Origin of the sequence: Robertmurraya sp. FSL R5-0851, from assembly GCF_038002965.1 — a bacterium.
GTDB lineage: Bacteria > Bacillota > Bacilli > Bacillales > Cytobacillaceae > Robertmurraya_A > Robertmurraya_A beringensis.
This window is the reverse complement of sequence record NZ_JBBOOE010000001.1, coordinates 1,035,001-1,092,671: the sequence shown is the minus strand read 5'-3', so window position 1 is coordinate 1,092,671 and position 57,671 is coordinate 1,035,001. Positions and strand designations below refer to the sequence as shown.

General features: G+C 36.0%; 55 protein-coding genes, 2 tRNA genes and 2 pseudogenes (1 of these 59 running past the window's edge). 12 read left to right on the top strand and 47 right to left on the bottom strand.

The window, feature by feature from the left end; genetic code table 11:
• From MKX65_RS05600 to MKX65_RS05590, 3 genes are all read right to left on the bottom strand, one after another.
• A protein-coding gene (locus tag MKX65_RS05600; RefSeq protein ID WP_160549721.1) for a SpoVR family protein crosses the window boundary here: on the bottom strand, window positions 1-935 show its 5' portion. 475 nt of this gene lie to the left of the window's left edge; the window shows 935 of its 1,410 coding nt (coding positions 1-935); it begins with the start codon at window positions 933-935; the stop codon falls past the left edge of the window.
• A 112-nt stretch (window positions 936-1,047) separates the two neighbouring features.
• Window positions 1,048-1,362: a DUF3889 domain-containing protein gene (locus MKX65_RS05595; protein WP_160549722.1), complete on the bottom strand. Its 315-nt coding sequence runs from the start codon at window positions 1,360-1,362 to the stop codon at window positions 1,048-1,050.
• 26 nt (window positions 1,363-1,388) lie between these two features.
• A complete protein-coding gene (locus MKX65_RS05590) occupies window positions 1,389-2,375 on the bottom strand; it encodes a M14 family zinc carboxypeptidase (RefSeq protein WP_160549723.1) in 987 nt (328 codons plus the stop codon).
• Window positions 2,376-2,546: 171 nt separating this feature from the next.
• Here MKX65_RS05590 and MKX65_RS05585 point away from each other — a divergent pair, with 171 nt between their 5' ends.
• Window positions 2,547-2,804: a YhdB family protein gene (locus tag MKX65_RS05585; protein ID WP_160549724.1), complete on the top strand. Its 258-nt coding sequence runs from the start codon at window positions 2,547-2,549 to the stop codon at window positions 2,802-2,804.
• Window positions 2,805-2,857: 53 nt separating this feature from the next.
• On the opposite strand, the gene MKX65_RS05580 is transcribed toward MKX65_RS05585, so the two are convergent.
• Window positions 2,858-4,591 (bottom strand): phospho-sugar mutase, encoded by a 1,734-nt coding sequence (locus tag MKX65_RS05580; RefSeq protein ID WP_160549725.1) that lies wholly within the window; start codon window positions 4,589-4,591, stop codon window positions 2,858-2,860.
• 263 nt (window positions 4,592-4,854) lie between these two features.
• Here MKX65_RS05580 and MKX65_RS05575 point away from each other — a divergent pair, with 263 nt between their 5' ends.
• The 4 genes from MKX65_RS05575 (at window position 4,855) to MKX65_RS05560 (ending at window position 7,795) form a co-directional block, all read left to right on the top strand.
• Window positions 4,855-5,970, top strand: coding sequence for an IS4 family transposase (locus MKX65_RS05575; RefSeq protein ID WP_160549407.1), 1,116 nt, complete (start codon window positions 4,855-4,857; stop codon window positions 5,968-5,970).
• A 243-nt stretch (window positions 5,971-6,213) separates the two neighbouring features.
• Window positions 6,214-6,825 carry a TetR/AcrR family transcriptional regulator gene (locus tag MKX65_RS05570; RefSeq protein ID WP_340902744.1) on the top strand — a complete coding sequence of 204 codons (612 nt, stop codon included), beginning with the start codon at window positions 6,214-6,216 and terminating at the stop codon, window positions 6,823-6,825.
• Between the two features lie 64 nt (window positions 6,826-6,889).
• The gene (locus MKX65_RS05565; RefSeq protein ID WP_160549727.1) at window positions 6,890-7,321 is read left to right on the top strand and encodes a disulfide oxidoreductase; all 432 of its coding nucleotides are present in this window, start codon (window positions 6,890-6,892) and stop codon (window positions 7,319-7,321) included.
• A gap of 3 nt (window positions 7,322-7,324) precedes the next feature.
• Window positions 7,325-7,795, top strand: a complete 471-nt coding sequence (locus MKX65_RS05560; RefSeq protein WP_340902741.1) for a thioredoxin family protein — start codon at window positions 7,325-7,327, stop codon at window positions 7,793-7,795.
• A gap of 35 nt (window positions 7,796-7,830) precedes the next feature.
• On the opposite strand, the gene MKX65_RS05555 is transcribed toward MKX65_RS05560, so the two are convergent.
• Window positions 7,831-8,223 carry a DUF5365 family protein gene (locus MKX65_RS05555; protein WP_340902739.1) on the bottom strand — a complete coding sequence of 131 codons (393 nt, stop codon included), beginning with the start codon at window positions 8,221-8,223 and terminating at the stop codon, window positions 7,831-7,833.
• Between the two features lie 129 nt (window positions 8,224-8,352).
• Here MKX65_RS05555 and MKX65_RS05550 point away from each other — a divergent pair, with 129 nt between their 5' ends.
• Window positions 8,353-9,267, top strand: a complete 915-nt coding sequence (locus MKX65_RS05550; protein ID WP_340902738.1) for an RluA family pseudouridine synthase — start codon at window positions 8,353-8,355, stop codon at window positions 9,265-9,267.
• Window positions 9,268-9,466: 199 nt separating this feature from the next.
• On the opposite strand, the gene MKX65_RS05545 is transcribed toward MKX65_RS05550, so the two are convergent.
• The 12 genes from MKX65_RS05545 to MKX65_RS05490 form a co-directional block, all read right to left on the bottom strand.
• Window positions 9,467-10,195, bottom strand: coding sequence for an ATP-binding protein (locus MKX65_RS05545; RefSeq protein WP_340902737.1), 729 nt, complete (start codon window positions 10,193-10,195; stop codon window positions 9,467-9,469).
• A gap of 145 nt (window positions 10,196-10,340) precedes the next feature.
• Window positions 10,341-11,456, bottom strand: a complete 1,116-nt coding sequence (locus MKX65_RS05540; protein ID WP_160549961.1) for an IS4 family transposase — start codon at window positions 11,454-11,456, stop codon at window positions 10,341-10,343.
• 134 nt (window positions 11,457-11,590) lie between these two features.
• Window positions 11,591-13,777 carry a histidine kinase dimerization/phospho-acceptor domain-containing protein gene (locus MKX65_RS05535; RefSeq protein ID WP_340902735.1) on the bottom strand — a complete coding sequence of 729 codons (2,187 nt, stop codon included), beginning with the start codon at window positions 13,775-13,777 and terminating at the stop codon, window positions 11,591-11,593.
• On the bottom strand, window positions 13,767-14,129 hold the full coding sequence (locus tag MKX65_RS05530) for a response regulator transcription factor (protein ID WP_340902733.1): 363 nt from the start codon (window positions 14,127-14,129) through the stop codon (window positions 13,767-13,769). Before MKX65_RS05530 ends, MKX65_RS05535 begins: the two co-directional genes overlap by 11 nt.
• Window positions 14,126-17,371: a hypothetical protein gene (locus tag MKX65_RS05525; protein ID WP_340902732.1), complete on the bottom strand. Its 3,246-nt coding sequence runs from the start codon at window positions 17,369-17,371 to the stop codon at window positions 14,126-14,128. Before MKX65_RS05525 ends, MKX65_RS05530 begins: the two co-directional genes overlap by 4 nt.
• Complete coding sequence (locus tag MKX65_RS05520) at window positions 17,368-18,780, bottom strand: glycosyltransferase family 2 protein (protein ID WP_340902731.1); 1,413 nt, start codon at window positions 18,778-18,780, stop codon at window positions 17,368-17,370. Before MKX65_RS05520 ends, MKX65_RS05525 begins: the two co-directional genes overlap by 4 nt.
• Before the next feature lies 1 nt (window position 18,781).
• Window positions 18,782-19,828, bottom strand: coding sequence for a HEAT repeat domain-containing protein (locus MKX65_RS05515; protein ID WP_340902729.1), 1,047 nt, complete (start codon window positions 19,826-19,828; stop codon window positions 18,782-18,784).
• On the bottom strand, window positions 19,825-21,450 hold the full coding sequence (locus tag MKX65_RS05510) for a diguanylate cyclase (RefSeq protein WP_340902727.1): 1,626 nt from the start codon (window positions 21,448-21,450) through the stop codon (window positions 19,825-19,827). Before MKX65_RS05510 ends, MKX65_RS05515 begins: the two co-directional genes overlap by 4 nt.
• Window positions 21,451-21,534: 84 nt before the next feature.
• Window positions 21,535-22,347 (bottom strand): pyrroline-5-carboxylate reductase, encoded by an 813-nt coding sequence (gene proC, locus MKX65_RS05505; protein WP_340902726.1) that lies wholly within the window; start codon window positions 22,345-22,347, stop codon window positions 21,535-21,537.
• Window positions 22,348-22,489: 142 nt separating this feature from the next.
• Window positions 22,490-22,810, bottom strand: a complete 321-nt coding sequence (locus MKX65_RS05500; protein ID WP_160548940.1) for a hypothetical protein — start codon at window positions 22,808-22,810, stop codon at window positions 22,490-22,492.
• A gap of 121 nt (window positions 22,811-22,931) precedes the next feature.
• Window positions 22,932-23,258 (bottom strand): STAS domain-containing protein, encoded by a 327-nt coding sequence (locus MKX65_RS05495; RefSeq protein ID WP_160548941.1) that lies wholly within the window; start codon window positions 23,256-23,258, stop codon window positions 22,932-22,934.
• A gap of 251 nt (window positions 23,259-23,509) precedes the next feature.
• The gene (locus MKX65_RS05490; protein ID WP_340902724.1) at window positions 23,510-23,998 is read right to left on the bottom strand and encodes a response regulator transcription factor; all 489 of its coding nucleotides are present in this window, start codon (window positions 23,996-23,998) and stop codon (window positions 23,510-23,512) included.
• A gap of 139 nt (window positions 23,999-24,137) precedes the next feature.
• On the opposite strand from MKX65_RS05490, the gene MKX65_RS05485 reads away from it, so the two are divergent.
• Window positions 24,138-25,253, top strand: a complete 1,116-nt coding sequence (locus tag MKX65_RS05485; protein WP_340902647.1) for an IS4 family transposase — start codon at window positions 24,138-24,140, stop codon at window positions 25,251-25,253.
• 142 nt (window positions 25,254-25,395) lie between these two features.
• On the opposite strand, the gene MKX65_RS05480 is transcribed toward MKX65_RS05485, so the two are convergent.
• Genes MKX65_RS05480 through MKX65_RS05470 form a run of 3 tightly spaced genes read right to left on the bottom strand, consistent with a single transcriptional unit; the run spans window position 25,396 to window position 27,239 of the window.
• Window positions 25,396-25,563 carry a hypothetical protein gene (locus tag MKX65_RS05480; protein ID WP_340902722.1) on the bottom strand — a complete coding sequence of 56 codons (168 nt, stop codon included), beginning with the start codon at window positions 25,561-25,563 and terminating at the stop codon, window positions 25,396-25,398.
• Window positions 25,564-25,586: 23 nt separating this feature from the next.
• Window positions 25,587-26,567 carry a PocR ligand-binding domain-containing protein gene (locus tag MKX65_RS05475; RefSeq protein WP_160548943.1) on the bottom strand — a complete coding sequence of 327 codons (981 nt, stop codon included), beginning with the start codon at window positions 26,565-26,567 and terminating at the stop codon, window positions 25,587-25,589.
• 54 nt (window positions 26,568-26,621) lie between these two features.
• Window positions 26,622-27,239, bottom strand: a complete 618-nt coding sequence (locus tag MKX65_RS05470) for an NUDIX hydrolase (protein ID WP_340902721.1) — start codon at window positions 27,237-27,239, stop codon at window positions 26,622-26,624.
• Window positions 27,240-27,411: 172 nt separating this feature from the next.
• Here MKX65_RS05470 and MKX65_RS05465 point away from each other — a divergent pair, with 172 nt between their 5' ends.
• Together MKX65_RS05465 and MKX65_RS05460 are read left to right on the top strand one after the other, a co-directional pair.
• Window positions 27,412-28,221, top strand: a complete 810-nt coding sequence (locus MKX65_RS05465; protein ID WP_160548945.1) for a uroporphyrinogen-III synthase — start codon at window positions 27,412-27,414, stop codon at window positions 28,219-28,221.
• A gap of 76 nt (window positions 28,222-28,297) precedes the next feature.
• Window positions 28,298-29,044, top strand: coding sequence for a CbiX/SirB N-terminal domain-containing protein (locus MKX65_RS05460; protein ID WP_160548946.1), 747 nt, complete (start codon window positions 28,298-28,300; stop codon window positions 29,042-29,044).
• A 27-nt stretch (window positions 29,045-29,071) separates the two neighbouring features.
• Here MKX65_RS05460 and MKX65_RS05455 read toward each other — a convergent pair whose 3' ends face one another.
• The 3 genes from MKX65_RS05455 to MKX65_RS05445 form a co-directional block, all read right to left on the bottom strand.
• Complete coding sequence (locus MKX65_RS05455; protein WP_340902719.1) at window positions 29,072-30,157, bottom strand: metallophosphoesterase; 1,086 nt, start codon at window positions 30,155-30,157, stop codon at window positions 29,072-29,074.
• 18 nt (window positions 30,158-30,175) lie between these two features.
• Entirely contained in the window at window positions 30,176-30,841 is a 666-nt protein-coding gene (locus MKX65_RS05450; RefSeq protein WP_160548948.1) for an NAD(P)H-binding protein, read from the bottom strand.
• Between the two features lie 105 nt (window positions 30,842-30,946).
• Entirely contained in the window at window positions 30,947-33,517 is a 2,571-nt protein-coding gene (locus tag MKX65_RS05445) for a diguanylate cyclase (protein WP_160548949.1), read from the bottom strand.
• Window positions 33,518-33,699: 182 nt separating this feature from the next.
• Here MKX65_RS05445 and MKX65_RS05440 point away from each other — a divergent pair, with 182 nt between their 5' ends.
• On the top strand, window positions 33,700-34,488 hold the full coding sequence (locus MKX65_RS05440) for a Cof-type HAD-IIB family hydrolase (protein WP_160548950.1): 789 nt from the start codon (window positions 33,700-33,702) through the stop codon (window positions 34,486-34,488).
• A gap of 42 nt (window positions 34,489-34,530) precedes the next feature.
• On the opposite strand, the pseudogene MKX65_RS27060 reads toward MKX65_RS05440, so the two are convergent.
• The 8 genes and pseudogenes from MKX65_RS27060 to queG form a co-directional block, all read right to left on the bottom strand.
• Window positions 34,531-34,644, bottom strand: a pseudogene (locus tag MKX65_RS27060) (hypothetical protein); the annotation flags it as partial.
• A 134-nt stretch (window positions 34,645-34,778) separates the two neighbouring features.
• Window positions 34,779-35,948, bottom strand: coding sequence for a sporulation protein YhbH (gene yhbH / locus MKX65_RS05435; protein ID WP_160548951.1), 1,170 nt, complete (start codon window positions 35,946-35,948; stop codon window positions 34,779-34,781).
• Between the two features lie 659 nt (window positions 35,949-36,607).
• Window positions 36,608-36,838 (bottom strand): hypothetical protein, encoded by a 231-nt coding sequence (locus MKX65_RS05430; protein WP_160548952.1) that lies wholly within the window; start codon window positions 36,836-36,838, stop codon window positions 36,608-36,610.
• An 85-nt stretch (window positions 36,839-36,923) separates the two neighbouring features.
• Entirely contained in the window at window positions 36,924-38,819 is a 1,896-nt protein-coding gene (locus tag MKX65_RS05425; protein ID WP_340902717.1) for a PrkA family serine protein kinase, read from the bottom strand.
• A gap of 346 nt (window positions 38,820-39,165) precedes the next feature.
• Window positions 39,166-39,909, bottom strand: a complete 744-nt coding sequence (gene nfsA, locus MKX65_RS05420) for an oxygen-insensitive NADPH nitroreductase (protein WP_340902716.1) — start codon at window positions 39,907-39,909, stop codon at window positions 39,166-39,168.
• 49 nt (window positions 39,910-39,958) lie between these two features.
• Window positions 39,959-40,435 (bottom strand): tRNA (uridine(34)/cytosine(34)/5-carboxymethylaminomethyluridine(34)-2'-O)-methyltransferase TrmL, encoded by a 477-nt coding sequence (gene trmL, locus MKX65_RS05415; RefSeq protein WP_160548954.1) that lies wholly within the window; start codon window positions 40,433-40,435, stop codon window positions 39,959-39,961.
• A 65-nt stretch (window positions 40,436-40,500) separates the two neighbouring features.
• Complete coding sequence (locus MKX65_RS05410; RefSeq protein WP_340902714.1) at window positions 40,501-41,370, bottom strand: amidase domain-containing protein; 870 nt, start codon at window positions 41,368-41,370, stop codon at window positions 40,501-40,503.
• 66 nt (window positions 41,371-41,436) lie between these two features.
• Window positions 41,437-42,567, bottom strand: a complete 1,131-nt coding sequence (gene queG / locus MKX65_RS05405) for a tRNA epoxyqueuosine(34) reductase QueG (protein WP_340902713.1) — start codon at window positions 42,565-42,567, stop codon at window positions 41,437-41,439.
• Window positions 42,568-42,654: 87 nt separating this feature from the next.
• On the opposite strand from queG, the gene MKX65_RS05400 reads away from it, so the two are divergent.
• Window positions 42,655-43,323, top strand: a complete 669-nt coding sequence (locus MKX65_RS05400; protein ID WP_340902712.1) for a B3/B4 domain-containing protein — start codon at window positions 42,655-42,657, stop codon at window positions 43,321-43,323.
• Between the two features lie 84 nt (window positions 43,324-43,407).
• On the opposite strand, the gene MKX65_RS05395 is transcribed toward MKX65_RS05400, so the two are convergent.
• The gene (locus MKX65_RS05395) at window positions 43,408-44,598 is read right to left on the bottom strand and encodes an MFS transporter (RefSeq protein ID WP_160548958.1); all 1,191 of its coding nucleotides are present in this window, start codon (window positions 44,596-44,598) and stop codon (window positions 43,408-43,410) included.
• Between the two features lie 166 nt (window positions 44,599-44,764).
• Here MKX65_RS05395 and MKX65_RS05390 point away from each other — a divergent pair, with 166 nt between their 5' ends.
• Window positions 44,765-45,130 carry a winged helix-turn-helix transcriptional regulator gene (locus MKX65_RS05390; protein ID WP_160548959.1) on the top strand — a complete coding sequence of 122 codons (366 nt, stop codon included), beginning with the start codon at window positions 44,765-44,767 and terminating at the stop codon, window positions 45,128-45,130.
• A gap of 84 nt (window positions 45,131-45,214) precedes the next feature.
• On the opposite strand, the gene MKX65_RS05385 is transcribed toward MKX65_RS05390, so the two are convergent.
• From MKX65_RS05385 to MKX65_RS05310, 15 genes and pseudogenes are all read right to left on the bottom strand, one after another.
• A tRNA-Gly gene (locus MKX65_RS05385) sits at window positions 45,215-45,288 on the bottom strand.
• 419 nt (window positions 45,289-45,707) lie between these two features.
• Window positions 45,708-46,275: pseudogene (locus tag MKX65_RS27055) on the bottom strand (peptidase dimerization domain-containing protein); the annotation flags it as partial.
• Between the two features lie 108 nt (window positions 46,276-46,383).
• A complete protein-coding gene (locus tag MKX65_RS05370) occupies window positions 46,384-46,752 on the bottom strand; it encodes a hypothetical protein (protein ID WP_340902711.1) in 369 nt (122 codons plus the stop codon).
• Between the two features lie 53 nt (window positions 46,753-46,805).
• Entirely contained in the window at window positions 46,806-47,237 is a 432-nt protein-coding gene (locus tag MKX65_RS05365; protein ID WP_251629276.1) for a hypothetical protein, read from the bottom strand.
• 5 nt (window positions 47,238-47,242) lie between these two features.
• Entirely contained in the window at window positions 47,243-47,773 is a 531-nt protein-coding gene (locus MKX65_RS05360; protein WP_340902708.1) for a hypothetical protein, read from the bottom strand.
• 164 nt (window positions 47,774-47,937) lie between these two features.
• Window positions 47,938-49,617 (bottom strand): SWIM zinc finger family protein, encoded by a 1,680-nt coding sequence (locus MKX65_RS05355; RefSeq protein ID WP_340902707.1) that lies wholly within the window; start codon window positions 49,615-49,617, stop codon window positions 47,938-47,940.
• 476 nt (window positions 49,618-50,093) lie between these two features.
• The gene (locus MKX65_RS05350; protein ID WP_340902706.1) at window positions 50,094-50,459 is read right to left on the bottom strand and encodes a hypothetical protein; all 366 of its coding nucleotides are present in this window, start codon (window positions 50,457-50,459) and stop codon (window positions 50,094-50,096) included.
• Window positions 50,425-50,736, bottom strand: coding sequence for a UPF0175 family protein (locus MKX65_RS05345; RefSeq protein ID WP_340906163.1), 312 nt, complete (start codon window positions 50,734-50,736; stop codon window positions 50,425-50,427). The genes MKX65_RS05350 and MKX65_RS05345 overlap by 35 nt, the downstream gene beginning before the upstream one ends.
• Window positions 50,737-51,762: 1,026 nt before the next feature.
• Window positions 51,763-52,938, bottom strand: coding sequence for a hypothetical protein (locus MKX65_RS05340; protein WP_340902705.1), 1,176 nt, complete (start codon window positions 52,936-52,938; stop codon window positions 51,763-51,765).
• A gap of 539 nt (window positions 52,939-53,477) precedes the next feature.
• Window positions 53,478-54,083: a zinc ribbon domain-containing protein gene (locus MKX65_RS05335; protein ID WP_340902704.1), complete on the bottom strand. Its 606-nt coding sequence runs from the start codon at window positions 54,081-54,083 to the stop codon at window positions 53,478-53,480.
• A gap of 51 nt (window positions 54,084-54,134) precedes the next feature.
• Window positions 54,135-54,545 carry a hypothetical protein gene (locus MKX65_RS05330; RefSeq protein WP_340902703.1) on the bottom strand — a complete coding sequence of 137 codons (411 nt, stop codon included), beginning with the start codon at window positions 54,543-54,545 and terminating at the stop codon, window positions 54,135-54,137.
• Between the two features lie 181 nt (window positions 54,546-54,726).
• Entirely contained in the window at window positions 54,727-55,311 is a 585-nt protein-coding gene (locus MKX65_RS05325; RefSeq protein ID WP_340902702.1) for a recombinase family protein, read from the bottom strand.
• A gap of 233 nt (window positions 55,312-55,544) precedes the next feature.
• Entirely contained in the window at window positions 55,545-56,396 is an 852-nt protein-coding gene (locus tag MKX65_RS05320; RefSeq protein ID WP_098799371.1) for an alpha/beta fold hydrolase, read from the bottom strand.
• 68 nt (window positions 56,397-56,464) lie between these two features.
• Window positions 56,465-57,439: a tyrosine-type recombinase/integrase gene (locus tag MKX65_RS05315; protein ID WP_098799372.1), complete on the bottom strand. Its 975-nt coding sequence runs from the start codon at window positions 57,437-57,439 to the stop codon at window positions 56,465-56,467.
• A gap of 147 nt (window positions 57,440-57,586) precedes the next feature.
• Window positions 57,587-57,668 (bottom strand) — tRNA-Leu (locus MKX65_RS05310).
• Between the last annotated feature and the right edge of the window lie 3 nt (window positions 57,669-57,671).

Here is a 57,671-nt window from a genome sequence, read left to right as displayed (position 1 = left end):
ATATCTTCAAAAATCTTTAACCCAAGGTAATAGGGGTTTATTCCTGTTCGAGAAGGTTGAACTACACCAGCATTTAGTTTGGCAAACTCCAATGCTTCGGCGCTCGTTAAATCCATTTCACGGAGAATTCTTTGATGCCAAAACGACGCCCAGCCTTCGTTCATAATCTTTGTTTCTAACTGTGGCCAGAAATATAGCATTTCCTCGCGCATCATTGTTAAAATATCACGTTGCCAGTCTGATAATTCGCGACTGTAACTCTCAATAAATAATAATAGATCTTTTTCAGGCTGTGGAGGGAATTTCTTTTTTCTTTTTACAGGTTCTGGCTTCTTTTTATCCTTTTCATCTAAATCCCACAAATCATCATAAGGACTTATTGCAGCAACTTCTTCGTATTCTACATCCTCCGTACTCCAAGCAAGTTTTGGTCTCATCAATGAGGGGTCAATATGCTCTTCAATGGCTAGAACTGCATCTAGAAACGTTTCAACCTCATGTTTACCATATATTATCTCATACTTTCGGATTCTCTCAGCGGTTGCGGCCATGCTTTCTACCATGTCTCTTTTTGTATTTTGAAATCGAACATTATTTTTAAAAAAGTCACAGTGCGCTAAAACATGGGCAACAATTAACTTGTTTTGAATTAGAGAATTGGAATCCAGTAAAAATGCATAACAAGGGTCAGAATTAATAACAAGTTCATAAATTTTAGACAATCCAAGATCATAATGAAGCTTCATTTTATGAAACTGTTTCCCGAAGCTCCAATGGGAAAATCTTGTTGGCATGCCATATGCTCCAAAGGTATAAATAATTTCAGATGGACAAATTTCATAACGCATTGGATAAAAATCGAGTCCAAAGCCAACCGCTATCTCCGTTATCTCTTCAATGGCATACTGTAATTCCTTCTGTTCTTGTTCACGCATTAGCTTTCTCCCCCTTTTTGCTCTTATCACAATGTATGAAACGAGAGAGAGAATGATGTACCAAGAAATAGAAAAAAGCAGAACTCTATTGTTTTTAGAGCTCTGCTTTTCCTTATTTCTCTTCTAATGCAATCGTCAATTCTTTTCCTACACTATTGTCATGTGTAATCTTGACTGTAACAATCTTTTTCTGGCCATTGACCATTACTTCATACTGAAAGGAATCCACTACCTTATTTTCAGCTAATCTCTCTCTTCCCACATACTTATATTCCACCACCTGCTGTCCAGGATAGTCTTCAGTTACAATTGCTGTTGCGATTTTCCCAAACTTTTTATAGTCTAGTCCTGGCTGCTCAGCATGTGTAGAAGAAAGTGAACCAAAAACGCATAATATAGTCATTATTGTAATTAGTATCTTTTTCAAATCTTTTCCCTCCTTGTTTGTCGTTTTTATTTTTCCATTTGCCCTTCACTTTTATGTAATTCAATGACCTTATTCACCAATTTCATGCCAACATATCGATTCCTTTTCCATACCTCTGGGAAACTAGTCAAAGGCGGGGCACGATCGACCATTGGTGGACATATTTCTATTGTTAACGCTGGCCGATGGTACATGGTGATAAACCAATCAGTAAATCCTCCACCAGTTGCCTTTTTTGGAGGCTTTCCTAATTTATATCCGGTTAATTGAGCAATTTCTTCGGCAATTGAATAATCCCTCTGTTTATACTTCCCATTTTTATACTTCCAGTATATCTCCTGACCAGTTGAATGATAGGCTACGCCAATGGAAGGTTGGATTTGATCAATAAAGGTAGTTAAAGCTTGAGTTTCCAATGCCTCTAATGGTCTTTTTCCTTTATAAAACTGGTAAGAAGGTATACGTGGTCCCTTTAACTCTTTCCAACCTGCTGGATATTGTCGATTTAAATCAATTCCTATCCCATTTGCCTTCCAACGCGAAAAATTAGCATTTCCTTCATTCATTAAGTAAAGCTGATCAACAAAGAATAGTGGAATATCCTGCTGCTGAATGGTAACCCCGTCCGGATTAAGCATCGGAACAAACCAGATGGACACATCATTTAGCATGGTAGAATCAAATGGACCTACTTTAGCACCGGAGGTTAAAGCTCTAACATAATTTTCAAGCATAACCATTAAAAGAGAGGTGGTTAGCCACTCTCTACCATGATGAGCACCAATGAGTACGACGTTTTTCTTTCCTTTTCCTATTTTAATGGCTGGAATATCTTTCCCATAATAAGATTGCCCAATTACTTTCACTTCCAGTTCTCCCTCATAAGTTTCCTGCAATTTTTGAATATCCAATTGCATTTGTTCATATGTGTAGATTCGATCTGAATGAACAATAGTTGCAAATGCAGAGGGGCAATACAATAAAAAGCAAATAAGAAATATCGATATTTTCATTTCATCCATTCCTAAAATAAAATTTCCATCTTTAATGTGTCTTAAATGACCTAAACCTATTCAGGAAAAAGATGAAAACCTTGATATATCAATAGTGACAAGATTTTCTGCGATTGATTTAGACAGTAAATCATACACTATACTCAACTCCTTAAGAGGAGGAGAGAGAAAATGAATCATGTTGATTATGATCGAGCCTTGTACTATACGCATCGCTCTGAATGGGATAACTTATTAATATTGATGGTACGAACGAAGGACCATTTTTTAGCCAAAAAAATTGAGCATTTCCTTCACGCGTACAATTTTGAAAAAGATTACCAAGTAATTGAGAAACATTTATATTCTTTACTTCGTTACATCGACCATGCAAACGATCTTGTTGAAGCAAATGACGGCTTGCTTGATACAGTGATAACCATGGGGTAACAACCGGAATTCCACCAAAAAAACACGGTCTAAAAGACCGTGTTTTTTATGATTTATTTAGATAGTGTGTTCATTTTATTTTCTACTGTTTGCATAAATGCATCTTCAATCGACTTTAGTTTTTCTTTGCTTCCAGTTAAGCTTGAGCCCTTTACACCAAAATAGAACTTAATTTTCGGCTCCGTCCCTGATGGGCGTAAGCAAACCCATGATCCATCTTCAAAGAAGTACTTTAACACGTTTGAAGCAGGAAGATCGATTGATTCTTCTGATCCTCCCTCATATCTTGTACTTGTTAAGTAATCCTCTGTTTTAGTTACTTTCAGACCAATGAGTTCTTCAAGTGGTTCTGCACGGAAAGATTCAAGTGTTTTATTAATTGTTTCGGCACCTGATTTCCCTTTTAACGTTAATGAACGTAAGCCTTCTTGGTAATAACCAAACTTATCAAAAATCATTAATAATGCCTCATATAGAGACTTGCCTTGCTTTTTATAATACGCACACACTTCAGTTGCTAAAAGAGAAGCCTGGATTGCATCCTTGTCCCTTGCAAAATCTCCAATTAAATACCCGTAGCTCTCTTCATATCCAAACAAGAAGCTATGTTCATTTGTAGAATCGAACTCGTTAATTTTTTCTGCAATAAACTTAAATCCTGTTAAGACATCAATCGTTGGTACACCATAAGAAGCAGCAATAGTTGCACCCAATTCAGATGTAACAATGGTCTTTAAAACCAATGCATTTTCTTGTAATGTTCCCTTTGCCGTTTTATTTTCTAGTAAGTAATGGAGTAGTAAGGCACCTGTTTGATTTCCTGTAAGGATTTCATACTCCCCTGTTTCATTTTTAACAGCAATTCCAAGACGGTCTGCATCAGGGTCCGTTGCGATCAATAAATCAGCGTTTACCTTTTTTCCAGCTTCTATTGCCAATTCAAATGCAGCATGTTCTTCTGGATTTGGACTTTTCACAGTAGAGAACTGTGGATCAGGCAATTCCTGTTCCTTTACAATCGTCACATTTTCGTAACCAAGCGCCTTAAGACCAGAACGTACCGGTTTATTAGCTGTCCCATGTAAAGGTGTAAAAACTACTTGTAAGTCCGTTTCTTTAGCTAATGTAGGATTCTCAGATATCGTTACAAGCTTCTCTAAATACGCTTGATCAACATCTGCCCCAATCATCTTAATTAACCCTTGCTCTTTTAATTCCTGTTCGTCACGAACCTCTATAGTTAACTCATTTGAAATAGCATCAACTTTTTCAATTACCTTATCTGCCCCTTCTAAAGGAAGCTGTCCACCGTCTGGTCCATACACCTTATAACCATTATATTCTGGCGGATTATGACTTGCTGTAATCACAATTCCAGAGAAAGCATTTAGGTGTCTAACTGCAAAAGATAATTCTGGAGTTGGACGAAGCTCATCAAACACATATGCTTGAATTCCCTTCGTAGCTAAAGTCTTTGCTGCCTCCATTGCAAATTCACTTGATTTATGGCGAGAATCATATGCAATGACCACACCTCTATCCTTTGCTTCTTGACCAAATTCTTCTATATATGTTGCAAGGCCAGCTGATGCCTTTCTAACCGTGAAGATGTTCATACGATTCGTACCAACACCAATTTCTCCACGCATACCACCTGTACCAAACTCTAAATTTTTATAAAAAGCATCCTCTAATTCTACATCGGATAGCTTTTGTAGTTGCCCCTTTAACTCTTCTGGGAGCTTATCAAATTGATTCCAAGTATGTACTTTTTCTTTCCAGCTCATTACGTCTCCTCCTGAAAGTGTTTTCTAACTTTATTATTCAAGCCAGAGTGTGCGTTTCCCTCTTTTTTGTCGTTAGTTTTTGTGACAACTTAAGAAACCATTTTCATTATATATGTTTTTTCACTAGTGTTGTATTAATTTAATTTCACTATTTAAAAAACTCAAAATGTTCAATTTTATTATTTTATGCAAAGAAAAAGTCCTTTATAATGGATAGGTCAGGTGGTAATCCCGTCCAAATCCAATAATAAAGGACCAATCTTATGGATAAGATTACACGAAAAACATCATTTGGACAATGGTTTTCACCTATAAATGTTGAATTATTTGATGATCAAGTGAAAACATTGAAATTAGATTTCTATACGAAAAAACTTACGACGGAATCATTTTTAAAATTATTACTTTATGCACAGCTTGAAGAAGTAGAAAGTCTTCATGCGTTGAGTGATTGTCTTTTTGATGATCAACTCCAAAAAGGCATTGATCTGGATTCCATTAGTATTTCTCAGCTTTCACGACGATTAAATGGGATGAATCCAGATTTATTCCAACGACTTTTCCTTGATCTGGTCGCACAAATTCATGCCAAAACACACTACACCAAACTCGTCATGCCGTTAAAAATCATTGATTCAAGCACATTGCCACTTAATTTGACTAATCATAAATGGGCAGAGTTCCGCAAAACAAAAGCGGGTGTAAAGTTACATTTGCGCCTAGTATTTATGGAAAAAGGAATTTCTTATCCTGAAAAGGCTGTGCTAACAATGGCAAAGGAACATGATCGTGGTCAACTCGAAATCATGGTAGACGACAAGGAATGCATGTATGTATTTGACCGGGGCTATCTAGACTATGAACGCTTTGATCGCATGACAGATGATGGGTACTTTTTTCTATCTAGGCTTCGTAAAAACGCAGTCATACGAGAGGTCTACGATTATAATCTACCCGAGGATACGAATGTTCTGTCCGATCAAATGGTGTTGATTGGTACAACTCAAAACCGTACTGAGAACTACTTTCGTCTTTTAAGAGTGATGGATTCAAAAGGAAACGAACTTCAGTTACTTACGAATCGTTTTGATTTAAGCGCCGAAGAGATTTCAGAGATGTATAAATCGCGCTGGGCAATTGAGTTGTTTTTCAAATGGATCAAACAGCACCTCAATATCAAAAAGTTCTACGGTCGAAGTGAATGGGCGATCCACAATCAAGTGTTTATCGCATTAATCGTTTTTTGCCTACATGTCCTCGTTCAACTCGAGACAAAAAGCAAGCGTAAAACCTTACAAATTAGCCGTTATCTAAGAGCTGTTTTGTGGAAGCCGGCACATATTTGGCTTCGGAAAATCGAAGGAAAAACGATTCCTTAATACACAAACTGTCGTCGTCGCAACTGTCTAATTGTAAATATTTTTCCAAATGGATGGAGCCACCTTTGCTTAGGTACTTACTTTTTTGGCTCTAAACGGGAAGAACTTTAAAACTGAAAATTCAGTCAGTATTTATGCAACACTAGTGATGTTTTTTGTAAAAAATACACATCTCTCCAAATTTTAAAATGTTACATTTGTATTATTTCATTATTTTTTTTAAAATTGGAAAGAGGTGAAGATATGAACGGGTTTGAACGAAGAAGGCTTCAAAAAATGGAACAGATTCGGAAGGCAGCTTTTTCTTTATTCACAAAGTACGGAATTCAAAAGGTAAACATTCATGAAATCGCCAAAAAAGCGAATGTTTCTCAAGTGACGATCTATAATTATTTTGGAAGTAAGGACGAGCTAGTCTATGATGTCCTAAAGGATTATCTAGAGAGGCAAATTGACTCCTTTCAACAATTAATTTATTGTGACCTTTCTTTTCAAGACAAGCTAATAAAATTGATTGAATTAAAGCTCTCATCCACAAATGAACTCAGTCCGGAATTTATTGAAGCCATCATTTCAGAGAATAGTCAAATCGCGAATTTATTTCAGGAATTTGCAAATGAAAAATCTATGCCGCTCATTGTTACATTTATTGAAGAAGGGCGAAAAAGCGGTGATATATCAAGTAGCTTATCAATGAATACAATTTTTTTCATCCTCCAAGCAATGACAGATGCTATTCAAAAGCATTCAGATATCTTCCAATCAAACTCAAATAAGGATCAATTTTTAACTGAATTCATTCATTTCTTTTTTTATGGAATTGTCGGAAAAAAAGAAGACATAAGTGTAGAGTGATATACATTTTTGTACAATCTATTTATAATAAATTCACGGTCATTACGTTTAAGGAGAATATAGTATGAAAAAAAATGACAAGCGCGAAAACTTGCTTTTCCTTGCTTTCGCTGCGGCACTGATAGCCATGTTTGGGAGTTTATATTTTTCAGAGATACGCCAGTACGAGCCTTGCGAACTTTGCTGGTATCAACGAATCGTTATGTATCCATTTGTTGTGTTATTAGGTATAGCCACTGTAAAAAAGGATTATGGTATCGCCTTTTATACGATGATTCTTTCGGCAGTTGGTGGGATGATCTCGCTTTACCATTATGGACTGCAAAAGGTTGCCTTTTTAGCAGATACAGCACCAGCATGTGGGCGTATTCCTTGTACAGGGCAATATATTAATTGGCTTGGATTCATTTCCATCCCTTTTCTTGCTCTAATTGCATTTATTATTGTGTTTGTTTGTAGCTTTCTAGTATGGAAGCAAACGAAGGAGGAAAAATAATTTATGAAAAAAGTTCTTATTTTTATTGGTATTATCGTAGTATTGTTTGGTGCATTAGCTATTGTTACAAAAATGCAAAATGAAGAAAAAGTAAGTGATGACAATATTTACAACAAAGATACGCTTCACCCCGAAACCGTTGCTCAATTAGAGGATCCTAATTATCAAAACCTCATTCTTCCAGAAGATCTTCAAACTCAGTTAGATAATGGAGATGATATGACCGTTTATTTTTACAGTCCGACTTGTCCACACTGTCAGCGCACAACTCCAATAGTTGCCCCATTATCTGAAGAGATGGATATTAATCTTGTTCAATATAATCTTCTTGAATTTGAGCAAGGTTGGGATGATTACGGAATTCAAGAAACACCTACAATTATTCAATACAAGGATGGGAAAGAAGTAGCAAGAATCGTAGGTTACCACGAAGAACCTGATTTTGAGAGCTGGTTTAACGAAAATACAAAATAAGATTTAAAAAAGCCGACTATTTATGTAGTCGGCTTTTAAATTAATAATTGATTAGCAGCCTGGGTGTAGGTGCTGAAAAAGCTTGTTTTATTTTCTTTTGCATAGATAAATTCATCATAAGAAAACGGGAAATTATATCCATACTCATGTAAGGTTTCAACATTTTTTTCATACAAAGCTTGGTGATCGTATGTTAAGATGCTTGATTCTAGAATCGAAAGCAATGTTTGAAGTGAAGCAATCACATGATACGCTTCCTTTAATGTCCCATCAAGCTGTGCCGTCTCATTACTCAAAACATTTTGAGCCTCGAATTTTTTTATGTCTTTATCAGAGAAATACATAGGAAAAATATCTCGATAAAACCTTTTTACAAGTTCATTAATTTTCTCTTCTTGGTCTGGTGTCGACGCAAAAACAATCTTCACTTTTAACCCACCTTTAAATATCCTTTAGTTCTAAAGTAAAATATAAATTAAGAATACCATAAAAAAACCTGTCTCTATGGTGGTAATTATCACCACGATTAAAATGATAAGTTAAGAACGGAGAGCACAATGTTACAAACAAAAACAGTTGGACAACAGTTCCATATTTATATTCAAAAAGATTGGGAGAAATACACAATAGAAAGCTTATTTAAAGATTATTGGAAGGCCCCTAAAAAACTAGTTCATGAATTGAGAATGGAAAAAAGTGTGTTAGTCAATGGGCAAGAGGCAAACTGGACATCTCATTTTCATTCAGGTGATACCTTATCTATTCCATTCTTTCTTCCCGAGCCATCAATAGTCCAACCTACTTATATGGAGATTGACATCCTATTTGAAGATGATCACCTACTCATAGCTAATAAACCCGCTGGAATGGATACACATCCAAATTCAGAGAAAGACTATTTTAGTCTCTTAAATGGCGTAGCGTTTCACCTTCATTCAAAAGGAGAACTTCATTATATCAAGCATATCCATCGTCTTGATCGGGATACAACGGGTGCTGTAATTTTTGCCAAGCATCGAATGTGTGGGGCTATTCTAGATCGACTTCTTGAGGAAAGAAAGATTAAAAGAACATACGTCGCTTTAGTAGAAGGGAAAATGAAAACAAGCGGAGGATCCATTTCAAAACCGATTGGAAGAGATCGGCATCATCCAACAAGAAGAAGAGTTTCTTCTACTGGTCAATCGGCTGTTACACACTATAAAGTACATGCTTACCGTGCAAAAAATAATACAACTTTAATAAGCTGCCAACTTGATACAGGAAGAACACATCAAATTCGAGTACATTTAAGCTCTATTGGTCACCCTCTTATGGGTGATTCCCTTTATGGAAGTCGTGTTAAGCTGAAAAGACAAGCGCTGCATGCTTTTAAGGTTGAGTTTACTCACCCATTTACCGAAGAAAATATTGTATGTAAGGCACCGTTTGTTGATAACCCATCCATATTTCCTGATATCATTGATGTGTGATTTTATTTAAACAACCATAGAAGCGCCTACCATTCGGTAGACGCTCCCTTTATATGAACGGCAACCACGCCGATATTTTCTTTGTAATCTTTCCTTTCCCGAAACGTTTTTGTCCAAAACAAATGAGCAAGCCTAATTTTAGAGAGAATAATGTAAAAAAGGACTAGAGCATTGCCCTAGTCCTTTCGCACGAAAAAGATTATTCTGATGGTTTTTCAATACCTTGTTCTTCTACAAGAGGTACAATCACTTGTCCTTCTTTTCCAATCTTTAGTAATAATTGCATGACAATTTTAGATAACTGACTTGTTTTATATGGTTTAACAAAGTATTCCTCGGCTCCGTTCGCTAAACCTTTGTCTCTCTCATCAAGCGCGCTAGAGATTATGACTGGGATTTGCTTTAATTCCTTTTTCTCTTTCATAAACCGCATAATATCCCAGCCATCAACATTCCCTTTATCTAAAGTGATATCAAGAATTACTGCATCTGGGACCTCTTCCATTAAAGCATCCATTGCATGGTCACCATTTGTAAATTGAGTAACGGTGAATCTGTTATCAAGTAACTCTTGTGAAATTAGATCTAGCAAGCTTTCGTCATCCTCAATTACAAACACTTTGTAATTGGAAGCTTGTACACCCACTTTGTCAGTACTGCTGGTTACCTCTCTTTTAACTATCGGGAAAGAAATAGTGAAGGTACTTCCGTTTCCATATTTAGATGTAAAAGTTACATCGCCTTCATGCGCATTCATTATTTCCTTTACAATGGCAAGACCTAGTCCTGTCCCGCCAATTTTTCTTCGGTCTGAATTGTCCACACGATAAAACTTTGTAAAGATAGAGTCCCCTACATTTTCAGGAATACCCAAACCTTCATCTGTAATATCCAACCTTAATATTCCATTAGTTTCAAATAGATTCACTAGTGTTGTATAAATAATGTCATAATTTTCAGTTTAATCATCTTTCTTGATTAGAGCCAAAAAGGTAAATACCCTATTAAAGGTGGCTCCATCCATTTGGATTTTATTTACAATTAGACCTGTGCGACAACGACAATTTGTTTATTTAAGGGATGGCTTTTCCTTCAATCTTTCGAAGCCAGATATTCGCTGGTTTCCACAATGCAGCCCTTAAATAACGGCTAATTTGTAAGGTTTTTCGCTTACTTTTTGTTTCGATTTGTACGAGAACATGTAGGCAAAAAACAATCAGTGCGATAAACACTTGATTTTGAACTGCCCATTCGCTTTGACCGTAGAATTTTTTGATGCTGAGATGTTGTTTAATCCACTTAAAAAATAGCTCAATTGCCCAGCGAGATTTGTACATCTCCGAAATTTCTTCGGCACTCAAATCAAAACGATTCGTAATAAGCTGGAGTTCATTTCCTTTTGAATCCATCACTTTTAGAAGGCGAAAGTAATTTTCAGCACGGTTTTGAGTCGTACCAATCAATACCATTTGGTCTGACAAAACAGTCGCTTTCTCTGGTAGGTTAAAATCGAAAACTTCCCGTATGACTGCATTTTTACGTAGTCTGGAAAGAAAAAAGTAGCCATCATCAGTCATGCGATCAAAGCGCTCGTAGTCTAGATAGCCACGATCAAACACATACATGCATTCCTTGTCATCCACCATGATTTCAAGCTGACCACGGTCATGTTCTTTTGCAGTTGTCATAACGGCTTTTTCAGGATAGGAAGTACCTTTTTCCATAAACACAAGACGGAGATGCAACTTTACTCCCGCCTTTGTTTTGCGAAATTTTGCCCATTTATGATTGGTTAAATTGAGTGGCAGCGTGCTTGAATCAATAATTTTTAACGGCATCACAAGTTTCGTATAGTACGTTTTGGTATGAATTTGTGATACTAAATCAAGGAAAAGCCTTTGGAATATATCTGGATTCATCCCATTCAATCGGCGTGACAGCTGAGAAATACTGATAGAATCAAGGTCGATTCCTTTTTGAAGCTGGTCATCGAATAGACTATCGCTTAGTGCATGCAGACTTTCGATTTCTTGTAGTTGCGCAAAAAGTAGTAATTTAAGGAATGACTCAGTCGTTAGTTTTTTCGTATAGTAATCTAATTTCATCGTTTTCACCTGTTCTTCAAATAATTGAAGGTTTATTGGTGAAAACCATTGTCCAAATGAATTTTTTCGTGTAATCTTGTCCATGCGTATGTCCTTTTATAGTGGATTTGGACGGGTTACCACCTGACTTATCCATTATAAAGGACTTTTTCTTTGCACAAAATAATAAAATTGAACATTTTAAGTATTTCCAATAGTCAAATTAAATTAACGCAACACTAGTGAAATAGATTAAGTATAATATTTCCTCCATTAGGAGAGTATTTAATCGAATTTCCCACTAGATTGGTAAGTACTTGCTCAATCTTCTCTCGATCTCCTAAGATCCAATCATTTTCAGCGGTTGAGGTGACGGTTATTTCATGTATCGTTGTTGTAGCTCTTAATGTATTTGACACTGACTCAACAACTGGCAATAATTCAAAATATTTTTTCTCATACGTATGTTTCCCTGCCTCCATACGTTGAACATCAAGGAAATCATTAATTAATGCGGTAAGTCGCTTTGCCTCATTGTAAACCGTGGTTAAATACTTTAATCTTCGGTCTGGCTTTAACTCACGATGTAACATAAGCTCTGTAAATCCTAAAATACTTGCTAAAGGAGTTCGCAACTCATGACTAACTGTACTCACAAACTCAGACTTCATTTGATCCACTTCGAATTCTTTTGTAATGTCTCGGTGAACAAGGATGGTACCAATTCGAATATCTTCCTGAAATAGCGCCTCACTATATACCTTAATCACTTGATGCTTATCTAATCGCTTATAAATAAATGAGTTAGAGTTATTTAAATGGTTCGTTTCTATTGCCGATTGGACAAACTGCAAAAACTCATCCTTCTCTTCCATATCTTTTTGCATAAAGGATGTCCAATCTTGAAGGTCAAGTCCTACTAAATCTCTTCCATCCGCAATACATTCAAACATTTCGCAAAGGGCTTTATTTACTAATAGAACCACTCCGCTCTGATCGATAAGCTGAATCCCCTCATGAGTGGTATTTAAAATCGACTGATTCCTTAGGCGTTCTGTTTCAGTCAATTCATGAATATAAACCTTCTCTAAGGAATTGCTCATTTGCTTGGTGATAGACTGTAATTCTTCAATTTCAGATTCTCTAAACGCATGTCCAAACCTGCTAAAAACCATAATGGCTGTTACCACATCATTCGAGGAGATCACAGGCAAGTATAAATCATAAGAGTACAATTTCCCCTCATGGTACCCCTTCTCAGATTCTACTATCTCCCTCTTTATCGTATAGGGTTGCTGATGTACAATAAGGATGCTGTTCAAGCCATTGTATATGTTCTTTTTAAATTGTTCTACACCGGTTGAGGAAATTCCATAGGAACTATACGCTTGGTCCTCAAGCAAAATGATTAACCCTCGATCTGCCTTGATAATTCGCGACATCTGTAACACGATGCTATCAAGAAGCTTTTGCTTTTCAAGAGTGTTTGTTAATTTGTTTGTTAATTCATTACGATTTTCAATTTTAATTTTGCTTTCATTTACGACATAAAGGGCGTTTTCCAGCTCCGATTGTTGCGCATAAAGCTCATCTTGCTGTGCTAATAACTCCTCATTTTGTGCTAATAGATTCTGTTCTTTTTCTTGTATAGAATGGAGCATTTTCTTTAACGCGAAAGACAGAACACCAATTTCATCTTTTCGTTGTGGATCAATAAAAATCTCTGAATCCTTTCCCTCTGTTATATCTGATGCTGTCTTCGCTAGATGAGATAAGGGTGCGCCAATATTTGTCAGCATTTGCCTGATAATTCTAAAAAGGAACACTAGGAGAAATATGATAAACGCAAGAAATACATTTTGATAAATGGTTTGAGTTCGCCTCATATCATTAATGGCTGTATTTAATTCGTTATCAATTACATCCATGTATTCGTGAGTCAAATCCAAAAATTCATTAGTTCGTGTTGTAGCGCCAAGCTGAGCCAAATTAATTAGCTCATCCTGTCGCCCAGACTCGTAGTACCCGACTGCCTGAGGAAGTGTTTCGACAAAATAATAATCCACAAAGCTGTTAAGCTCTCTAACATACTCCGAATCATCATCATTAGTCGCACTTGCCTCCAATTTTTTAGCTAGTTTTCTAATCTCAGGCTGTTGCGAGTATGCTCTTTTTTTCAGCTCTTCATTACCGTAAGCAAAATATCCCCGAACATCAAATAACGCCGTATTCAGTGTGTAATACAAATCTCTCGTGATTTTCTCTTTCTCGACAATAAGAGCTCTTTTTTCAATATAGTCATTGCTTTGCTTATACTGAAAAAAAAGATTTAAAGACGTACCTATAAGGATCAAAGAGAGAAAAATGATCATTAACTGAATAAATTGTTTTAATATGCTTTGTTTTTTATTCGAGCTATCTTTCATTTAAGATATCCCCAAGCTTACCTTTTAGCTCCATCGGACTAAAAGGTTTGGCCATGAAGTAGTTAGCTCCTGCCTCAATCACTTTTTCCTGTTCATATTGTTGACTCTTTGCTGAGAGCATTAAGATTTTTACATCCTTGTCTTTTTGTCTTACATGGTCAATCACTTCTAACCCTGTTAACCCAGGCATCATATAATCTAAAACGAGTAAATCATAGCTGTTTTCCTCAAAAAGCTGGACCGCCTCCGTTCCATCTGCTGCCTCATCTACTTCATAATCTTCTTCTTCAAGAGTGTCTACAACAAGCATTCTTAATACTTCTTCATCTTCAGCTAATAAAATCCTTTTCACTCTTTAATCCCCCCGTATGTTTCCTTCATCATATAATAAGAATCCTTTAATCGTTCACTGTATACTGGCTGCTCCCATTTATTCCATTTATAAAATACAGTTTTAGATATGGTATTAGTGTCACCTGTTTCAGGTAAAACTGAAAGCCCCTTTTCTGTTGATACAAATGCAGAAATATTGATGCCTTCAATATGTTTTGTACCCTCTATTCCGCTCTTCCACATATCCCCAATGATTTCTTTTTCACTAGGATCCTTTATATTTAGCATTAACCATGGAATACGTAGCTCGACCATCGTTCCATCCTCGCTAATGCTTACATCTGTCAAAGAGTTATATTTTTCATCCTTAGAGTTCCCTGAGCCATAAAGAAGTTGTCCCGTCTCATAGGCTTCAAAAGGATAGGTTTTCCCTGTTGAAGGAATCGTTAATTGTTTGTTTAATGCTAAGCGAATTGGATGGAACACACCATTATCCTTTTTTGAAGGATACGTTTCTGCTGGAATCAGCTTTAACTGTTCACCATATTGAAAGTAAAAGGAATCATAGTAGCTATCCACTGTTATCCTCAATTCCTCTTTGCCAGCCAATGTGACTAAAAAATCAACACCAGACGTTGCTGACAGCGATTGACCGGTACGAAGGGGAATCTGTGTTTGTCCTTGATCTCCAATCGTATCAAACGTGATATATGTCGGAGTTTCTTGTAAATTTATCGATTGTTGATAATCGAGACGCACATATATATTTGCTGCATCAGAAGTTACATACATACCTGCCAATAAATTATCTTCATTCTTTGATTGTGCTAAAGGCTCAATCAGCGATTTTCTCCAGTCACTGTCTTTTCCGTCTAAAGTCATTTCTTTTCCCAATAAGGAAGGGGAAAACCCAAGCATTCCAAACATTTGTTCATTCGTCTGTATATTTGACCAATACGGCCTGCGGTCTGGATTATCGAAATCCATTGTGTTCCATGTTCGTTTAAACCACTCATCCTGCCAGGTAAACACCATACCTCCTGCAAAGCCTTCGGAAACAATGGTTTGAAAGAGCTTTCGATTGATTTCACCCTGCTCCTGTTCACTGTGATTACCTTGATCCATTCCATGAACATTTTCATGAGTTAATCCCCTTGAGGAAGGCACTCCGTACTCAGCAATGACGACTGGCATTTCATGTCCATTTCTCAAATCATGTAGATAACCGGCATAATTATTTTTCTCTCCACTGCTATCTACATAATTCACATAATCTTCCTCAAAGTTTAGGAAGTCTGGAAAATAGGGATAGACGTGATAAGAGGCAAATAAACCCGCATGAAATTGATCCGTGTTTTTAATATGATTGGGATCAACACTAACCATATCCTCTTCCTCCGCAGGCTCAGCCGGATGAGTTAATAGGTCCGTGGTTACCCAGTTGGTGAAGCTCATGGAATGTTGCCAATTATACATTTCTGCCTCATAGCTTGCCATGTCATTCATTCGGCTCGCTACCCAAGCTTCAAATGGTGTTGCATTCTCAGTATAGAAGTAGTCTCCCTTATACTGCTCTATTCCCTCATGTATCGTATCCGTATTCAAAACAACCTCTGGATCCCACTCAATTCCGATAATATACCCTAGTACATAAGGTGAAATATCATGAGTATAAGAGCCTGATGCATGCCCTGGTTTTTCTTCTATGCGTGCATTTCCATGAACGATATCAACGATGTCTCTCATTTCTCCTTGAAATTCGTTCACAACGGACGGATCATAGGCATCCTGTGTCTCTATCAATGTTTCTTCTGTCACCCAAGCTCCATGGAATAAAAATAAAGGTGTCTTGGCTTGTTTATTATATTCGTAGAATGCTTCATAAAATTGTGGGGGATGAATGGTATAAATACGTAGGGCATTCGCGTTCATGGCACCAATCATTTTAAACCATCTAAAGTATTCATCTTTAGAAATGGCCGCTTCACCAGGAAAGTAACCTGGTTTAGCTATGCCCATGTTCACCCCTTTAATCAGGAGATCCTCCCACTTACCATTCTTTTGGATTTGAATAGACTCTTCATCTGTTTTACTATTCATGGAGGTTCCATTCTCTGAAACAAGCTCCACCACTTCCTGCTCATCGGATGGTTCTAAACCGTAACGAAGAATTTGTTTCATCATCGGCACATAGACACGCCAGTAAAAAGAATCAGCCTGAGCAAATTCTCTCCAATTAGATATTCCCCTTGTCTGGTAAATGGATGTAACATCTCCCTCATCGGCATAATCACCAGCAAAATAATAGGCAGAGAAACTAGCATTCTTATGGCTGATGACTGCAGGAAAAGCAACTGGAATCCCATTGTCTGCAAGCTTTGATTCGCCTTCCTTTGTTACAGATAAATGGTATGTTGCTAAAATTTCATCCGAATCTCTTGCGGAAATAATATCAAACCAATAAGAATAATCTGTATCATTTTTCTTATTTTTAAAGAGCTCCTCACCTTGTTCAGTATATTGGAAACTTGGGCCTTCACCCTTAAACTCATTTTTATCAAGGACGACAATATAATCATTGTTGTCCACAAATACTAACCCTTCACCTGAAAAATTCCATTCTCCGTTCGATTTCTCGTAATTTTCTCTCACCCAGGTTGGAACCTCTTCCCCCTCTAGCTTAGGAAAATACCTGCCAATCCATCCTGTCCAATCAACATTTAACAGATTAGAAACTTTTTCACGAGCTAATGCGGATGTGGGGCTAGCAAAAGTATTAAACTCAGCTATTAGGGTTTTACCCTTATTTGAAAGTAGTTCCTGATGTATAGCCTCCACTTCATCTTCTTGTAAGCCGCCATACAAATGCTTAGACCGTTCTCCCTGATGATTTTCTCCATAGAATTCCTTTTCATAGACTCCGTAGGAATCAGCGAAGTAAAATACATCATACGATTCTAATTCTTTTGGGAGAGTGCGAATTTCATACTCTTCCCCTTCTTTAGGAACAAATCCACTATAGCTTTTTTCAATACTGTACCTTTCACCGTCGCTAGTAACATATTTCTCGTTATTCAAGAGCCAAGTTAGTCCGCTATGTTCTCGGTATGATTGGTCAGGAACCGTCTTATCGAGAATTAATACATTTAACTCTTTATTTGGTTTCACTGTCCATAGCCAAAAAGGACTTGTTATTCCTATTAATATAATTGCAATAAATCCAAAGACGAACATTTGTGGTTTCGAAAGCCAACTCTTCATTCCGATACACCTTTTCTTTTCATTTCTCCCCAGCCCTTTTCTCCAACAATAATCTGCCAAATCCCTTCGCAACGCCAAAAGACGGTTAATGGCCGATACCAAAGCGTCTCAGTCATGGAGTAAAGAAATAATTTTACGATATGGGATACTTTTGGATATTTGCGTAGACTCCACTCTTCTAACAAAACAGAGGCCATCGAGAACAAAGAACCATACAAACAAGAGAGAAGAAAAATGATAATAGCAAACTCTAAATAAATTCCACCTATAAACAAGGAGCATAAAATATAAATATACCCAGAGAGCTCAATGATAGGACCAAAGAACTCAACAATCCAAAAATACGGAAAGGAAATCATTCCGATCGGACCGTATTTGGGATTAAATGCCAGCTTCCTATGTGCCCAAAGACTTTCAAATAAGCCCCGGTGCCATCTTCTTCTCTGTCTCCGCAGAAACTTGGTTTCCTCCGGCACTTCGGTCCAACATACTGGGTCTGGTACATATACAATCTTTTTCTTTACACCTTTCTCTTTAATCAATCGGTGCAAACGCACTACTAACTCCATATCTTCACCAACCGTAGTGGTCTTATAACCACCCGCTTCAGCCACCCAGCTTTTTGAAAAAACACCAAATGCTCCTGATACGATCAATAGAAGATTATGACGACTTAAACCAATTCTCCCCATTAAAAAGGCACGGAGATACTCAATGATCTGCATAATCACTAGAGGATGTTTGGATAATCCCACTTCAAGCAAATGACCATTTGATATTTTACAACCATTGGCAATTCTTACACTTCCTCCAGAAGCGATAACATCTTCATTTGAAAGCATAATTGGTTTCATTACCTTTAAGAAGGCATCTCGTTCTAAAATGGAATCCCCATCTAATGAACAAATATAAGGATAATGAGAGAAATTCAATCCTACATTCAATGCATCTGCTTTCCCACCATTTTCTTTATCAATCAGATAAAGGTTTGGTAAAGTTCTGGACTGATAAATTCCTTTGATATTTTTTGTTTCAACCTGCTTTCGAATCACTTTTTTAATTTCTTTCATCTCATAATGACGAATCATTTTATTCAGACTATCATCTGTCGATCCGTCATTAACAACTATAATTTCATAAGTGGGATAATTGATTCCTAGCAAAGAACGTACACTTTGAATCAGCCCTGCCTCCTCATTAAAGGCAGGAACAATGATAGAAATTGGCTTAGTATATAGATCATTTAGATATTCATCATAAGCTTGTTCTTTATCAAGTTTATATTCTCTTCTAAGCTGAAGAAGTGATAATAGTAATATCACTGAGTAAAAACTAATCACTAATACCATGTATATAGTGATAAAACCCCCAAAAACAATCCCAATAGACTCCCCAATCAGTTGTAGCATATTATATTTCCCCTTTTTGAAGCCACTCTGCTGCAATGTCTCTAGCATACGGATCGTGCGAGTTTTCCATTATTTTAATTAAACGTTCTCTTCCTTTAGATAGCTTTGTAAATGATTGAGCCGCTTGAGAACGAACCCACCAATTTCGATCATGAATTAACGTTGCTAAAATGTCGTACGAGGACTCCGAAGGGAAAAAACGAATTAACTTAGCAAATAGCATTCGCTCCTGCCATTCTGAGCTCTCCCCTAATGGGTAAAACTGTTCAATATCGGTAGTAAATCCAATAGATGCAATAGCTTTAAGTGCACGAATCCCTGTTTCCTCTCCCTTATACAGATGGAATATCCTTTCCACAAATGTGAGATAAGAAAGCTCTTTTCTAATTGAAATGATTTCAAGGATGGACCATTGAAGGGTAGGGTGGCATTCAGAAAACCTTTCAACCAGCAAACCGAAGGAAGGTTCATCTAGTTTGAACAAAATACTTCTATAGTCAAAATCTGTTAAATCAGTGTACCTCTCATTCACAAACTCAAAAACTTCTTCGAACCTACCCGTTGCTGCTAAAAAGCGAATACTAACAATCACTTCTTCTCTCGTTATAGAACGACTTTGTAAAAGTTGTCTAACATCATCTGAGAGCTGATGCATTTGAAAATCTTCAATATGATATAAGGCATTGATTCTTTTGCTCCAATTTCTACCTTTTAATACTTTTCTATATCCTTCCGATAGGTATTTATCTGCCATGGCTGTAATAGATTGGATCTCCATTGTCCCAACGACCGTATCGGAGTAGCTTTTTAATAATTCCTCCATTGCTTTCAAAGAAAAACGGTCTCGATTGGACCGCTCATAAACTTTTCCTTCTGAAATGCTTTCAAACAGTGATGTTTCTATTTCCTTTTTTATCATATCAACCTTTAGTGTTTCTTGGTTTTCTAGGGTTTTCCGAATAATTAAGTAAAGCAAGATGACTAGCAATATGATGAGTATAAAAATGGTTGCATAAAAGAGAACAATTCCTTCATTTGAAATTATCATTTAGTTATCCTTTGAATAAAACTATAGATTCTCGCTTGAAGATCCTGAATACTAAAAGGTTTTGTCACATAGTCATCCGCTCCGAGCTTTAGTGAACGAGCAATATCCTGTTCATTTTTCCGTCCCGTTAGCATAAGAACATGGAACTGTTTCCTTTTCCTTCCTGACTTCACCCGTTGAAGTACTTCAGTTCCATCCATCACAGGCATTACTCCATCGAGAACTAGAAAATGCTGACCGGAAATATCATGTCTACCCGAGTCAAAAAAATCAACCCCATTTTCAAAAGAACAAATATCAAGATCAACAAACTCAAATTCCATACTCTGAAGAATTTTCGTTATCATTGTTCGAATAATCACATCATCATCAATAAGGGATACATGTAGAGTTTTCTTGGCAGCACCAAGGTTTAATTGATTGGCACTTTCAACTCTTGCTCTCCCATTCTCTTTTGCTAAATACAACGCTTGATCAGCTGTATTAATTACGGTTTTACTATCCATTTTCTCATCTAAAACCATAAAAACCCCAGCTGAGAACGAAATATAAAAAGTTTTTCCGTTTTCTGTAAAAGGAGTGTTAAAGAATTTCTCTAACAACCTAGTAAGAATATTCTTTACGTCGGTATCATTTGTTCTAGGAAATAAGATGACGAATTCCTCTCCTCCGTATCGAAAGACAAAATCCGTCCCTCTTACATGTTCCTTTAGGAAATGTGCAAACGTCTGTAATACTCTATCTCCAACAATATGTCCATATGTATCATTTACCTTTTTAAAATAATCCAAATCAAGTACAGCTACACTGAAATAAGTGCTAGATCTCTCAATTTCAACGAGACTCCTTTGTAAAGAATCGTTCAAAAATCTACGGTTATACACTTTTGTAAGTTCGTCGATCATGACTGATTGATCAAATAACTTTTTTCTATTTAGTTGACGTTTTACACGTAGTATGAATTCCTCAAGATCTAACGGCTTCTCTATAAAATCATCTGCCCCAGATTCAATAGCCTTTATTCTTGTCATCCGGTCGTTTTCAATACTAATCATGATTGTTGGTATAAACATTTTTTCAAGATGATGATTAAGGTCCTCCAAAAGCTGAAAACCATTTGTTCCCGGAAGATTAACATCTATAATTAAACAGTCAGGTTGCAGTTCATAGAACAATTCTTTTCCTACTTCCGGATCAGTATGCGCAACTACTATCCAGCCCTTTTCTTCAAGTGTATCTTTTAATAAGATGAGCATGGAAATATCATCATCAATCACTTGAATAAGAGGTGTCCCCTCATCTCTAATAATCGGTTTCGAAACATCTATCGTCTCGAAATGTTCATACTGATAACTTAAATCCATTAACTCGTAAAGGAAGTCACGTAATTCTTGTTTCTCCCATTCAAGCTTTGTATTATTACGTTCAATCTCATTCATTAAATTTGTAACAAGAGTAAATAATCCACCCAATTCAATCGTGCCCGCTGTCCCTTTGATGGAATGTAGAAAAAGAAACAGCTCATCCTTCGTGGCATGTTTATCGGGTTCCTTCTCAAACCATATGGAAAGCTGATCCTTAATTTTTTTAAAAAGGAGAAGTTTATATTTGTCCATATTCATTAAAAACACCCCCTAAAGGATAATCAGCCAGATTATGCTTATTTTCCCCATTTTTAATCCTATTACGCATTCCCAAACTCCTCTTCATTCGTTTTCTGTTAGTTTGATTACTTTTTCTGTACAACTTTCCATTGCTGAAAGAATGGAGGAACGAAAGCCTGTTTTTTCTAGGGCTGCTACCGCTTCGATGGTAGCACCACCTGGGGTACAAACTTGATCCTTTAATACTCCAGGGTGTAATCCTGTTTCTAAAACCATCTTGGCAGCACCAAGAACCGCTTGAGCAGCCATCCTATAGGCCTTGTCACGTGCAATCCCTTGCATAACAGCTCCATCTGCTAATGATTCAATCATCATGTACACATAAGCAGGTGAAGAACCACTAATCGCTGGAACACTGTTCATTAACATCTCCGGAAATTCTTCAACCTGTCCTAAAGACTCAAATATATTGGAAACCTGTTCTCTTTCATCCTTTAAAACAAGATCATGAAAACATAACGCTGTTATTCCCTCTCCAACAAGAGAAGGAGTATTAGGCATAGCTCTAACTGCCTTTACGGGCATTCCAAATGATTGCTCTAAGAATTGTAATGTAATACCTGCGGCAATGGTAACCACTATCGTATTAGGGGAAATCTCTGTTCTAATTTCCTCGATAATCTCTTTATGTAAATTCGGTTTCACAGCTATCACTAAAATATCAGCCCATTTTCCAATATCTCTATTGTTGGTAGTTGTTTGAACACCAAAGATCTCTTTTACTTTACTTAAGGTAGTTTCAGTCTTCGCACTTACCCGAATTTGACTTTTGTCTATATTCCTTTTGCTAAGTAGTCCTGTTAATATGGCTTGTCCCATCTTCCCACAACCAATAAATCCAATATGAATACCCACTAAACTCACCTCTTTTTATCTATGTTTTCTCTTGCTATTATACGTTACTTTCACTTTGACCACTAAGAATAATGTCGAATTTTCTGTATTGAAAAAACCATCCTAACGTTACTGGTCAGGATGGTGGTTTTTCCTCTATTATTTATATCGTAAATGTCAGGACAACATTTTGTGGGATTTCTGCAATAACTTGATTATTTTTTTTGATCGTACCACAAGCGGGCATTTCAAAGGAGAATTCTGTTACACCTGAAGGTATCACACCATTACCTTTTAATTGCTCAAAAACCTTTTCCATTGCTTGTTCCGGCTCAATCTTCTCCTCTGACCCTTCTACAGTAAAGCAATCCACGCAAGTATGAATAATCTGTTCAGTAATTTGCTCTTGCACAAACATCATCTTAGCTCCTGCCATCTGTTCAACTTCTTGGTTATTCAGTTCGATTATCGTTGTGATATTCATAAATAATCCCTCCTATTGGTCCACTATTATTATAGAAAATGTAGTGGTAATAGGGTGAAATATTTCCATTCATTCACTATTTTTTCAAATGTTTTTGACAAAAAAATGGCGATTGGAAAAATTACTTATTTCTTAAAAAATGGGTGGCCTCTTCTTCAGTCGCAAAGAGATGTATAAATGATCCGAACTTAACAATTTCAAATATCTCAGAAATTGGTCCTTGTATGTTTGCTACAACTAATTCTTTCCCCTGCTTTCTTGCTTGCATGACTGCATCAGCAATCACTCCAAGACCTGCACTGTTTATATAGCCAACACCCTTTAAGCTTAATATTAGTTTATTATTATCGGTCTGAATAAATGTTTGTAACTCCTCTCGAAAGAGGTCAGCTGTGTTTAAGGTTACATCCTGATTCCAATTATAGGTAATTATTTCTTCTCTAACCATTGTCAAAACTCCTTTAAAAAAACTTTTTCATTCAAACATTCTATCTCTATTATAAATCAATCCCTTTAATCCTCTATTCCCTGACACTCCTATTTTTTGTCCGAATCCAACAAGTGTCTGAGAAGAACCCTCCTAATTTCCTACGAATAAAATAGTTCATTTTACATAGATAGGAGAGGAATGCTATAAAGAATTTTCTTTCATAGGCTCTTTTTCTTATAATACAAAAACAAAAACTCCCAATCGGGAGCTTAGGTGTAAAACTGAAGTTGATAAATAGTTGAAAATAATTGTCTACGATCCGTGATATTTAACTTTTGGAATATGTTTGAGATATGGTTTTTCACAGTGTGTGCACTGATAAATAGTACATCAGCGATTTCTTGATTGTTATAACCCTTTAACATCCACTGTAGAATTTCATTTTCTCTATTAGTTAATAAACTCTTAATTGATTCTGGGATATGCAATGATTGACTATTTTCAGTTTGTTCCTTATTTGATTCATAAAATTTAACCATTCCGATACTTAATAAGTTGGAAAGGATCTCTAAATAGACTTCTACTTCAGTAGTGACATTCTCCACCTTCACACATAAAACTGCTTCTATTTGTTGATTAACCAGTATAGGACATTCAATCATGGACCCAAACGAGACATTTCTTATACGGTTATGTGTTTCACTCTGTCCTTGAAACAAACTTTCTGATACATCTTTTATATATAGTTCTAGTTGCACTAGTATTGCATTAATTTAATTTCAATATTAAAAAGACTCATAATCTTCACTAATTTTGTTTTGTGCAAAGAAAAAGTCCTTTATAATGGATAAAGCTAGGTGGTAACCCGTCCAAATCCACTAATAAAGGACATCTCTCATGGACAAGATTACACGAAAAAATTCATTTGGACAATGGTTTTCACCAATCAATTCTCAATTATTTGAGGAACAAGTGAAAACATTGAAATTAGACTTCTATACGAAGAAATTAACGACTGAATCATTTCTGAAATTACTGCTTTTTGCCCAGCTACAGGAAGTTGAGAGTCTTCATGCACTAAGTGACTGTCTTTTCGATGACAAGCTCCAAAAGGCAATCGACCTTGATTCTATTAGTATTTCTCAGTTATCACGACGATTAAATGGGCTGAACCCCGACCTTTTCCAAAGGCTGTTTCTCGATTTAGTATCACAAATTCATGCCAAAACGCATTATACGAAGCTTGTGATGCCCTTAAAAATTATCGATTCAAGCACCTTACCACTGAATTTAACAAACCATAAATGGGCAAAGTTCCGTAAAACCAAGGCAGGAGTAAAATTGCATCTACGTCTTGTATTTATGGAAAAAGGCACTTCGTACCCAGAAAAAGTCGTTATGACAACGGCAAAAGAACATGACCGTGGTCAGCTTGAAATCATGGTAGATGATAAAGAATGCATGTATGTTTTTGACCGTGGTTACTTGGATTATGAGCGTTTTGACCGAATGACCGATGAAGGCTACTTTTTCCTTTCAAGGCTACGGAAAAACGCGGTAATCCGGGAAGTTTACAACTTTAAGCTACCCGAAAATACACCTGTTTTATCAGACCAAATGGTCTTAATAGGTACCACACAAAACCGTGCTGAAAATTATTTTCGCCTGATAAAGGTCTTGGATTCCAAGGGAAATGAACTCCATTTAGTCACCAATCGTTTTGATTTAAGTGCCGAAGAAATTTCAGACATGTACAAATCACGCTGGGCAATTGAACTGTTCTTTAAATGGATCAAACAACATCTCAGCATTAAGAAGTTTTACGGTCAGAGCGAGTGGGCAATTCAAAATCAAGTGTTTATCGCACTTATTGTTTTTTGCCTCCATGTTCTCGTACAAATCGAAACAAAAAGTAAGAGAAAAACCTTACAAATTAGTCGTTATTTAAGGGCTGCATTGTGGAAACCAGCGAATATCTGGCTTCGGAAAATTGAAGGAAAAGCCATCCCTTAATAAGCAAATTGCCGTCGTCACATTTGTCTAATTGTAAATAAATTTCCAAATGGATGGAGCCACCTTTAACTGGGTATTTCCTTTTTTGGCTCTAAATTAGAAGAATGATTAAACTGAAAATTGGAACAATATTTACGCAACACTAGTGTTCTAGTTGATTCTTGGTTAACTGTTCACCGTTAACACTTTCATACGTCTCGTCCCTCAGTACTACAATCGCAATGGAATCCTTTACGAGATGATCTGTCATATCTAAGGTTAAAAACAGCAGCTCTCTGACGCTCTTCAAATCAATCATTAACTTACTCATGTCAATTACTCTAGAGAGCTTTGTTAATGGTGAAAACCGACTAACTTTAATTGACACTTCGCCTGATATACAGCAAACATTCTTCTGATAACATCTATTGCTTGAAGATTTTTACGGGAAAGCTTGTCTTTCTGTTCACTTATTAAAATAATGGCTCCTTGTGTGTCAAGTTCGTTTTTAATAGGAAAAAAATAAACAGATTTAGGCTTAATTTCATAGGCATATAGAAATGAAAGTCGAGGGTCGAATTGTATATTTTCAATACTTTGGTATTCGCCTTTGTCTCGAGCACTATTTAATAAATCTGATATCATATCTAGCTTTAGATTACTAAGACTTTCTTCATTTTTACCTTTTAAATGTTCGATAATCCAGCGGTCATTACGATTTTGTGTTACATAACAGAGCAAATCAACATCATCTATATTTTCATAAAGCTCCTCAAATAAACTTGCGATTTGAAGATTTTCTCGATTCATATGTAATAGTAATTGTTGCATTGACTGAAAACATTGTGTTTCAAGTTCTTTTACAAAAAAAGCACTGCATACGGAAGCCATCTTTTGTAATGTATCTAGCAATACATCTGTTTCATCTATACTAAGAACTCTAATTGTCTTGACCGCTTCTTCCCATTTTCTATCATTAAAAACAGATACGAGATGTTCCTTACTACTATTCCTTTCTACAAATACGGAGGTTAAAATATATCCATAAATCGTTCCATCAACTTTGACTGGCACAATCGCAATTTTTAGACCTTTGAACTCCCCTTTATGTAGGAGTAAATAGGTTATTGGTTTAGTAATAGTGGAAGAAGTGACAACTTGATTAATTTGTTGGCGAAAAGCAATTTCCTCATTTATGAACAGGTATTCTGTAACCGGATCAATTCCGGACACAGATGTGAGATACTCTCCTTTCGCACTTACAATAACCAACCCCATCTTCGACAGAGAGACATATGCTTCTTGTACATGTGTTAATAACTCTCTTGTTTTCAATCCCTCGTCACCTCCTTGAGATGTTTATTATGTCATGCTACTAATGGGGTGCCATTATTCTTCAATTACTTGAAGAAAATGTCTTACAACTCTCGCGGTCAACCCCCATATCACTTTATCTTCAAAATAGTAAAAGCACTCTTCCATTCTTTTTATTTGCCAATTATAGTCTTTCCCACCAACTATGGAATCATAAGGAAAACCTGGTTCTGGTTCGATCCGTGCACTTACATAATGGATATCAGGTTTCGTATGTTTAAAAAATGAGAGTGGAACAGTGAAAATATGGTCTACCTCTTTATGGTTTACTTGTATATCATTAATAGTATCTATGACTCCAACATATGGATAAATAATATTACCATATGGAGATACGATGAAGTCTAGCGGTAACACCTGAGAAATACTTCCTTCTTTTAAACCTAATTCCTCATAGGTCTCCCTCATTGCAGTTTCCATATGGTCCTTATCGGTTTCATCATTTTTGCCTCCTGGAAAACAAACCTCACCCGGTTGCCTCCTTAATGATAAGGCTCGGACCTCAAATACAAGATTTATTTCATTATTGATCAATACAAGAGGAAGCAAGATAGAATAAGTAGAGAAGTTCTCACTCCCTAAAACAAAGGGCTTTCTTTTCGACAACTTTAACATAATTTTCTCAAGGTCCATCACCCTTCACCTCCAAGTCAAAATGATTTCTATCATTATAACGAACTTTTCCTGAACAAGAAATAAACCTGCCTACTGCAAAAGTCTACAAATAATTTTGTTTTTAGGAGGCTTACTTTCATTATTGATGCTAAAATGATTCTAACTATTCTAAAAGAAAGAAGGGCCATACATGAAAAAACTAGAGAACAAACGAGTGGTTATTGCAGGTACAAGAAAAACAAATGAAATAAGTAAGATTATTAGCAATCAAGGGGGAATTCCAGTACTTCGTCCATCACAAGGTACAACTAGATTGGATGATACCAATATAGAGGGAGAAATCTCGAAATTACTCGATGGAAGCTATGACTGGCTTATTTTCACTACTGGAATTGGGTTAACCATTCTTTTAGAAACTGCTGAGAAAATGCAGAAAAAAGATGAATTTATTTCTAAGCTTAATGAAAGTAAGATTGCTGCAAGAGGATATAAGACGGTGAATGTTTTAAAAACGCTTGGTATTACTCCCATTGTAAGAGATGACGATGGAAGTACGGCTGGACTAGTACGCTCCCTTTCTACTTGTGAGAAATTTGCTAAGGGGACACGTGTGGCGCTTCAATTGCATGGTGACCCTGCCCCACTTCTTATAAAATTTCTTGAGGAAAACGAAGCGACATTCCATGAAATTCTCCCATATGTTCATACACCGCCAAATGAAGATGTTATAGATTTATTACTATCAGAGATTATTGCAGGAAGCATTGATGCAGTAAGCTTCACAAGTACACCACAAGTACGATACTTATTTGCTCATGCCGATAAAAAAGGTCAGACGACTATGCTACTTAATCAATTTGAAAATAAAGTTGTGGCACTAGCAGTTGGAAAAGTCACCGCTCAGGCACTTAAAGAACACGGAGTTAACCGTGTTATTTTCCCAGAAACAGAACGAATGGGAAGCGCCATTATTTGCTTAGCAGACTATTATTCTAAATAACATACTGTTACTTGCTCCCTTTTCTAACAACTGATATACTTCGAACTAATTATCAGCAATAGGTGTGAGGTGAAAAATGGAAGCAATCGTTTATATCAGTCATGGTAGTCGCTCAAAGGTTTGGAATGAACAGTTTGTTTCATTTATTACAGAAACGATGGAAGAAAATATTGCTCCTATACAAACATATGGTTTTTTTGAACTTGCTACTCCTTCTATTGGGGAAGCCATAGAATCATGCATACGAAAAGGAGCAACGACCGTGACTGTCGTGCCTGTATTATTACTATCTGGGAATCATGCATTAATAGATATACCTACCGAAATTGCTGAATCTCAAGCACGTTTCCCTACCATCCCGATTATGTATGCAAATGTTCTTGGAAGCGATCGGTTGTTTCTACCAGCAATTATGGATAAGCTTCAAGAAAAAGGCTATCAAGAAACGCAGGATGAACTTGTTTTACTTGTTGCCCATGGAAGTGGTCATGAAGAAACTGCTCAAGAATTTTCGCAATTAACAAAGGTGGTTAGAGAAGAATTAGGTCTCCCCGTTGAATGGGGATATTTAAGTAGAGAGCCGCATTATTTGAAGAAGCTTGAGATGACTTTATTACAGGAGTATCAAAAGGTATATATTGTCCCACACTTCCTTTCAAAAGGTGGATTCACGGACAAAATTGAAAGACAACTGCATGAATCCTTTCCTATAGAAATGGGAAACCAAATTATTTTATGTAATCCAACTGGATACCATGAACTTCTTCATACCATGATTCAAGAACGAGCTCGAACACCAAAAAAACCGACCATTAAACAATAAAGGATAGCTGATTCGCTATCCTTTTTTCTACCGTGTAAAAGTAAGATTAATGACAAACACTTCTGATTGACTCCCCAATCTGAGTGGCGGACCCCATACACCAAATCCAGATGAGACAAAGGTATGCAATTGTTCCATTTTTTCATATCCATAGTCATTCTCATAAAGAAGATTGGTCACAATACTCGCAGGGAAGAGTTGACCTTTATGTGTATGTCCTGACAGCATAACATCAATTCCTTGTTTACTAGCTTCTGAAAAATCAATTGGTTGATGATCAAGCATGATAAGTGGTTTACTTTGATCTAGCCCGATTACGTATTCCTCTAACTGTTGTCTGCTTTCGTCAGTAGGATCCTTTCTACCAATTAAATAAAAGTTTTCTACCATCACCCATTCATCCATTAAGACGGTAATACCTGCCTTATCCATCTCTGTAAGTATTTCTTTTGAGTCCTCACCGTAATAATCATGATTTCCAAGAACAGCGTATACTCCTAGCGGTGCATCAAGCTTTTCCATTACTTCACCCATGTTTTGTTTTAAGTATGGTTCAATATAATCATCGATTAGATCCCCAGGAATTAATATAATATCCGGTTCTTCTTTTTCTGCAATTGACACTAGCTTTTCTAAATGATTATTTCCAACCAGAACACCAGCATGGATATCTGAAGCCATTAATACCTTTAATTCTTTTCGATCCCCAGCGGTTTTATCAACCTCGATATCATAAGTATGGATAATCGGGTTCCACGCTAGAAAAGATCCATAGATCAATACAAATAAATAGAATAAGCCTACTAAATTACCAGCCCAAATGATTGACCTTTTCTTCAAAAAATAGACCAGAAGATTGGTGAATGGAAGAATAATTAGACTGTACCCAACAACAGCTAACCATAATCCACTTACAATTTTAAATAAATAGATAGGTAGCAACTGCCCGGCAAAAACGGACAATGATAAACCAATCACAACGATAATATAGATTTTCTTCCACTGAATTAAATTTCTTGCCTTTAGCCAAACCCAACCATTATATCCAATATAAAAACAAATGGCACTATATATAAGAATGGCTAAAACAATGGCCCCAATCATTAACAGCATATTTTTATAAATCCTTTCTTATGTGGTTATCCTGCTTTGAAGCATATCAGAAGGATAGATATTCACACCCTGCCGATTCGTCTGTGCAATAGAATACATCGATTGTGCTACCTGTCTTCCTTCAATTGCTTTTACCTTTAATAATGGGCCTACAAATAGAAATGACAACGCTTGGAAAATGGTTGCACCTATTTTCTCTCCTAAACGAAACTCCTGCCTATCTCCCAGTAAGAGGGATGGGCGAAGAATAGAAATCGTTTGAAATGGTACGGTTGATAGCTCTTCCTCTAATTTCCCTTTCATTTGGGAATACCATATTTTCGATTGAGGATTAGCATTCATGCTACTAATTAAAAGAAAATGTCTGGCATCCAGTTTCTGTGTTAATCTAGCAAGTGCAAGAGGATAATCAGCATCGATTTTTTTCATCACTTCTTTTGTTTTCGCTTTTTTGATTGTGGTTCCTAGACAACAAAAAACATCATCTACTGCCATCTGCTCAGAATATTCTTCAAGATGGTCAAAATCAACAATTACTTCATTAAGTTTTGGATGTTTTATAGAAAGAGGTCTTCTTACGATAGCTGTCACCGTTTCATATTCCTTTGCCTCAAGTAGTATATGTAAAAGTTCATTGCCAACAAGTCCTGTAGCACCAGCTATTAATGCCTTTTTTGCTTTCATAATCCCGCTCCTTTCTATCGTACCTTTCTATTATCGTTGGAAAAGAATACAATTATCAACTTTTAAACTGTAGAAAAGCCCTCGTAATCGTACGAGGGCTTTGATTTAGCCGGACAATTTCCTTACTTGTTGTTCTGGGATACTTGTTTTCATTGCTCTTAAAAACGCCTGAACAAGCTCTGGATCATACAATAAATTCATTTGACTGTGAATTTCAAACAATGCTTTTTCAGTTGGTATCCCTTTTTTGTATACCCGTTCTTCTGTCATCGCAGAGAAAGAGTCGACGATTCCTAGTAAACGAGCGTTCAATGGAATTTCCTTTTCTTTTAGTCTATGTGGATAACCAGAGCCATTCCATCTTTCATGATGATAAAGGACTCCTTCTAAAATTTCCTTTTTAAATGGGAATTCTCCATGTCTTTGCAATTTTTCTGCACCTAAGATTGGATGCTGTTTAATAATAGTATATTCCTCTTCTGTTAGTCGGCTAGCTTTCCTAAGAATACTTTGCGGAATATCTAATTTCCCAATATCATGGAGCAAGGCTGTTAAATAGAGCTTTTCTCGTTCCTTCTCACTGACACCTAACTCTTTAGCAAGTAATATTGCATAATGAGCCACTCGATTAGAATGCTCCCACGTGTGAGTATCCTCTGAATGCAATAAATTGATATATTCCTGGACAGGATCTTTTACTACAACCCTTTCCATTATTCTCTCATTCACATCAATTGTGCTTGTTTTTTCTTCTGTATATGATTCTACTCGGTTCCTACCATTTCTCTTAGCGATATATAGTGCTTTATCAGCATTCTCTAACAGTTTTTTTGCCGAAGCGTCTTCTGAAGGTATGATCGATGCAACTCCAAGACTAGCAGTAATCATTGGAGATACCTTAGATTTTTCATGCTCGATTTGTAAAGAAAGAATTCCTTTTCTAATCTCCTCAGCAATAGAGGTTGCCTCAAGTAATCCAGTATCAGGTAGTAATATTACAAATTCTTCTCCCCCATATCTTGCACCAAAATCCGATGATCGTGGCAACTCACGAACCATCAACCTAGCAACCTTTTTCAAGCAGTCATCTCCCTGTTGATGACCGTAATGATCATTATAAAGCTTAAAGTGATCAACATCTAATAAAATGGCAGACAATGATGTTTGTGCGATAAATCCTTTGTCCCACTCAAAAGCAATACGTTCGTCAAATGAACGTCGATTATTTATCCCTGTCAATCCATCAACAGAAGATAGTTTTAGTAACAAGTCATTGGCTTCAACAAGTTTCTGTTCAGCCAGTTTTCGCTTCGTAATATTACTTTGAATCGTAACAAATTGATGGATTTCTCCTGCTTCATCCACTAGCGGGACAATCACAGCATTAACCCAATAATAACTTCCATTTTTTGATTTATTACGTAACTCTCCACGCCAAACTTCTTTTCTATTTAACGTTTCCCACATGGTTTGATAAAAACTTTGCAGATGATAACCAGAGTTTAGAAATTGCTGTGGCTTTCCTATTAGCTCATCCTTTGTGTAACCTGAAATGCTACAAAATAAATCATTAACTTTTAAGATCACTCCCTTTGGGTCAGTAACCATGACAACAACAGATTCATCCATTGCAAATTTAATATCTTCTAACTCTTTTAGAGTTTTGCTAAGTATTTGTTCGGACTTATGCCGTTCTGTAATATCTGTCATTGTTCCAAAGGTACCTAACAAGTTCCCATCACTGTCGTAGGAAAATGAAATATTTAACTCCATCCAAAGTACTTCATGTTTTTTGTTGTAAAATTTAATTTCCATCCGTGTCCGGGCTTGTTTCTCAGCAATTAACTTACTAATTTTTCTGATGTTATTTGTTCTTTCCTCTGGTACTACATAATAAAAATAGTGTTTGTTTAAACTATCCTCCACCTTAAAAAAGGTTAACTCCTCCCAGGCAGCATTAAGAAAAACAATCTTTCCCTCTCGATTCGTTTGGAAAATTACCTCTTTTACACTTTCTACTACTGTTTGAAATTTTTGTTTGGTTAGTGACAGCTCACTCTGTCTCAGAAGAATTTCTTCATGCTGTTCGGAAAGAATTTGATTCTTCCGTTCAAGCTCAGTAAATGCATTTCTTGATCGATGCACATGTAAGATTAAGTAAATGGTAAATGAACCTGTTACTATACTTAGCACAGCAAAAACCCAAAAGGGTGTTGAATCCTGCTCCGCATATCTAGAATAATCGAAGAAGTAGCTTAAAACGGTCACTAAAGTAATAGAGAACATCCATCTGTTCCATATATTATTAATCTTTCTATTAAGAATAGGAAGAAAAAAACAGCACCCCATTAAAAAATATACTGAGGGCTCAGTGATAATTGCCCATCCTAAGTTTATAGACAAGCCCCCCAAAAAAATGGTCATCGCACCGATTAGAGATCCACCACCACCGAATAATACAATGATGAGAAAAGGTAGATGATATAAAGATAAATCCACTTCCTGCACTCCAGGCACAAACATCCATAGAAGTAAAGAAAATGCACCTGCCAATCCACCTGCAAGCATTTTATAAGGAATGGAAGAATTCAGTGTAAGATTGTTTTTACTTAATTGGGCTGCAATAAAAAAGTACGCTACTACCATTACTCCATCGAGAATTATGTGATAAGGCATATGCTGTTCCTCCTAAAAGTCAAACAAGACTTACTATTTATATCGGAGATTTCTGTTGGTTTTTGATGTTTTTTGTCGAAAAAGATGAATTATTTCGTTCATTTCCCCCTTTGCCACGGTACTTTGCTATAATGTAAGATACTCAAAAACATGAAGAAGTCTAATCATAAGGAGCTTACTAAATGACTAAATACAGAGTTGTTTTTCTAGACATTGACGGAACCATTTTACGACCAGATGACTCCATTGAGGATACAACTAAGAAAGCAATCAGGCAGTTGAAAGATCAAGACATTGAAGTAATACTTGCCACGGGAAGGCCACTTCATGAAATAACGGATCTCGGGGAAGAATTAAACATTCATTCATATATAGCCTATAATGGTGCCTATGCTATTTATAAAGGCAGAGAAATCTTTAAAGAAAATATGCAAATAGAGGATGTGAATTCCTTTTTACATATTGCAGAAACACACAAACATGATCTGGTTATTTACACTCATAATAAGAACTATTTCCTTGATCAAGAAACCAAGAGAGTTAAAGATTTTCAAAAAGCCTTTCATCTGAGAAAGAACGACCAATATCATCAATCCATTCAAAAGGACGTACTCGGAATAACCATCATTACCTCCGACGAAGAGGGCGATATACCTTATCAATCAATTGAAGGTATACACTATGCAAAGGTGAATGTTCCAGGTTTCACCACTTGTTACGATGTTATCCGTGACCATGTAAATAAAGGAGTAGCGGTCAAAGCTGTGATTGAACATCTAGGCTTTCAAACTGAACAGGCCATTGCATTTGGAGATGGGATGAATGATAAAGAAATGCTCTCGAATGTAGGTGAAGGTTTTGCTATGGGAAGTGGAAATCCGGAGCTTTTTTCATACGCGAAGCATGTTACAACTGGTGTTGATGATTCAGGTATTTTTAATGGTTTGAAATCATTAGGTTTAGTGAAATAATGTCAAAAGGAAAGCTCCTGCTAGAGAGCTTTCCTTCTTTTTCTACTCTAAATCTTCGCCATTGCTGGCAATGACTTTTTTATACCAATCAAAGCTTTTCTTTCTATAGCGTTCGTTTGAGCCTTTTCCTTCGCTGTCTCGGTCAACATAAATAAATAAATCATTACCGTTTTTTTAGCTCTCGATGAAAATGTTCAGATTGGTTGTTGAAATATTAATTTCCTTAAAAGGGTATGTAGCACAATGTTTTAGAAAAGAGCCTCAATAAAAAACCAGCCACATGGCTGGTTTTAAGCAAATTGTTTATTTTCTTCTTTCTTGAAGAAGCTTTTCATCGCATGGAACACGTCTGATTTCTGTTTGAGGATATAGTATCTGAAGTCTTCATGTTTGATGTTTTTATACGCGGACATTAGGGTCGAGTGGCGGTTGTATTGATTTACTTCTCCGTATCCAAACATATTCGACACTTTCATTAATTCTTCTACCAACTTCACACAACGTGCATTGTCAGAAGTTAAATTATCACCATCTGAAAAATGGAATGGGTAGATATTATATTTTGCAGGATCGTATTTTGTTTCAATAAGTTCGAGTGATTTACGGTATGCTGATGAACAAATGGTTCCTCCGCTTTCTCCTTTAGAAAAGAAATCCTCCTCGGAAACCACCTTTGCCTCTGTATGATGGGCAATAAACTCAATATCTACTGTTTCGTACTTGGTTCGTAAAAACCTTGTCATCCAGAAGAAAAAGCTTCGAGCCATATATTTTTCCCAAAGACCCATTGATCCACTTGTATCCATCATTGCTAACACAACAGCCTTAGAATCTGGCTTAATAATTTCATTCCAGGTCTTAAATTTTAAATCTTCTCTATAAATAGGATGAAAGCTGGCCTTGCCTGTCATTGCATTTCTCTTGTAAGCGGTCATCATTGTTCTTTTCTTATCAATGTTCCCCATCAAACCTGTTTTACGGATATCATTAAATTCAATGTCCTCTACAACGTTCTCGGATTTTTCCTTCTTTTTTAAATTTGGCAGCTCCAACTCCTTAAATAGAGCTTCCTCAATGTCCATTAAAGACACTTCTGCTTCAAAATAGTCTTCTCCTGCCTGATCTCCTGCTCCTTGCCCTTTTCCAGGTCCCTTTTGATTTGCGGATCCATCTCTAGCTACGACATCACCAACTTTGCTTTCTCCATCTCCTTGGCCTACATGTTTGTTTTTATCATAATTATAACGAATTTTGTATTCATCCAGTGAGCGAATCGGTATTTTCACCACTTCCCGACCATTGGACATAACAATATTTTCCTCTGTCACTAGGTCTGGTAAATTGTTTCGAATCGCTTCCTGAACTTTCTCCTGATGCCTCTGTTGGTCGTCATAGCCTTTTCGGTGGAGGGACCAGTCTTCTTGGGAAATCACAAATTGATGGTTATTTACATCTGCCATAGTTTTAACCCTCCTAATTTTTTTGTCACCATTTTCACAAAACGCTCATACAATATCCCGAGTGTAAATTTGAGTGGGAAATGTTGATTACTCTATCATATGCAAGAGGACGCAATAATTTACAAATAATTTTGACAATGAGACATTTGCCCATAATGATGGACAAGCCTTTTTATTGCTATTCAAGTACATTAGAGGCTCTCATCATTTCAAAAATACACTGTAAGATGATCTGACGGATTATATAATCAGTTCACCTAATTCCCAATGTAAAACTTACTTCTATAAATATTATTTCGAAAAAGAAAATATGTTTGTCTTTAATGGGAAAAGAAAAAGAGCTATATTAACTAGCTCAATTTTTTGGCGCATTACACCCATCGGCTGGAAGTTCAGGTTAAGTACCCGAGCTGATAAATAGACGGAGAAATTCCGTTTAATTAGTAATCCAGATTAAAAAGAGCTTGAATAGGCGGAGAGATTCCGCCTATTGGCTCGAAAACTTCGAAAAGAGGGGTTTTTGCTTTATATAAGCGGAAAATCTCCTCTTATTTACCCCGAAATAAGCCCCATTCTGCATCTAACCGAAAAATCTCCGCTTATTCTACTTGTGCTGGTTACTTATTAATAGGGATAAGTATTTTCTCCAGCCGTATGATCTAAAATTTTGCATCTAATAAACGATGCTTACTTTTTACTTTTTCTATCTTTTCTTTTGTTTGGTTTGATTTCGTTTCCTGCTGTGGATCAGGAATTTTATTATCCTTTTTTAACTCATCATTTGTTTTCATTTGTTCGACTTCTTTTCCAAGGTTCTTCATTTCTTTCATATCCTCAGCCATGGAACTGTTTTGTGCAACATCGTTTTTGGCCTTTTGATTTGTTTTCATGATCATCACCTCTGTTAATCTATACCCGGGATGGACAAGCGGTAAACCAAACAAGGACTGGCAACTTTCGCCAGCCCTCCTTTTATTAACGGTTTAACAAGCTACCAACGTAACGAAGTAGTTCGTTTGCAGAGGTAGAATTATAGCCGTGCTCGTCAATCAATCTTGCTACTACTTCATTAACCTTTTTCAGCTGCTGCTCATCTGGAGTCTTAGTGGAGGTTGTAATTTTCACAACATCCTTTAAGTCTGCAAACAGCTTCTTCTGAATCGCTTCACGTAGACGATCGTGCGAATTGTAGTCAAAACGCTTGCCCTTTCTTGCATAGGCAGAAATACGAATTAAGATTTCTTCGCGGAATGCTTTTTTCGCATTTTCGGAAATACCAATCTGTTCTTCAATGGAGCGCATCAGCTTCTCATCTGGGTTAATTTCTTCACCAGTTAATGGGTCTCGAAGCTTCGCCTTATTGCAGTATGCCTCAACATTATCCAAGTAATTATCCATCAGCGTTTTTGCAGACTCTTCATACGAGTATACAAATGCTTTTTGCACTTCTTTTTTCGCAATATCGTCATACTCCTTACGAGCAAGTGAAATATAATTCAAATATTTCTCCTTTAACTCTGGAGTAATGGATGCATGTTGATCTAAGCCCTCTTTTAAGGAACGAAGAACATCTAGTGCATTAATAGACGACATTTCTTTTCTTATAATTGTAGAAGAAATACGATTGATCACATAACGAGGATCAATTCCACTCATTCCTTCATCCGCATATTCCTTCTTCAACTCATCAACATCAGCGCTTGAGAAACCTTCAACATTCTCCCCATCATAAAGTCGCATTTTTTTCACTAAATCAATGTCACCTTTTTTCGGTTCCTTCAATCGAGTTAAGATGGTAAACATAGCAGCAACTCGTAAAGTATGCGGAGCAATGTGAACATGTGATACATCACTTTCACCAATCATTTTCGCGTAGATTTTCTCTTCCTGGCTTACCTTTAAGTTATAAGGTACTGGCATAACGATAATACGTGAGTGTAATGCTTCGTTTTTCTTATTTGAAATAAACGAGCGATACTCCGTTTCATTCGTATGAGCCACAATTAATTCATCTGCGGAAATGAGTGCAAATCGACCTGCTTTGAAATTCCCCTCTTGTGTAAGAGAAAGTAAGTGCCATAAGAACTTTTCATCACATTTTAACATTTCCTGGAACTCCATCATACCTCGATTAGCTTTATTTAATTCTCCATCGAATCGATAAGCCCTCGGATCGGATTCTGATCCGTATTCAGCAATGGTTGAAAAGTCGATACTACCTGTTAAATCAGCAATATCCTGTGACTTTGGATCGGAAGGACTGAATGTTCCAATCCCCACACGCTTATCTTCTGAGAAGAAAACACGTTCGATAATGACATCTTCAATTCGACCGCCATACTCCTGTTCGACTCTCATTGTATTTAATGGAGACAAATTCCCTTCAATTCGAATACCATATTCATCGTAAAAATCTTTTCTTAAATGGTGCGGAATGAGATGTAATGGGTCTTCATGCATTGGACAGCCTTTTATCGCAAAAACAGCGCCTCGTTCTGAATGCGAATATGCTTCTAATCCACGCTTTAGCATCGTGACTAGAGTGGATTTTCCGCCACTAACTGGTCCCATAAGCAAAAGAATTCTCTTTCTAACATCTAAACGTTTGGCAGACGGGTGAAAATACTCCTCGACTAGTCTCTCTAGCGACTCCTCTAAACCAAATAACTGGTTACTGAAAAATTCATATTTTTTACTCGTCCCGTCTTTTTCAATTCCAGCATCTTTGATCATATTATAAACGCGAGAATGTGCCGACTGTGCTACCCATGGACTTTCCTTCACAATTTCTAAATACTCTGCAAACGTACCTTCCCACTTTAACTTTTCCTCTTCTTGTCTATACATTTCAATCTTTTTTAAGATATCCATAAGGACCTCCCCTGTTTGAATGATCAGAGACGATTAATATAATCTATGCACCCATATAGATGAACATGCCTAATGAGGGAAGACTAATGTTGTCCTTTTTTAGAAACACTTTAGAAACTTGGCTAAAAAATATCTCATCAATTATTCACACTATGTTTGAAATAGGCTATAATAAGCCTATATGTAAACGTAATCTTTTGCAGAGGAGGCTACATACATGGGATTGCTACTTATTTTAGGTGTTATGGTTGCATTTCTAGCTGCAATTTTTACTGCAGGATACGATGATAAGCCAGGTGTAAATAAGTAAGAAAAAAGCTGCCGATTTTGTTGGCAGCTTTTTTTCTTATTGTTTATTGAATTTTTGTCCCTGTACATAATCCTTCATATACATTCTTGATTTCTTCTCAAGCATTTTGGCCATTTGTTCAGTCCACGTGTCCGTACGTTTTCCAGCCGTTCTTTCCATATAATAGTTAGATATTACATTGTTATAGCTTGTAAGTTCCTCTTCATAATGATCCGTATGGTATTGCTCTTCATGATACACATGTGAAAGTGGCAATCGTGGCTTCTTATCTGTAATTTTTTTAGGATAACCGACTGCTAAACCAAATAGAGGAATCACCCGCTCAGGTATATTCAGTAATTTTCCCACTTCGTTTAGATTATTTCTTATGCCACCAATATAACAGATTCCAAGCCCTAAAGATTCTGCTGCTAAACTTGCATTTTGAGCAGCTAATGAAGCATCAATTAGAGCAACCATAAATTTTTCCGTGCTTTCAATGGAAGGAATCACATCTCTTCCTTCCATTTTTCCAATGTATTCATGACGGTATAAGTCCGCACAAAAAACAAAAAAGTGACCATTTTCCTCCACATAGGTTTGATTTCCTGCAAGCTCTGCTAACTTTTTCTTTTTTTCACGATCGGTTACACCAATGATGCTATATGCTTGTATGTAACTAGAAGTAGATGCTGCTTGAGCACTTTCCACAATGATCTCAATCTGTTCACGAGTTAATGGCTTGTCCTCAAAGTTCCTGATTGACCGATGATTTAATATCGTTTCAATGATTGTATTCACTTGTTTTTCCTCCTTTTAAAAAGGCCGTTCTATAATAGAACGGTCCCTTTTATGTTAGGTGTAAATAGTTTTGCTGTCTTAATGCCTCATACACTAAAATAGCTGCCGTGTTTGATAAATTTAATGAGCGTACATGCTCATCATTCATAGGAATTCTTAACGCACGGTCAAGGTTTTTCTCTCTCACCTCTTGTGGCAATCCTGTTGTTTCACGCCCAAAGATGAAATAGTATTCTTTTCCTGAATCGCTGTAATCAAATGAAGTATAGTTTTTCTTACCAAACTTCGTTAAGTAGAAAAATTCCCCACCTTCATTCTTTTCATAAAATTCATCCAATGAATCATAGTAATGAATGGTTACCGCATCCCAATAATCTAACCCCGCACGCTTTAATTGTTTATCATCTGTTGAAAAACCAAGCGGTCGAATCAAATGTAGTGTTGTATCTGTTGCAGCACATGTACGAGCGATGTTCCCTGTATTAGCAGGAATTTGTGGTTGAAATAGTACGATATGGTTTGGCATGGTGTCACCTCTGTAGTTAACTGTCAGTGGATATTATACCACTACTCTTTACTCAGAGCCAAAGCTCATACATCGTCAACAACTTGCAAAAAGATATATTTGATATTTGGTGTATATGCGGTAGAATCTGTATACGCCCAATATCTTTTTCTACTATTCGTTGTATGTGCGTTCACAAGCGGCATTCCGTCTGCATCCTTTGCTGTTACAATGGTCGTATGATTAAATCGTCCATCTCCCTCAAAGTCATAGCATATAATATCACCTAACTTCAATTCTTCTGGTCGATTCACTTCAACTGCCCGCAATCCTACCCTTGCATTCGGTAAATACCACCGGAAGGAATGAGCAACTGTCCAGCTGTATGTCCAACTATTGTTTTGCATCCACCAGCCCTTGGAACGGTTAGGATACCCTGTCATCGGTGCCCCTCCAGCACGAAGACATTGGGATATATAGTTCGTACAGTCGTTCGTAAACTTACTAAATCGCGGATTATAGCTATTCCACCATGTTTCCGCATATTTCACAGCACTTAAACGGTCGTAAGCAAATTTTACTCGTTCATCAAATACATCATTAATACTTGCTTCTGCTTTTTCTACTGTAAAGTCTGGAGCAATCTCCTCATCATCAACCAATGTTCCTTTATAAAATTCAGCTTTTCTTTCCTCTATTTCTTCCTCTATATATAATGTTCCCTTATGGTTAATCAAGTACTGAAAGTGAACCTGGTAATAAACGTAAGCGATATCTGCTACCTGTTCTATGTTCTGTATCTTGCCGCTAGCTTTGGCTTTAACAATTTCACCTTTTCTTTCCTCTAACCCTTGTTTCTTCATCTTTATTTTCTCGCATTCCTCGTTAATATCTCGTGTATTTGTTACACATTGCTTGACCCTTTTCTCGAGTAACACTTGAAGCTGTTTTCTCACCTTTTTCACTCCCTTCAAGTAAACATATGAAGAAGTTGAAAAAAAAATGAGAGTAACGAAGTACTCTCACTGAATGAATGATAATCCTTTATTGATTTCGTCAAGAACCTCTTGGTCCTCTTCTTTTTGCTTTGCATTATTTAAGGCATCCGCTGCCACTAACCCACCAATTTTCCCTAGAGCCCAAGCAGCCGTTCCTCTTAACACTGGCCTTGGATCTTTTTTCATGACTTGGATTAAATCCTCAACAGCTGTCTCATCCTTGTAATGAGCAAGTGCGATAATGGCATTTCTCTGAATGGGCTTTTTCCCACGCCAAGAGCCCGATACATGTCCGAACTTTTCTTTAAACTCCCGATTACTCATGAAAAGTAAAGGACGTAAAAGGGGTTTTGCAATCTCTGGATCAGGTTCCATTTCTTCATGAAAATGAAAATCCTTTCCTTTATTTTTAGGACAGACTGTCTGACATGTGTCACAACCGTACAATCGATTTCCAATCTTTCCTCGAAATTCGTCTGGAAGAAATCCTTTTGTTTGTGTTAAAAAGGCAATACATTTGTGTGAATTTAGTTGTCCGCCTTGAACAAGTGCTCCTGTTGGACAAGCATCTACACATTTATTGCAGTCTCCACACCCATTTTCAATCGGCTGATCTGGTTCAAACGGGAGATTTGTAATCATTTCCCCTAGGTAGACGTAGGAGCCAAACTCAGGAGTAATAATAGCACAGTTCTTCCCACTCCAGCCAATCCCTGCACGTTCAGCTACGGCTCTATCAGCAAGCTCTCCTGTATCCACCATTGATTTTACAAGAGCACCTGGAACTCTAGAATGGATATAATCCTCAAGTTTTTTTAACCGATCACGAAGGACTGTATGATAATCCGTTCCCCAAGAAGCTCGACAAAAGATACCTCTTCTCTCTCCCTTTCTGCTTTCCACTCTTATCTTCATTTTTGATGGATAGGCTAGTGCTATGGAGATAATAGAAGCAGCCTCTGGTAAAAGTAAAGAGGGCTCGACTCTTTTATTAATATCGGGCTCCTCAAAACCCGACTGATACTCTAACTCTTGTTGCCTTACAAGTCGGTTTCGTAACTCAGAGAACGATGATGCTGATGTAAATCCAATTTTATCAATCCCGATCGTTTTGCTATATTCAATGATATCTATTTTTAATTGATGATAATTCATGCGTCTTCACCTCGTTCCATACTTACAAATACGAATTCACTGCATTCTATGATAAACTATTTTAAACACTTTTTGGAGGTGGAAAGTTTGGAAATAACGATTTCTCCTGAGATTCTGTCACTTGTCCCGGGTTTTAAAATAGGCGTCATCACATATAAAGATATTGATGTTGGATCCTCCCCCCAAATGCTAAAAGGTAGATTGCAACTTTTTCAAGAATCATTATTCTTCGACTTAGAGGAGAAGCAACTATCTGACCTTAAGGGAATTAGTGAGTGGAGGTCTATTTTTAAGAAAACTGGAAAGGACCCTAATCGCTATCGTCATTCAGCTGAAGCTTTATACAGACGTGTCAAAAAACAAAATTACATACAAAGTATTAACAGTGCCACAGATTTAAATAACTTCCTCTCATTGAAGTATGAGATTCCTTTAGGTATCTATGACACTAGTCAGCTTAGTGAGGACATTATGATTAGATTGGGAGCGGAGGATGAAGTATACGAGGGGCTTAATGGCCGTAGTAATTCTCTTTACCAGCTAATCATTTCCGCCGATAAAAAAGGCGGGTTCGGCAGTCCGTACGTTGATTCTGTGAGATCAGCAGTGACAGAATCAACTAGAAATGCACTCCACCTGATTTATTTACGTCCGTCCATAACAATGGATGAAGGACAACTTTTGACACAATCCATTATGAACATGTTTATACAAATTCATGGTGGGGTCGGGGAATGTCGGGTGATAGGTGAGTAAACAGAACAGGAACTCCCCTGTAATTAGCAGGGGAGTTGTTTTTAAAGTAGTCGTTTCTTGTAAATGTTTATTAAACATCAATTATTAGTCCTCGATTAGATCTTTTTTTTCTAGAATTAGGCTTACGCCTGTTAAAATTACAGCTCCAAAGACCATTACCGAACCAATCCATGCGGTATGAATCAATCCCATCTCTTCGGTTAGGATTCCGCCAACATAAGAACCAACGGCTATCCCTGCATTAAAAGCAGCAATATTTATCGCTGATGCCACATCTACTGCCCCAGGAACGAAGCGTTCTGCAAGCATAACTACATATACTTGAAGGCCTGGAACGTTCATAAAGGCAAAGAGCCCCATGAAAATAATCGTGAGTATTCCAATCACTTTGAACGGAGCAGTAAAGCTTAATATGAGGAGAATCACTGCCTGAATGAGAAACATATAAAATAAAGACTTGAGCGGCTTATGATTTGCTAGTCGACCACCTATCACATTTCCAATCGCAATGGCAATCCCATATACGAGTAAAACGACAGCGACTAATTCCTCTTTAATACCTGTAATGCTTTGAAGCAAGGGAGTTAAATACGTAAATACTACAAATGTTCCCCCATATCCTAATGCCGTAATAATAAACATTAATAACAAACGACCATTTCTAACTAGTTTAAGTTGATCATGGAATGTTGTTTTTTGCCCTCTAGGTAGTTCGCTCGGAACGAGAATGCTATTGGCAATCAGAGCTATTATTCCGACAATGACAATAGCAACAAATGCTGATCGCCATCCGACCTGTTGACCAATAAAGGTACCTATAGGAACTCCGGTGATCGTTGCAACCGTAAGCCCTGTAAACATAATAGAAATCGCACTAGCACGACGGTTTTCTGGAACTAGGCTCGCTGCAATGGTAGAACCAATTGACATAAATACACCATGGGAAAATGCTGATATTACTCTTGCTGCAAGTAAAACACCTATTGATGTTGCAGAAGCTGCTAGACTATTGCCGATGATAAAAATGAGCATAATCCAAAGCAGCAGCTTCTTTTTCGACATACTCGATGTAATCGAAGTTAAAACTGGCGCACCTACCGTGACTCCTAGTGCATATAAGGAGACTGTTAGGCCAGCCATTGTTACAGATATTTGTAAATCCTTTGCAATGAGAGGAAGCAACCCAACACTAATAAATTCGGTTGTCCCAATTGCAAAAGCACTAATTGCTAAAGCTAATAAAGCAAATGTACTTCTCTTCCTATCTATATTCATTTCATTTCCTCCTATTTATTTCCGTTGAATGATTCCTTGGTGTATTTCATCAACAAATGCTATTATGATTCATAGAGTTCTAATTGGGAAGAACGCACTTTAAAGTGATATAGGCACCTATTAGTAAGGTAGGTACTTTTTAGTACCTTTAGAAAGGAGTATGAAAATGGAGAAAAAGAGGTACAACATTGCTGTGGAAGCAACATTAGAAGTAATTGGGGGGAAATGGAAGTGTGTCATTTTATGCCACCTTACACATGGAAAAAAGCGAACGAATGAATTGAAGAAATTAATGCCAAATATAACTCAAAAAATGTTAACACAGCAATTACGAGAGTTAGAGGACGACGGAGTGATCAACCGTATTAGTTATAATCAGGTTCCCCCTAAAGTGGAATATGAACTTAGTGAGTATGGAAAAAGCCTGCAATCTATTTTAGATTCGTTGTGCGCATGGGGAGAATCTCATATTACAAAAGTGTATGGAGATAAACATGATGTGTTAGAGGAAAGTATTTTAAATCAAAAATAGCAACAAATTCCCTCGTAAATATGAGGGAATTAAAAAACGCAGTACATCGTTTTTATAAACGGCATACTGCGTTGCTTATATGTATGGAGCGGGTGATGAGAATCGAACTCACGACATCAGCTTGGAAGGCTGAGGTTTTACCATTAAACTACACCCGCAAATATGTGATTCCTATTTGGTACTTTTATATAATACAAAGATTCCTGAAAAAAATCAAGTATTTTGTCGAACTTTTTTTCTTGTAAGTGTTTATCATATTTACCTGGTTGTTCTTGAGTTTTGAAAAAGAAAGGATGTTTAATAATCAATGAGGAAAAGCAATCCATTCAGACTTATTCCCTAAAAGAAAAGGCAGGATCATTCCTTCAGCAAATAACAGGGTGAGAGAAATACTTGCTGATTGGCAGATGGGGAAATAACCGATGAATCATCTTCGGCAACTGATACCGACTTAAAAAAGAAGCACCCTACCTGGCTTACTGGCGCTCCTTTCAGTAGTATTTTTCGTATAAGTTCTTTACCTTTATAGATACTATGAATAATAACTAAACTTGATAGAATGGAACAAATTATGTTTTTAGAAATAAGACTTTTCACTAACCGTAAATTGTTGAATAATTTCTCTATTAGGTTCATAACCAATTCCACACTTTTCTGGAACGGTGATTTTTCCATTTTCAACGACAACTTCCGGGTCAATAATGTCTTTCTCCCAATAACGGGAAGAAGCAGCTGTGTCACCAGGCAGTATGAAATTCGATAAGGTTGTTAACGCATTAACTTGTGCAGCTGCTACGGTCGCTCTTGTCTCTAGTGTTATCGTAACACCGTGCAGCTTTTGCAACTGATTCCGAGATTTCATTGATCTTTTCTATAAGTTCTTTCATGACTTCGTTTGTTTGTGCCCGCAGGTCGATGTTAAAGTTCGCATTTCCGGGAATAATGTTTCCAGAATCACTACCAGCGTGGAACTTTGTCATTTTAGCGGTATATGGAATCATCGGATCCAAATGGATGCCTTTTATGGCTTGAATGAAAGATGAACCCACTTCTATAGCATTCTGGCCAAGATGAGGACGTGCTCCATGTGCATCCACACCAATAATTTTTCCATCCAAAAAGGCTGCTGCACCATAATAAAGGGCAGGCACTGAAGAAGACGGTAGAAGAGATTTTGATAATGTTATTGATAAAATCGAGTTTTTATGAAAGAACCACCTTAAGTAACATGTTACTATATAATTAAATATGCTTTAAAAGCGCTCCCTTTGACGGAGTGCCTGGTATTTTTCATGTAATTTATCTAGGAAGTTATTTAGTGGTTGTAGACTGTGGCGAACTGCAACCTTTTTTATCTCTTGATTTTTCTCTCTGTATAACACCAAAGATATTAGAAGTGCAGCATACTTTCCAAAACTCTCTACTATATCCAAGGCTATTTTCACTTCATCTTGTTGCCATTCAGATAAGTGTTCATAGTCCTCACTATCTTCAGCAATTAATAGAGCCTCTTGTGAGATATGGACGATTTCACCAGTATCTAGATTAAGAAATGATCGGTTATCATCCGATTGCATTTCCATTCCCTCTACTATATCTTCAAGCTTCACCCTCATAGACATTTATCGCTTCTAAAAAATAGTTTCGATTAAATCCTTCATTCTAATTTTCTTATCTAACATTTTGAATTCCAATATTCCACAAAAGCTTGATAACCTTTTTCAGTTATAAAATATGGAATCAACTGCTCTCCCTTTAGCTTATATGAATAAATGGAGGGTTTACCCAACCGAAATGCTTTTTCTATTCTGTGATTGCCATCTATGATAGAAAATATTCCAGGACGGATTTCAGCTTGGACTATAATACTATCTATATTAACTGTAGGTAAATGGTCTTCATTTAAAGATGAATGATGTCCATGCCACTTAAACCATTCATTAATATCTACGTATTCTTTATCAACAACTAGTTTCCCACAATGAATGTCTTCCAATATTCTAGATATATTAAAATGAAATACTCCATTTCGAAATATTTCATCGTTTTCCTTAGCAGGACAAGGAACATATAATTTCTTTAGACGAATTTTTCTTGATTGAGTCATCAATTCTATCCCCTTCCAACTATCAAGAACTCCTTCAAATGATGAATCGATGATATTACTTCAAGAAACTGTCTGCGTTTCTTTGAAATTTCTACATACTCCTCGTATATCAATTCTTCATAATCAAAACTTTGGTTGCTATCAATTGTATCGTAGTATTTTTTGTATAAAACGTCCATTACAGCTTCATTCTTTTGTAGTTTTTCTGATACAAGGAATTTTTGCTCCTTGTCTCCCTGATACACATAGATTTCTGAGCTAAGTTCATCTCCTCCTCCCATAATATACCGGGAAAGTTGATATTCAAATAAAAAGTAACTTTCATGCTCCATATAAATAATCATACAGTTTCTAACAGCTTTAGATAAACGATGAAAATCCCGATCATAATCGGAATTTGACTTAGTATTTATTACTATACCTGCTTTTTTACACTCTTTACAAAGATGTTCACGGTGACCTCTACCACTAAATTTTTCATTAGGCAGAAAGTCCCCACATCCTTTGCAGAAATGGCCTCGTTTCTTACTTCTCACTCATAAAACTCCCCATTAATATTGTCCCTTGGCACTCTGCAGACTGCCTTTTCGATTCATTCGTTTGCGCCGCGGTCCCAAATTCTTGTTCTTATTTTCCTTCTTCTTCCCCATTACTAATAACCTCAAATCTTTATTCACTATTGCAGCATTGTTCAAACAGATTATCTTTTTCTAGCAAAAGCGAAACTCACTTTTTCCAGTTCATCTATAAATGCCGGACGCCTTTTATTTTTTAGTTTTAGCTCATCAATGATGTCAGTTGGCTGTCCTAGACTACAAGCCTTTCTATATTGTTTTATTATGGAAGCAACGCTTTGATATTGCTTCCGATTAGAAGCAGCTTCTGCTTCCTTTCGGATATATTCAATAAAAAGATTGTTCACCTCATAAGGGTATCTTTCTTCTAAATAGGGATAAAGTTCTGTGATCGTGCATGCCTTGGCTTTACAATATTCAAGAATATGCTCCGTTAAATTTTCTTCTTTTATAATAGAAAGGTATGTGTAAGAACGATTCTTTTGGCTTTGGAACCAGGCAATTATATTTTTTAATTTTACTTGCCATTCATCCGGTGAGTAAAGTCCTTTTAATTCTGCATAATAGTTAAAATCGTCGTGTTGTAAAAACTCTAGTGCTAGTCTTTTTTGTTTATCAATGTCACCCATCAGTTTATACGCTTGATAACGATATTCTTTAAACTTTTTAACAGATCCATTCCACTGGTTTGCTGCCTCTCTTTCCCCATCTAATGCAAGCTGAATGGCTTTGTTATATTCTCCTTTTTGCATTGCTTTTGTAATTGCCTGTTCACGAAAATAGGGGTGAACAATATTTTCTTCAATAAATCGTTCCGCTTTTTCATCCTCATCAAAATTTTCAATTATCTTTAGCTGAAGTTTTTTCAATTCAATTATTTCATAACTCGAACGCCAAGAATCTGTAGATACGGTTTTCATCATTCTTGATAACCGGTCTTCTAATGTTCTGCGCAATTCCTCTGCTGCACAAAAGTGCACACATACCCTTAATAAATCAATACGCCACTCACACCAATCGTCATATCTTTCGTTCATAGCTTCTTTAATCAGCGTCTCAAAAAGCTCTGCTTTTTCATGTAATGGGAATTCATCTATTCCCTCACAAATAGCCCGATCAATCGTTTCAATACTCCAAGATATGACCATTCCAATTGAACCACTTGAATCATCTGCGTATTCTAACATTTCAACCGCATTCGCTAAGACGGTTATTCCTAATAAAACAGCTGTTTTGTAATTTCCTTCATCCGCTTTCGTTCGGGCTTTTTCCAAGACCATATCAGCCCCCTCAAGGGCGTAATCAACATGATTCCATTCGATATAGCCCTTTCTACTAGCTCGACGTATATATTCTTTAATTAATCGATCACTCGATAAAAGTTCATTTTCACTTTTTGAATAGATAAATAATAGCCTTTTTTCAATATCCTGGCGTTCATCCGCAATTTCAAGAAGGATACGTATAAGTTCCTCTTTATCTAGACTTTGTAGCAGTGAGGGCAAGTCCTGCTTTATTTCCCCTGGTATAGGAACACCCTTCTGCTCGCGAATAGCAAAAAGGACTGCTGCCATATGTTTGCATAGTTGATCGTAGTCGTAAGGACAGTCGCACGTAATTTCAGTAACATCCTCATTCTCACTTATAACCACATGTACATTATACATTTCCGTACCGTCGACGCTTGCGACGTAATGATGTCCATCATCTGTTTCAAGACTAGTAATCAATTTACTGTGATAATAATCCAGGCCACGCCCAAGAATATGCTCCTGAAAGTAATTTTCAAAATTTGATAAATGCATCTCATTACACCCCTAGTGAAGATTTATTTCGTTTTTTTCAAACTCATTGAATCATCGTTTATCATTAAAGAGTTCACAGGCACCAAAGTACCCATGTAATTAAGGAACCGTGGGAAGAGATGAGAAAAGACAATTGATACCTATGAAAATTTACAGGCTTATTTGAAGTTAAGATCATTGTGGTTTATGATATATGAAGGTTCGTATGCACGAACATCGACGTCAGCATCAGTTATTCGCGGTGCTGGTGGCTAATTTAATACTTGCAAGAAATAAGTAACTCACATTACTTTGCGGCCAGGTTATGTTACTTTTTTATAAGTAGATAGAAGTTTTAAGTCGCTTTGTAATAGTCTTATTATAATAATTGGTTACTCTAAGCGTAACTGTTCACAAACTTAACTTCCTGAATTTATATTTACAACAAAATAAGCCCAGTTAACTTTAGCTGGACCATGATAACAGTTATTTGAATTTCACCAGTAAATTATATGCTGCTGACATTTCCTTGCAGAATTTTCATCAATAATAACAATACTCACACCTAGTTCCTTTGCTCCAACGATTACTTCTAGCTCTCCTCTATGCAAACGTCCATAAGACTTTACTACAAAACCTTGATCTTTTACTTCATGGACTTTTATTAACCCCTTAGCCACAGCATCTCTTAATTCTTGTTTCCCGATTGCTTGTTCACTACCTTGTTTCACAACTTCATTATAAACTTCTTGTGGAATATAGATATCAAACAGTTCCCACAGAAGATCAAGACGACCAATGATAGATAGCCCAATAATAGGACTAGTATTACAAATCGCTTTTATCTTGTTTTCCTTTACCATCTTCTTTTAGAATAAAATCAATCGTTTCATCATCTTGCTTTTTATTTTCCTCTGTATACTCTGCCCAATGAATATTATGATTAATTAAGATTTGAATAAAATCTGATATGCTTTTACCACCCAGTTCAGCTGCTCGTGCAAGTGTTATTTTTCTCGCAGTAAACAAATACAAGGCTAGTGATATATTAACATCTTCATCAATTGAATTTACATGTGCCCCTTTTAGAAAAGGTAAGAATTCAGGATTAATTCCAACTTTTGCTTTTGATTCATCCATAGCCAATGGTACATTCCTCCCTTGAACTCCTTCTATCATTATATTATAACAATTAATGAATACTAACAGAAGAAATCTATTCGTAAAAGTCATAAAGTTACAAAAAAAAACAATTAACCATGTTCAAAATAAGACCCATTTAGTTGAAATAACATCTCCGAATTGTATTTCAGGTCGGATTTCAGCTTGGACTAAAATACTATCTATATTAGATAGACGATGAAAATCCCGATCATAATTGGAATTTGACTTAGTATTTCTTACTATACCTGCTTTTTTACACTCTTTACAAAGATGTTCACGGTTACCTCTACCGCTAAATTTTTCATTAGACAGAAAAACCCCACATCCTTTGCAGAAATGGCCTTGTTTCCTACTTTTCACTCATAAAACTGCCCATTAATAGTTATTCAAACCTTACCTAATTATATTTTATCACCTTCGTAAAACCCATACGCTATTAAGCATTACTAATTTTTCTTGTGTAAAATTTATGTAAAATGATTTAAAAACCTACCTTAGTCAGCCGTCTTTCCACAAAACAAAAAACACTCACAAACATTGATATATCAACATTTGTAAGTGTTTTATCGTTTGTAAAACGAACTCGTTTTCACCTAAAGATACCGGTGGTCGGGGTCGAACCGACACTCCAGAGGAACACGATTTTGAGTCGTGCTTGAACGTCTGAACCCTTGAACCATTGGTATTATGCTATTTATCAACTTTTTCTTAAAATCGTGTCATACGACCTGTCAATTTATATTCCTATTATATCAAAACTAGCAAGAAAAACACACGGTAAAATACTGTTAATAAAGAGTATTTTCTCATGTTTCATACGGTACTGTTTTTAACTTTGATTGCAGGAGTGGAAGTGCTATAACACTTTAATAAAACTAACTTGCTTTATTTGGTTATAAGCACCCCGATTGCTCCTTGAATTACTTTGTGTTTGAAATGCTTGAGTAACGTTATATATGTTTTTTATGTTTGTATAAAAGGTTAATCAAAAATTCCAAAACCCTATAAATTGCTTTTGTATTCTTCTTTGTCTAAAACATCCTGAATGGTTTTTAGCGATTCCTTATAGTTGGTAGCATATGTTTTACCGAATTTTTCTTGTTTAATACCATCATTCAATAGTTCATCTATAAGAATGGAATCATACGCTGAAAATGTTCCTTTTAAAACTTCTGACTTCTTTTTACCACCAACTATCTTATGAAGTTTATGATTATCTTTAACTCTGACAACATCATTAAAGAATGAATTTTCTCTTGCCACGGCTTTTTGATATGCAAATGCTAAATGTTCCTTTTTGAAATCAGTCACAAGTGCATCTTTCATATAGTTCTGAATCTCTTTATCTGTTGCAATTAAATTAATGTAAACAGCATCATAAACATACTCATATCCAAGTGATTGCAAATACTTGTATTCATCTTCTTTATAAGCTAATACAGATAAGTTTTTAGGTTTATATCTAATGTCTGTAGCTATAACCTCATGTTTTTCACGTAACCTTTTTAACATTTTATCAATCTTAGCCACTTCACCAACAATTATTGGATTATGGATTTCCCTTCCATGCTGATCCAAACTGACAGCATTTACAACATCCATGTGTCTTATGATTCCTTTTTCTTTCATGTCTTTCAATACTGATTCTATATGTTTCCTAATTCTTTGTGTTTCTTTATTAACTGCATCCCAAAACATCACATATCCATATTTTTTATATTTCTCGTCAAGATTTCCATAATATGCTTTCTGCTCATCAAATGTAATTTTTTCAGAAGCAATAAATAATATATCACTCATGACTTCTAAATCATGGGCAAGCACCCTATAAGTTGTCGATGGTTTTCTATTAGGATTTTTCAAATAAATCAAGATTAAATTTTGAAGAATTTCTTTATATGGCATTTGGTCTTGACCACAATTAGAATAGTTTTGTAATTGTTTCCTATCAATTACTTCATCTCTTTTACCTTCTAGTCTATACCAATTTTTCTTATCAATCTTCACAACTTCAACAATATGCCATTTCTGTTTGGCAGTAGTAATAGTTGAATCCTTATGCCCACCTAACTTTTTATATTTTACAAAGTATTCCTTACATTTTTCTGTTCCAAACATTTCTACAAATTCTGCAACCGTTACAATCATTTCATCAATATAGTTTGTCATTGTTTTCAATTACCCTTTCTCATTTCATTTAGGATAGGAACTCGGATAGTATAAAAGAATTATATATTAATACCCAAGTTTCTATCCTAAGACTATCCCCTAAAAATCAATCAACATCTAAGTATGTTCAGCGACTTTGGTACTTTGGTCGCAACAATGCGAAATCTGCGACAGCAGTTTTGCATTGCTTGTCAAAGTACAAGACCAACCATTTATTATGTATGTATGTATTTTGATAAATAACCTTAACTTTAAGACATTCCCTCACCTCCCAAACAAACAGATTGATACTAAAAATATCAATCTGTCAACTAATTACTCTTATATTATAACATTTTTTTGTGGGTTTGTCGAATTTTCCTCTTACGATATTATTGACTTTTAAAACAAAATGTGATAATGAAAAATCGCTCTATAAAGGACATTTTTCAATTGGTCATAAAATTATTGACCCGATCAAAAGTATCTCTTTAGAGCGATTTTTATTTATTATTGATAAAAGAAGAATTTTAAGCAGGAAAAAGTTGTATCGTTAGACTATATTAATATTATTGTGACAAATCATTTGTTAAAACAGAACTTTCCTTTGCTTTTTTTAATTCCCTAGAAACAATATTAAAAATAACTAAGTTGATTACAGTTATTATTAAACTTACAAACGAGCAAAATGTAAATACGTCACCACTATTGAATAATTTATCGACTGAATCCTCATAATTTATGTACAAAGATGCAAGTGAAGTAAAAAATAGAATTACTGATATTTGAATCTTTAATTTTGAATCATATCCGTGATTACTAATTAATATGAAATTTAATAATCCAAAATACAAAAAGGCAAAGAGCAGTAACGGTATAATGGATATATCAGCAAAAGCATCTCCATACATCACACTAGATATAACAAAAAAACATATAAAAAAATATACTGAAAACATAATTAATTTGTTTGTGTTTTTTAACCTTCCAAAATAGGAATCTAAATTATTTATTATCTTATAATAACCCTCATCTGTAATAACTTTCCTTTTCGAAAAGTCATTTTCACTTTTTTTAATCACTTTAGAATTGGAATTATGACTATTTTTTTCTCCACATTTAGGACAAAATGAAAAATCATCCTTTAATTCTCCCCCACATTTAGAACAATACATTTCTACAATCCCCCTTTGATTATATGAATTATTCTGATTTAAGGTTGTTATTTAATCATTTACAATATCTAATGCATTATCAATTTTTTCATCTGCCTCACTGATAAGGTCTGTATTAATTGTTTGACCATCCTTCACTTCTTCTAAAGCATCTTTATATAATTCCATTGCTTCTACATAAAGCTGATGTGCTTGTTTTGATTTTTTATCATTTGGTACTTCTTGATAAATACCCTCGTAAATTCTTATATCAAGTTCCATTATTCTATATTCACTCACACCATTTTCTTCTAAACTACTCCATTTTTTGTAAAGTTCAAAGCTATGTAAATTCATCCACTCTTTATACGATTTTATTTCTGATTGTCTATGGAAAAATCCCACAAAAATAAATAGTGCCAATAATATTGTTCCAATTAAAACTGCTTTCTTTTTCGTCATACTTTCTTTTAATTTTCTCATATTTCTTGCATCTCCCCTTTTAAAATAAAGTACCGTATATGCCTAAGATGTTTAAGAATATTCTCAATAAATCCCACTATTAAAAAACGGTAGTTTTAACTTGTAATAATTAACCAATACCTTGTTACCATTATCCTATAAATTTCAGATAAATAACAACATAATATTTTTAACGAAGGGGTCAATAAATGTTAGATTTTTCATATTCCCCCATTAACTTGTACAATGTTGTTCTACTTACGCCTAATTCATCTGCAAACTGTGTCTTATTGATTTCACGTGACATAAATTTCTCATATAATCCCTTGAATTTCTCGTCTATTTCAATTGACTTTCTTCCCTTATATTTGCCCTTTGCCTTTGCAATTGCAATGCCTTCACGTTGTCGTTCTAACATATTCATTCTTTCAAATTCGTTTATTGCCCCTAACATTGTAAGCATTAGTTTTCCTTGTGGCGTTGATGTGTTTATATTTTCTTTTAAAGAAACTAACGTAACGTTCTTTTTCTGCATTAGCTCAACCAATTCAAGTAAATCCCTTGTACTCCTAGCAAGTCGTGAAAAGTCATTGATGATAACTGTATCACCTTCACGCATATAATCGAGCATGGCTTGTAATTGTGGTCTTTTCGTGTCTTTTCCACTTACCTTCTCAATGAACCATTTGTCAATGCTGGCTCTTTCTTCAATTGCTTTTACCTGTCTTTGTTCATTTTGTTCGACTGTTGATACCCTGACATAACTTAAAAATTTTCCTTTGCTCATTTTGAACGCCCCTTATTTGTTGTTATGTATATTTTACCAATATGTTCATTTAAAATCTATAACTTAATATACATTTTGTTCAGTAATTAGATTGACAACTTTATTTGGACATAAATAAGGAGCAATAATATTGTTCATTTAGGTCATGGTCTATTTTAACAAGTATAAAAACCTACATATCTTTGATAAAAAGAAAAGACCACAATGTGGTCAATGATTATCGTATATTCAGGTCAAATACCCTTAGCAAAAAATTGGTTAGTAATCTTAATCATTTCATTAGGTTTTTCCAAAACAGTCCAATGTCCACACTCTGCAATTTCCACTAATTCTGCATGAGGAATATAATCTAACAACAATTTTTTTATAAGATTAGGAGTTAGAATATCATGGCTACCTTGTGCAATTAAAATGGGAATATTTTTAATCACATCTAATTGCTCGGTAAGGTCATAATTATCCAAAATATCTTTACTTATTGAATCATTGACGCTTGTATTTATAGAAATTTTATCTTTTTGCATTAATGCTTCTTCTGAATACACATAATATTTATCTAAAATAGCGAGAATCTCCTCAATATTTGAATCACCGTTTTTAAGTCTATTCTCTAAAGAAGAAAGGCTTATTTTATCTTCTTTTGACAACCTTTTTTCTAATTCTTCCTCAAAGGTTTTAAAACCTTCTGCTGTTACACCTATTGATGCAGTAAGGAGTATCTTATTTACTCTTTCTGGATAAGAAGTTGCGTATAGTAGTGCCAACATAGAACCCCATGATTCTCCGAAAAGGTTTATTTTCTCTAATTTTAATTCTTTGCGTAATAATTCCAATGTGTGAACTTCATCTTCCATAGAATATTGATTATTTAAGGCTGTATTTGATTCTCCACATCCTCTTTGGTCATAAAAAACTAACTTAAAGTTACAAGATAGTGGAAGCACATGTGGAAGAAAAAAGCGATGCTCACTTCCAGGTCCTCCGTGCAAGAAAACAATAGGTTCTCCTTCCCCAATAATTTTGGTATGTACACTTTGACCATCTTCATTAATTAAGTTTACTATCTCAATATTTTGATTAGACATTTATTTCCCCCCTAAAGAAGTTCATCATTTACTTATTCTTCAATATTAATTTTTTTCCTTCCTTCACTCTACATTCTTACTTTTAGATTGACTAAGGGTGAAAACGTTCTGTGTTTATCCATTACATCATCACTAAACAGATTGACATATACTCGTACCATTTCCATACTCGTATGTCCTAATATTTGTTGTAATTCAAATATGCCTGCACCATTCTTTACGCTCAATTTTGCAAATGTATGCCTAAAAGTATGGCAGGAGCATCGAACCCCTTTTATATCTGCTTGTTTCCCGTAAAATGTCACCCTGTTCTGGAATTGCCTTTTAGACATCTTGTCACCATCAAGCGTAACAAACAAAGCATCTGTTTCCATTACTCCACGTATTTGAATATACTTCTGTAATTGATTTTTCATTTTTGCTTGAATAGGCACGATCCGCTCTTTATATGTCTTTGTATTCCTAATATGAAGTTTAGATTCGTTCCATAAAATATCTTGAACACATACACCTTCTAATTCGCTCACACGGATGCCTGTTTCAAGCAGTAATAGCATAAAAGTGTAATCCCTCACACCAACAAAAGAACGCAAATTCGGCTGATTAAAGAGCATTTGTAGTTGTTCATGTGAAAAGGTTTCAACTACTTTTCTACGGTCTTTTAGTAGTTTGATGTCACTTAATGGATTTTCTTTAATGTGTCGTTCACGATGCAAAAAATTAAAAAATGCTCTGATGGCTCTTAAACGTGTGTTAATGCTTACTGTTTGTAATCCTTTTTCTTTCATGTGCAGGATTATACTTTTTATTTGTTCTTTCGTTATGTTGGTAGGAGCAGGGTTAAACTCTTTTTCCATAAGCATCTTGTAAAAAACCGATAATTCATTTCTGTAATATTGGATTGTTTGTGGTCTAAGATTTCTTATTTCACAATCATCAACAAATAATGAAAGAGCCGTTTGGAAATCAATCTCCTTTATCATTTTTGATGTGTTAATAACGGATAATTCCTCAATAGATAACTCGTTTGTACGCCTTGCCATATTAATTCCTCCTTGTTTATGACAGGGTATGCACACGATTTTATGAACACGATATTTTTCTAAGAATCGTATTGGAGATAAATAAAAAACGTTCCTTACAAAGTGTAAGAAACGTTGATTTCACTGCATTGATAGGCAGTGTCATGATACCGGTGGTCGGGGTCGAACCGACACTCCAGAAGGAACACGATTTTGAGTCGTGCGCGTCTGCCAATTCCGCCACACCGGCATA

Bases quoted from the DNA above. Each gene is read 5' to 3' on its own strand.
- MKX65_RS05590 (WP_160549723.1), bottom strand. From the start codon at position 2,375: ATGAAAATATCGATATTTCTTATTTGCTTTTTATTGTATTGCCCCTCT.
- MKX65_RS05585 (WP_160549724.1), top strand. From the start codon at position 2,547: ATGAATCATGTTGATTATGATCGAGCCTTGTACTATACGCATCGCTCT.
- MKX65_RS05580 (WP_160549725.1), bottom strand. From the start codon at position 4,591: ATGAGCTGGAAAGAAAAAGTACATACTTGGAATCAATTTGATAAGCTC.
- MKX65_RS05575 (WP_160549407.1), top strand. From the start codon at position 4,855: ATGGATAAGATTACACGAAAAACATCATTTGGACAATGGTTTTCACCT.
- MKX65_RS05570 (WP_340902744.1), top strand. From the start codon at position 6,214: ATGAACGGGTTTGAACGAAGAAGGCTTCAAAAAATGGAACAGATTCGG.
- MKX65_RS05565 (WP_160549727.1), top strand. From the start codon at position 6,890: ATGAAAAAAAATGACAAGCGCGAAAACTTGCTTTTCCTTGCTTTCGCT.
- MKX65_RS05560 (WP_340902741.1), top strand. From the start codon at position 7,325: ATGAAAAAAGTTCTTATTTTTATTGGTATTATCGTAGTATTGTTTGGT.
- MKX65_RS05550 (WP_340902738.1), top strand. From the start codon at position 8,353: ATGTTACAAACAAAAACAGTTGGACAACAGTTCCATATTTATATTCAA.
- MKX65_RS05540 (WP_160549961.1), bottom strand. From the start codon at position 11,456: ATGGACAAGATTACACGAAAAAATTCATTTGGACAATGGTTTTCACCA.
- MKX65_RS05535 (WP_340902735.1), bottom strand. From the start codon at position 13,777: ATGAAAGATAGCTCGAATAAAAAACAAAGCATATTAAAACAATTTATT.
- MKX65_RS05525 (WP_340902732.1), bottom strand. From the start codon at position 17,371: ATGAAGAGTTGGCTTTCGAAACCACAAATGTTCGTCTTTGGATTTATT.
- MKX65_RS05520 (WP_340902731.1), bottom strand. From the start codon at position 18,780: ATGCTACAACTGATTGGGGAGTCTATTGGGATTGTTTTTGGGGGTTTT.
- MKX65_RS05515 (WP_340902729.1), bottom strand. From the start codon at position 19,828: ATGATAATTTCAAATGAAGGAATTGTTCTCTTTTATGCAACCATTTTT.
- MKX65_RS05510 (WP_340902727.1), bottom strand. From the start codon at position 21,450: ATGAATATGGACAAATATAAACTTCTCCTTTTTAAAAAAATTAAGGAT.
- MKX65_RS05500 (WP_160548940.1), bottom strand. From the start codon at position 22,810: ATGAATATCACAACGATAATCGAACTGAATAACCAAGAAGTTGAACAG.
- MKX65_RS05495 (WP_160548941.1), bottom strand. From the start codon at position 23,258: ATGGTTAGAGAAGAAATAATTACCTATAATTGGAATCAGGATGTAACC.
- MKX65_RS05485 (WP_340902647.1), top strand. From the start codon at position 24,138: ATGGACAAGATTACACGAAAAAATTCATTTGGACAATGGTTTTCACCA.
- MKX65_RS05480 (WP_340902722.1), bottom strand. From the start codon at position 25,563: ATGAGTAAGTTAATGATTGATTTGAAGAGCGTCAGAGAGCTGCTGTTT.
- MKX65_RS05470 (WP_340902721.1), bottom strand. From the start codon at position 27,239: ATGGACCTTGAGAAAATTATGTTAAAGTTGTCGAAAAGAAAGCCCTTT.
- MKX65_RS05465 (WP_160548945.1), top strand. From the start codon at position 27,412: ATGAAAAAACTAGAGAACAAACGAGTGGTTATTGCAGGTACAAGAAAA.
- MKX65_RS05460 (WP_160548946.1), top strand. From the start codon at position 28,298: ATGGAAGCAATCGTTTATATCAGTCATGGTAGTCGCTCAAAGGTTTGG.
- MKX65_RS05455 (WP_340902719.1), bottom strand. From the start codon at position 30,157: ATGCTGTTAATGATTGGGGCCATTGTTTTAGCCATTCTTATATATAGT.
- MKX65_RS05450 (WP_160548948.1), bottom strand. From the start codon at position 30,841: ATGAAAGCAAAAAAGGCATTAATAGCTGGTGCTACAGGACTTGTTGGC.
- MKX65_RS05445 (WP_160548949.1), bottom strand. From the start codon at position 33,517: ATGCCTTATCACATAATTCTCGATGGAGTAATGGTAGTAGCGTACTTT.
- MKX65_RS05440 (WP_160548950.1), top strand. From the start codon at position 33,700: ATGACTAAATACAGAGTTGTTTTTCTAGACATTGACGGAACCATTTTA.
- yhbH (WP_160548951.1), bottom strand. From the start codon at position 35,948: ATGGCAGATGTAAATAACCATCAATTTGTGATTTCCCAAGAAGACTGG.
- MKX65_RS05430 (WP_160548952.1), bottom strand. From the start codon at position 36,838: ATGAAAACAAATCAAAAGGCCAAAAACGATGTTGCACAAAACAGTTCC.
- MKX65_RS05425 (WP_340902717.1), bottom strand. From the start codon at position 38,819: ATGGATATCTTAAAAAAGATTGAAATGTATAGACAAGAAGAGGAAAAG.
- trmL (WP_160548954.1), bottom strand. From the start codon at position 40,435: ATGCCAAACCATATCGTACTATTTCAACCACAAATTCCTGCTAATACA.
- queG (WP_340902713.1), bottom strand. From the start codon at position 42,567: ATGAATTATCATCAATTAAAAATAGATATCATTGAATATAGCAAAACG.
- MKX65_RS05395 (WP_160548958.1), bottom strand. From the start codon at position 44,598: ATGAATATAGATAGGAAGAGAAGTACATTTGCTTTATTAGCTTTAGCA.
- MKX65_RS05390 (WP_160548959.1), top strand. From the start codon at position 44,765: ATGGAGAAAAAGAGGTACAACATTGCTGTGGAAGCAACATTAGAAGTA.
- MKX65_RS05370 (WP_340902711.1), bottom strand. From the start codon at position 46,752: ATGTCTATGAGGGTGAAGCTTGAAGATATAGTAGAGGGAATGGAAATG.
- MKX65_RS05365 (WP_251629276.1), bottom strand. From the start codon at position 47,237: ATGACTCAATCAAGAAAAATTCGTCTAAAGAAATTATATGTTCCTTGT.
- MKX65_RS05355 (WP_340902707.1), bottom strand. From the start codon at position 49,617: ATGCATTTATCAAATTTTGAAAATTACTTTCAGGAGCATATTCTTGGG.
- MKX65_RS05350 (WP_340902706.1), bottom strand. From the start codon at position 50,459: ATGGTAAAGGAAAACAAGATAAAAGCGATTTGTAATACTAGTCCTATT.
- MKX65_RS05345 (WP_340906163.1), bottom strand. From the start codon at position 50,736: ATGGATGAATCAAAAGCAAAAGTTGGAATTAATCCTGAATTCTTACCT.
- MKX65_RS05335 (WP_340902704.1), bottom strand. From the start codon at position 54,083: ATGTATTGTTCTAAATGTGGGGGAGAATTAAAGGATGATTTTTCATTT.
- MKX65_RS05330 (WP_340902703.1), bottom strand. From the start codon at position 54,545: ATGAGAAAATTAAAAGAAAGTATGACGAAAAAGAAAGCAGTTTTAATT.
- MKX65_RS05325 (WP_340902702.1), bottom strand. From the start codon at position 55,311: ATGAGCAAAGGAAAATTTTTAAGTTATGTCAGGGTATCAACAGTCGAA.
- MKX65_RS05320 (WP_098799371.1), bottom strand. From the start codon at position 56,396: ATGTCTAATCAAAATATTGAGATAGTAAACTTAATTAATGAAGATGGT.
- MKX65_RS05315 (WP_098799372.1), bottom strand. From the start codon at position 57,439: ATGGCAAGGCGTACAAACGAGTTATCTATTGAGGAATTATCCGTTATT.